Genomic DNA, 57,671 nt, shown 5'->3' on the forward strand with positions numbered 1-57,671 from the left:
CAGGGGTCCAGGGGATTTCAGGTAAAGGTCGCGGATCGCCGCGCCCGCCCAACCGGCGAGCGCGCAGACCGTACCGGTCGGATTGTAGCCGGGGTTTTGCGGAAATGCCTGCGCACCCACGACGAACAGGTTCGGAACGTCCCAGGATTGCAGATACTTGTTGGTGGCGCTGGTGCTGGGGTCGGCCCCCATGACAAAGCCGCCGACGACATGGCTGGACTGATAGGGCGAGGTGTTCCACGCCCCCTTGATCGGCGCCGGTTCCCAGTGCTTTGCGCCCATCGCCCGCACGATGTCGGTGCATTTGGACACGACATGCTGGGACATGCGGCGGTCATTCTCGGGCCAGTCGAAAGTCATGCGCAAGAGCGGTCTGCCGATGCGGTCCTTGTAGGTCGGATCCAGCGACAGATAGTTGCCGGGGGTCGAAAAGCTGGATGCCTCGCAGCCGACCGACATCGTCGCCTGATACCAGCGTGTCGTTTCCTCTTTCCATTTCGCGCCCCAGCGCGGCGTGCCGGACGGGACGTGGCGCTGCGAGATCGGGGCGCCGCCGATCGGGATGACCCGGGTCGAGCCGCCGCCGAAGAAACCAAGCCCGGCATGGTCGAAATTGTCATTGTTCAGATCGTCCAGCGCGCCACCCGCGGCACCCGAGCCGATGAACGGGTTGAAGGCGACATTCTCGAAGAAGCCGGTAACCGAATTGGGCGTCTGATAGGCATAGTTGCGGCCCGTCACGCCGGTGCCGGTCGCCGGATCATAGGGTTGCCCGACGCCTGAAAGCAGCATCAGCCGCACGTTTTCAAGCTGGAAGCCGCAAACCGCGACCAGATCCGCCGGCTGGAACAGCTCCTCGCCGGCACCGTCCAGATAGACCACGCCGGTTGCGCGCCGTCCGGTGCCATCCTTTTCGATGCGCACCACCTCGGAATTGACGCGGATCTCGATATTGGGCTGCAGCAGCAGCCAGGGCACGACGCAGATCAGCGCGCTGGCCTTGGAGTAATTGGCGCAGCCATAATTGGTGCAGAAGCCGCAATAGGTGCAGGGCCCCATCTTGAGCCCCAGCGAATTGGTATAGGGTTCGGATGGCAGCGCCGAGGGCGAGGGGAACGGATGATAGCCCAGCTCGGCCGCCGCCTTTGCAAACAGCTTCGGCCCATGTGTCTGGACCATCGGCGGCAACGGGTAGTCGTTCTGGCGCGGCCCCTCGAAGGGATTGCCGCCCTCGCGGATCTCGCCCTTCAGGTTGCCCGCCCGGCCCGAGACCCCGGCGAGCTTGTCGAAGGCGTCATAATGCGGCTCGAGCTCGTCATAGGTCAGCCCCCAGTCCTGCACCGTCAGCTCGGCCGGAATGGCGCTTTCGCCGTAACGCTCGACCAGATGCGAGCGCTGACGAAAGATCTCGGGGGTAAAGCGCCAGGTGATGCCGGCCCAGTGCAGGCCCGCCCCGCCGACGCCATTGCCGGGATGGAAACTGCCCCATTGCCGCATCGGCAGGGCGGTTTCGGACACGGTGTTGCGCACGGTGATGCCCGCCTGCGCCGGCTGCACCATCAGCGCCTGGCGCTTGTCGAAACGCAGCTCGTCGGTGACGGTCGAGATGTTGAAATCGCGCGCCGTGTCGCGCCAGGGTCCGCGTTCCAGACACAGAATATCGAGCCCGGTTTCGGCAAGCTGACGTGCCACGATCGACCCGGCCCAGCCCAGCCCGACGATGACGATATCCTTTTTTGGCAATCGGCGCATGGTTCAGCCTTTCCTTGCAGGGGCGGAAGGCGGCACCCAATCGGCACTCCAGGACGGTCCCCCCTTGAGGCCGATCGGGTCAAGCCGCAGCGGCGTTCCGGCGATGTCGAGCGAGTCGAGATAGTCGTAGCGCGCGCCGGGAAAGCCCAGCATCCGCCAGGACACCATGTCCTTGTTGCCGCCATGGATCGGATCGGCGAAAAATCCCTCCATCGTATTGGCCAGCACCTGTTCAAAGAACAGTTCCGCCGGGATCCCGTCGAGGGTGATCTTGCCCGTCTCAAGATCGGCAAGGATCGCATCGCGCCGGTCCTCGGGCAGATCGGCAAAGGCGGCCTGCGCATTCGCCCTGCACCAGCCGTCCAGCGCGGCCAGGCCAAGGCGATAGCGCTGCCTGGCGTCCAGTGGCGACTGGTCGCCCTGCATCGGCGTCCCGTCCTGGAACGGACCTTCGCGGTACTGGCCTGAAAACACTCCATAGGGGCCGGAAAGCTGACGGTCGATGAAATCGACGCAACCCGCGTCCTTGCCCGAGGGCGACAGCGCATCCGCCGGGATCAGACGCTCGACGATCGCGCCGACCGTGCGCGCCTCGTCCGGGGTCAGGAATTGCAATCCCTCGGCCATGGAATCGGCTGGCGGAAAGCCGTCGAACGGCATCCAGACCGGCCGCGATTCTTGTGCCGAAACCTTGCCGAAGCCAAGCAGCAAAGCTGCGCCCGCCGCCGTGGTCAGCAGACCACGACGCGTCATGCGTCGACTTTTCATGTCGCGCCTCGCACGTAAATTCAATCTGTTGAAGGAAGGTACCGGCGCTCTGACTTTTCCGAGCACCGCAGGAGTCTTTATAAAAGGCTGCCTCAAGCCGGGGGGCATTTCAAGAATTATCTGGCGCGGATCGGTGCCGCGACGCCGTGCGGGGCTTGGCGGGGCGACGCATGAGCGCCTTGCAGCCGATCAGTCCAGAAATGCCGCCACTTCAAGCAGTCCGGGCGACCCGTCCGGGCGCCGGGGGTCGAGGACGGCGATGCACAGGCTCAGCCGGGCATTGTCGGCGGCGGTCGCCGGCAGGGCGAACTGAAAGGACAGCCGCGCCTGCGCGCCGCTGCCGCCATGGCCGCTGGCGCTGGCCAGCACCGTGCCGTCGCGGGTCAGGATCGTGACCGAGCCCGCCGAAGACACCGGGCCGGTCATCACGTCAAGGCCAATGATCTCGGCGGCACCCGGCACGCGCGGCAAGGTCAGCTCGACCGGCTGCGACCCCGGCGGGCAGCCCCCCGCCATGCCCGCCTGAGCGGCACTCAGCATGGCGAGGGATCCGAGCAGCATCAGAATGTACCGATCTCCACCGAAAGAAGTTCGGCTCCGATGCTACGCTCTTCTCCGTCATCGGCAATGGCGACGGAGACCAGGAAGGGCTGGCCCGCGAGCAGCGTCCCGGCTTTCTGCATCTGGTCCAGCGCCGCGTCGATGGGAATGGTGAAGCTGACCGGCGCCACATGGTGCAGCCGGGTGCCGAAGAATTCGAAGCTGCCGGCGAATTCCGGCCCTTCGGGGTTCAGAACCGGCTGGGTGCCGGTCGGATGCAGGAACACGTCAAAGCTCAGCCCGCCGACATCCTGAGGGGGCGCGATCGTGATGCGCGCGAACTGGCTAGAGACATCGGGCGATTTGTCCACCGACGCGATCAGTGCCGCGTCGGGCACCATCTCCATGGTGGCGGAACTGGCGGATTCCAGCGCCGCCGCCTGATTGACGATCGCGGCCTGCGCCGCAAGCCGCGGCGGCTCTTCGGCAATGTCGCCGCTGCCAGCGGTATAGGCATAGTCGAAATCGCCAATGGCGAAATAATCGGCGGCCGTGATCTTGTCGGTCACCGGATTGCCGTTGCGATCGACAAAGAACAGATAGGGCTCCTTGTCATATTGTTCGGTCAGGCTGGTCACCGGCCCGATTGGCCCGCCGTTTCTGATCTGCTTGCGGGTCCAGACATCCCAGAGCCGGTCGATATTGCAGTGATGCATGAAGAAGATCGGATCGAGCGGCGACAGGAATTCGGTCATCAGCCCCTCGGGCGAGACGGTGCCGCCGACATTGTTATGCACCTTGTTATGCGGCTGACCTTCCAGAATCGAGAAGCCCGCCATCACATGATGGCTGTCGGTGACGGGGCTGTTGAAATACAGCTCCCCGACCACCATGGTTCTGGGGTCCTTCACGAAACCTGTCGGCCGCAAGGCAGAGAGAACGGTCGGCAACGAGACCGCCTGACGGGTTATCGGATCAAGATCCGGGGCATCCCGCGTCAGCAAGCGGGCATTGCCCTGATCGGCGAAGGCACTATAGGCATCGCTCCAGAGCGCGCCGAAATCGGCATAGTGGCGCAGCTGTTCCTGCGCCAGCTGGGCGGGCGAGAAACTGTTCCACTCGGCCTGCATGACGGGTTTCAGCTTTGCCTCGAAATCCGCGTGGGTGGCGATATATAGCGGGCTTTCCACCGGGTTCAGCACGCCCTCGAAGAAGGTCTCGGGCAACCGGGGCAGGTCGGTCCAGTCCCAATAGGGCAGGGCGAAATCGGCATAGCCGCTGAGTTCGCGGCAGATCTGTTCGAAATGGCCGATAAAGCCGCGATGCCAGTTGGTGAACCACCAATTGCCATGCGGGCAGTCCAGCAGGTGGATGAAGGCGATCCGGTACCAGTTGCGGCGATCGTCCAGAGGCAGTTGCAGCATGGTTTCGACCGCCTTGCGATAGGCGGCAAGATCCTGTTCGGCCTCGGGGCTGGCCAGGTTCTTGCGCAGATACCTGGCCTCGGCGCGGGCGATGCGGGGCGCAAATAGCAGCGCACCACCCGCCACCGCCGTTCCCAGAAGGGTGCGGCGCGTGAGGCCGGCCTGAATGCTGGGCATGTGATCCTCCTTGACAGAAATGCTGGTTGGAAATGTCGCGTGGGGCGCGCGTGATCAGTGATGATTGCCGACCACGCCCCCGGTGCCATCGGGAATGGCGATGCGGATATTCTGCATCATGCCCTGATCCTCATGGTCGAGAATGTGGCAATGCAGGACAAATTCACCGATATAGCGCTGATAGCGGGTGCGGATGGTGATCGTGTACTTGCCCTTTGGCGAGGTGCCGAGATTCTTGACCATCAGCGTGTCCTTCCAGACCCCTTTCAGCCCCGGATATTGCGGATCCCCGGCATCGGAGGCAGCGGCCGCGCTGACATCGTTCCCGTTTGCATCGAGGATCGACACCACCTGAAACGGATTCACATGGATATGAAAGGGATGGCTGACGAAGTTCGAGCTGAGCTTCCATTCATCGACCCCGCCCAGCATCAGCGTCCGGTCGATGCGATCCGCGGCATAGGGCTGTCCGTCGATCTGGAAGACGGTCTTGTGCGGGATCGAGGTGTCGATATTGAAGACCAGCTCCTGCGTGCCTGTCACCTCGCTTGCGCCGATGTCGGGATGGGGCACGAAGCGGGTCAGCTTCAGCCCGTCACGCAGGTCATTCGCAACCGTCTCGGCAATGTCCTGCGGCATGTTGCGCTTGGTTGCGGCGACGAGCCATTTGGTCAGATAGCTGCCCAGATCCTCGGACACCGCCGTGCCGTCCTGAGCCGTCACAAGCGCGAGCAGCCTGCGGTTCGGCGGCCCCTGGTTGATATTGGCCGCAGAGGGTGAGGGCGCGTCGATGACGCAATATTCCCCGGCCGTCGGGAACACCACCAGAAGATCGGCACGATATCCGGGCTGCAGGATGGTTTCCATGCGGGTCTGTGCGGCGGACATGGTCAGCCCGTCCTGGGCGATCAGGTGATAGTTCAGTGTCTTCGGGCCGCAGTTCTTTTCGATCCAGCTGTCATTTTGCTGAGCCGTCAGGTTTTCGGGCTCGGCATCGCCGATCTTGGGGCGAATCTCGAAATTGATGGTGTCGCGCACGCCGGCATGGATCAGCCGCCAGCGCTCGACCGCACCCACCGTCGCCGGGTCGAAATCCCCCAGGACCCGGCCGTTGATCGAGGTGTAGCGTCCAGAGGCGTCCCAGCTTCCCGGCCCGAACTGGTCATAGCTTTCGATGCTGCCGGTCTGGTCCGGCTTGCAGTCATAGTTCGGCGTGCCGTCCGGGTTGGTCCCGCAGGCATATTGGATCTGCTGGAACAGCAGCACCCGGTTGCGGATCGGCGCGCCGGCATCATCGATCAGCAGCGTGTCGATATCGCCATTGGCGGAACTGCTGGGTTTCCTGTCGCCAGAGATGATCAGCGCCCCCGCCATGCCGCTGGAGACCTGAAGCGCGGTCGAGCCGTGCAGATGCGGATGATACCAGTAGGTTCCGGCCGGGTGATCCTCGGGGATGTTGTATTCATACTGGAACGAGACCCCGGGGCGCAGCGAGATCAGCACATTGTCGCCGTTTCCCGACGGGTTCACCCAAAGCCCGTGCGCATGCATGTTGGTGCCATTGAAGCAATGCGGGATATTGATGTTGCCGTCCGGCACATGGCCGCAGCTCGGGTCGGCGGGCAGCTGGTTGTGCAGCGTCAGGCGCACGGTCTGGCCCGGATGCGCGAAAATGGTCGGCGATACGATCGGCGCATCCGGGCCGGGTGGGGTCGTGGCCTTCGCATCGACATAGCCCCGCAGGTGCAGTTTCTGGAACTCGCCATTGGCAGGATTGTAGATCTGCCGCTCGACATAGGTCAGCTGCATGTCGAAGCCGGCAACCTCGTCGGTCGTCGCATGCAGCGATACCGGATTGGCGGTGAACACCGCCGGGTTCTCGATGGTGCGCATTTCCTGACCAAAGGCCGCCTGCGTCCCAAGCAGCATGAAGCCAAGCGAAACAAACCTGCCGATCATGGCGGACCTCTCTGGGAATAAAGCGTGAATGCGCTTACCAGCGGGTAAGCGCGTGAATTACTTGCCTCGGTCTGAAGCGAACTCCGAAAGCCGCACGCTCCCGGCCCACAAAAATGGCCAGGTGCGACAGAGATTGAACATGCGAATCAACGTGTTGATGCGCTTATCTGAATGCTAGCACGAGTCCGCGATTCGGTGATCGCGAAATTGCACGGTCCAGAATTGTTCTTGTTCAGGTTGCAATGACCTAGCCTGCCGGAGCTGTTATCTGGCGGATATCGCGGCCACGATGTCGCGGCCAAACCGGGCCGGGGCGCCCGGTTCGGGATCGGATCGATCATGACGGATCATATGGGCATGCCGCACGAGGCGGCGCGGATCCGCCCTAGCATTCTTGCCGAGGCAGCGGGCGGGTTACGAGGCGAAGGTCGCCGAACCCGAGCATTCGATGATGACGCCGCCGCAACTGGTCTTGGAGCCCAGATAGGCAACCGGGCGTCCATCCAGCGTCGCCCCGGCTTTTCCCTCAAGGATGACGCCGCCGCAGGCGCATTTGTCGCCGACACGGGCGATGGCGCGACCGTCCACGGTGCTGCCGCCGCCCTCGATGACGACATTCGGGCCATGCTGGGGGCAGGCATGCTTGTCACCGACGCGGGCCACGATCATCGGCTGTCCTTCCTGAATCTGGTTCGGGCCATGATTGCCCTGCTGATTGCTCTCGGCAGCATAGCGCAGGTTCGTGCCGATGCACTACCGGATAGGTGCTCTGATCGGAATTTTTGGTGTTTTCTTGTATATTTTCTATTTTTATCAAAATATTGTAATGAACATTTGCAGTAAATTATGCTGAAAGCCTTGCCGGTCCAGACCCGTTGGCCAAAGATGCGGCGATCAGGCCGATCCATGCTGAAATATGAATGTTTCCAGATCGTTGATCTGAATTTCTTAGGTCGAATCACGAAATTCGAGGCTGACTATCATCCGCCCGGCGGCCTCAGAGAAAATCGTCGCGGCGGGGGGTGAAGCAGTCGATCAGCTCACCCGCTTCAAGGCATTCGCAGCCATGCACGACGCCCGAGGGGATGACCAGACTGTCACCCGGATGCAGGTCATGGGCGACGCCGTCGCGGAAGAACCGGAAGCGACCGCGCGCGACATAGGTCGATTGCACATGCGGATGGCTGTGCAGCGCCCCTTGCGCCCCGGTCTGAAAACGGAACGAGACCACCATCAGCTCGGGCGAGTCCGACAGGACCTGACGCTGAACACCGGCATCGGGATGGGCAACCGGATAGACGGGCAGGGACATGGCGATTCTCCGTTCCTGATGACCCGCATATACTGATACCAAAAATGTCATACAAGTATCCCATATCGGCCATCACGCAGCTCGGGCACATCCATTTTCCCCAGCAATTGAGCGGTTATGCCTCCCGATCAGAACGGCTTGGCCCAGCCAGCTTGACAGCAGTCATATGATATGTTGACTGCCATCCGGGCTAGCCCGTCATGCCCCGCCCCCTCATTCCCTTCCGCCTTCGACCGCACAGGAGTCTCCGATGACCTTCACCCCTCATGGCAAGCACCTGATCGCCGGCGACTGGGTTGGCGGCGCCGAGACATTCCAGTCCGAACCCGCCCACGGCTCTGCCCATGCCTTTGCCGTCGGCACCGTCGATCTGGTGGATCGCGCCTGCGCGGCGGCCGAGGAGGCCTTCTGGTCCTATGGCTATTCCACCCGCGAGACCCGCGCCGATTTTCTTGACGCCATCGCCAATGAGATCGAGGCTCGCGCCGAGGCCATCACCCAGATCGGCAGTCAGGAAACCGGCCTGCCCGAAGCGCGATTGCAGGGCGAGCGCGGCCGCACCGTTGGCCAGTTGCGGCTCTTCGCCAATCACATCCGCAAGGGCGACTATCTGGACCGCCGCCATGACGCCGCGCTGCCCGACCGCCAGCCGCTGCCGCGCCCCGATATCCGGCTGATGGAACGCCCCATCGGCCCGGTCGCGGTCTTTGGCGCCTCGAATTTCCCGCTGGCCTTCTCGACCGCGGGCGGCGACACCGCCGCCGCGCTGGCCGCCGGCTGTCCGGTGGTTGTGAAAGGCCATTCCGCCCATCCCGGCACCGGCGAGATCGTGGCCGAGGCCGTTCACGCGGCGATCAAGTCCTGCAACCTGCATCCCGGCGTCTTCAGCCTGATCCAGGGCGGGCGGCGCGATGTCGGCTCGGCGCTGGTGACGCATCCGCTGATCAAGGCGGTGGGCTTTACCGGCTCTCTGGCCGGGGGAAGGGCGCTGTTTGATCTCTGTGCGGCGCGCCCCGAGCCGATCCCCTTCTTTGGCGAGCTGGGCTCGGTCAACCCGATGTTCCTGCTGCCAGAGGCCATGGCCGCGCGGGCCGAGGCGCTGGGTCAGGGCTGGGCCGGCTCGCTGACCATGGGCGCGGGGCAGTTCTGCACCAATCCCGGCATCGCCGTGGTGCTGGACGGCGCGGATGCCGACAAGTTCGTCGCCGCGACCACCGCCGCGCTGGAAAAGGTCGGCCCGCAGACCATGCTGACCGATGGCATCGCCAAGGCTTACCGCGACGGCAAGGACCGCTTCGAGAGCCGCAATGCCGTGCGCAAGGTCCATACCACCCCCTCGGCCGGGCGCGAGGCCAGCCCGAACCTCTATGAGACCACCGCCGACGCCTATCTTCAGGATCACGCGCTTGGCGAAGAGGTCTTCGGCCCGCTGGGGCTGATCGTGCGCGTGGGTTCGGTCGAGGACATGGCCCGGCTGGCGCGCGGCTTCGAGGGGCAGTTGACCGCGACCCTGCATATGGATGCGGGCGATCTGGGCGACGCGCAAAAGCTCTTGCCGGTGCTGGAACGCAAGACCGGCCGGGTGCTGGTCAACGGCTTTCCGACCGGGGTCGAGGTCTGCGACGCCATGGTCCATGGCGGGCCTTATCCGGCCTCGACCAATTTCGGCGCCACCTCGGTCGGCACGATGGCGATCCGCCGCTTCCTGCGCCCGGTCAGCTATCAGAACTTCCCCGTGGCCCTGCTGCCCGCCGACCTGCAATGACGGCCCCGGCGGCCGGCGAGGTCCAGGGCCAGACACTGGTCGTGCAGGTGCGCGAGGCGCTGCGCGGCCAGATGGCCAAGGGGGCATACAGGTCCGGCGACCGGCTGCCCTCCGAGGCACGGCTGACGCAGGAGTTTGGCGTCAGCCGCACCGTCATCCGTGAGGCCATCGCCGCGCTGCGCGCCGATGGTCTGGTCGAGCCGCGTCAGGGCGCGGGCGTCTTTGTGCTGGCCCCGCCTGCCGCCGACGCGCTGCCCTTTCGCAATCTGGATCTGGCCCGTGTCTCGTCCCTGATCGAGATGCTGGAACTGCGCGCCGCCGTCGAAGGCGATGCGGCGGGCTATGCCGCGCGGCGGCGCTCACCGGCGCAAGAGGAAAAGATCATTGAGGCATTCGATGAATTGCGCCGCCTGTCACGCGCCGGAAAGCCTACATCAGAGGCCGATTTCCACTTTCATCTGGCCATTGCCGAGGCGGCGAACAATCCGCGCTTCAGCGAGTTCCTGCGCCTGATCGGCCCGACGATCATTCCCCGCCGCCTGATCGCGGCCGATGACGCGCCGCTGCCGGATGAGTTCCTGCGCATTCTGGATGCCGAACACGAAGCGATCCTGACCGCCATTCAGGGAAATGACGAGGACCGCGCCCGCGCCGCCATGCGCACGCATCTGCGCGACAGCCAGACCCGCTATCGCGGGTTCCTGCGCGGCATGCGGCACGGCGGCAACGGGTCGCCGGATTAAAGCATCCACTCGATCGGCAGGATGCCGACCACAGTCAGCGCCACCTGCTGGAACAGGGTCGCGCCCGGCTCTTGCTGCCAGGTCAGGACCTTGCCCGTGGACTCGGTCTCAAGCCACATCATGCGGTCGTCGGCGGTCAGTTCGGGGCGATAACTGACCTTGTCCAGCGGCCCGTCAAAGCTGCTGCTGACCTGTTTGGCCATGGTCGGGCTGTCGATCAGGAAACCCATCTCGCAATTCAGCGTGGCCGAGCGCGGGTCGAAATTGAACGAGCCGATGAAGATGCGCTTTTCGTCCACGGCGAAGGTCTTGGCATGCAGGCTGGCGCCCGAAAGCCCAAGCGGTTTCAGCTGGGTCTTGGATTCCGGGGCGGCGCCGCCGCGCAGCTTCAGCTCATAGAGCTTGACCCCGGCCTCGAGCAGTTCGCGCCGGTATTTCGTATAGCCGGCATGGACCATCAGCACGTCGGTGGTGTTAAGCGCATTGGTCAGGATATTGACCTGCTTGCCCGACCGCGCCAGCTCGTCGAAAAACGCGGTGCCCGGCTTCCCGGGGATGAAATAGGCCGAGACCAGATCCAGCCGCTGTTCCACCTGCCCGAGGATCTCGGCCAGACGGGTGATCATCAGCTGGTCGCGGCTGGCGATACCCAGTCCCTTGACCGGATCGTCGGCCACCAGCTGCACCTGCGTCCATTCCAGCTGCACGTCACCCTTGGCAAAACGGGCGGCGCTGCTTTCCAGAACGCTCAGCAGATCCTTGGCCTCGGCGCTGTTCTTGACCTCGGCGACGCGGGCGTCAAATCCCGCGCGGTCGCCATCGCCGGCGATGATGTTCTCGATCTCGAAGACCGAGGCGGCGTTCCAGTACTGGTCAAAGACCGCCGCCGTTTGGGGCACGATGCTGCCGATCGCCAGCGCGTCCATATCGACATAGAACGCCTCGCCGATCTGGAAATATTCATTGCCGATATTGCGCCCGCCGATGATTGCGACGGCACCGTCCACGATCATCGACTTGTTGTGCATGCGCCGGTTCATGCGCATGAAATCAATGGCATAACCTGCCATCTTGGGGCTGCGGATGGTCGAGGGGTTGAAGAGCCGGATCTCGAAATTCTCGTCCTGGTTCAGCGCTGCCATGAAGCCGTCCAGCCCCGGCACGCCATTGTCGTCAAGCAGCAGCCGCACCCGCACCCCGCGCTTGGCGGCGCGGTCCAGCGCGTCCAGGAGCAGAATCCCCGAAGTGTCGTCGTGCCAGATGTAATATTGCGCATCGACCGAGGATTGCGCCTCGTCGATCAGCGCAAGGCGGCTGGCCAGCGCATCATGGCCATGGGCCAGCGGCATGACGCCCGAAAGGCCGGGATGGGTCTCTTGCGCAGCCTGCACGCGCTGGCCCAGCAGGGTCTCGGAACTGACCGGCAGCGCCGTCTCGGGCGCGCGCTCTGAGATGTCGGGCAACGGAAAGATCAGCCGCGTGACAAAGATCGCCGCCACAAGGACGATCACGACCGGCAGCAACCCCCGGAAAAAACGCCGCATGTCAACCTCCATCCGCGCCGGAACGGGCTTATGCCGCCGGCAGACCCTTTGAAAACCCGGGGATTCGCCCCGCCGTGTCGCCGGCCCGGTCGCCGCCGCATGGAGCCAATGCCATGCGCGAAGCCGGGACCCGCGCCGCAACCATCATGAAAGCGCTGGCAAAGTGCAAATCCCAAATGTCGATATCTGCAATGAAACCCCCGCCGCCCCTTGTTCTTTTTCGATCCGAGCCATAGAACGCCCCCCGTAAATCTGGCGATACTGGAGGCATGAAATGCCGCTTCTGGTGATGAAATTCGGCGGCACTTCGGTGGCCGACCTGGACCGCATCAAGAATGCCGCGCAAAAAGTCCGGCGCGAGGTGGAGCGTGGCTATGACGTGATCGTCATCGTCAGCGCCATGTCGGGCAAGACCAATGAGCTGGTCGGCTGGGTCGAGGCGACCTCGCCGCTGTTCGACGCGCGCGAATATGACGCGGTCGTCGCTTCGGGCGAGAACGTGACCGCCGGGCTGATGGCGCTGACGCTGCAGGAAATGGACGTGCCGGCGCGCAGCTGGCAGGGCTGGCAGGTGCCGATCAACACCACCGCCCAGCATTCGGCGGCGCGCTTTGTCAATATCCCGCGCAGGAATATCGACCAGAAATTCGCCGAGGGCTTCAAGGTCGCGGTGGTCGCGGGCTTTCAGGGCATCGGCCCGGACGGCCGCGTGACCACGCTGGGCCGGGGCGGCTCGGACACCACCGCCGTGGCCTTTGCCGCCGCCTTCGGGGCCGAGCGCTGCGACATCTATACCGATGTGGACGGGGTCTATACGACCGACCCGCGCATCACCTCGAAAGCGCGCAAGCTTGACAAGATCGCCTTCGAGGAAATGCTGGAACTGGCCAGCCTGGGCGCCAAGGTCCTGCAGACCCGCTCGGTCGAGCTGGCGATGCGCTACAAGGTCCGCCTGCGGGTTCTGTCCTCGTTCGAGGATACCGACGAGAAATCCGGCACTCTGGTCTGCGATGAGGATGAAATCATGGAATCGAAAGTCGTCAACGGCGTCGCCTATTCCCGCGAAGAGGCCAAGATCACGCTGGTCACCGTCGAGGACCGCCCCGGCATTTCCGCCGCGATCTTCGCGCCGCTGGCCGAGGCCGGCGTGAATGTCGACATGATCGTGCAAAACATTTCGGAGCGCGATTACGAGGACCATCCCGGCGCCGTCACCGACATGACCTTCTCTTGTCCGGTCAATCAGGTCGCCCGCGCCAAGAAGGCCATGGAGGATGCGAAAGCCTCAGGCCACATCGCCTATGACGAGTTGGTCGTCGATACCGAGGTGGCCAAGGTCTCGGTCGTGGGCATCGGCATGCGCAGCCATGCCGGGGTCGCGGCGCGCATGTTCAAGGCGCTGGCTGATGAAAATATCAACATCAAGGTGATCTCGACCAGCGAGATCAAGATTTCGGTGTTGATCGACCGCAAATATATGGAACTGGCCGTGCAGGCACTGCATGATGCCTTCGAGCTGGAACAGGTCTGACCCCGGACCCAAAGCCCTGAAGCGGGAGCAATATGCCCGAACGCAAGGACAGTGATTCGCGCAAGCTGCTGCTGCGGCTGCGCGAGACATTGGCGGCCCCCGGTGGCGGTCAGCATCGTCTGGATCAGATCACCCATCACATCGCCGATTCGATGGGGACGCAGGTCTGTTCGATCTATCTGTTCCGCGACGCCGAGACGCTGGAACTCTGCGCGACCGAGGGGCTGAAGCCCGAATCGGTCCACAAGACCCGGCTGCGTCTGGGCGAGGGGCTGGTGGGCCGCGTCGCCCGCACCGGGCGGCATGTGAATTCGGCCAATGCGCCGGCCGAGCCGGGTTTCCGCTATATGCCCGAGACCGGCGAAGAGGTTTACCCCAGCTTTCTTGGCGTGCCGATCCAGCGCGTCGGCGAGAAGCTTGGCGTTCTTGTCGTGCAGTCCCGCGATGCCCGCCAGTTCAGCGAGGACGAGCTTTACGGCCTTGAGGTCGTCGCCATGGTGCTGGCCGAAATGGCCGAGCTGGGCGCATTTCTTGGCTCGCAAAGCGACGGTCTGCCGCAGGCGCATCGCTTTCCGGTCATGTTCCGCGGCACCACCGCGCAAGAGGGTGTGGCCGAGGGCCGCGTCTGGCTGCATGAGCCGCGCGTCGTCATCGCCAATCCGGTGGGCGAGGACCCGCTGAAGGAAAAGGCCCGGCTGAACGAGGGTGTGGCGATGCTGCGCTCGACCGTCGATTCGATGCTGTCGGGGCATGATATGGGTGGCGGCGATTCCGCCGAGGTGATGGAGGCCTATCGCCTGTTCGCCCATTCCCGCAGCTGGCTGCGGCGCATGGAGGAGGGGATCGACCTGGGCCTGTCGGCCGAGGCTGCGGTCGAAAAGGAACAAAGCCAGGCCCGCGCCCGGCTGGAAAGCGCGGCCGACCCTTATCTGCGCGACCGGCTACACGATCTGGACGACCTCTCGAACCGGCTTTTGCGCATCCTCACCGGGCAGGGGCGCGATACCGGCGCCTCGATGCCGGAAAACCCGATCCTTGTGGCCCGCAATATCGGCCCGGCGGAACTGCTGGATTACGGCCGCAAGCTGAAGGGCGTCGTTCTGGAAGAGGGCTCGGTCGGCAGCCATGCCGCCATCGTCGCCCGCGCGCTGGCGATCCCGCTGGTCATCCATGCCGAACGCGTCATCGCCGAGGCGCTGAACGGCGACCCGATCCAGGTCGATGGCGACAGCGGCGTCGTGCATCTGCGTCCCGAGGAAACCGTCGCCAAGGCGTTCCGCGACAAGATGGCCATGCAGGCCGAGGCGCAGCAGCGCTATGCCGGGCTGCGCGATCTGCCCGCCACCGACAAGGCCGGCACCACGGTCCAGCTTTACATGAATGCCGGGCTGATGGCGGACCTGCCCAGCCTTGACGGCTCGGGCGCCGAAGGGGTGGGGCTGTTTCGCACCGAATTGCAGTTCCTGACCCGCACCCGGGTGCCGCGCCGGGGCGAGTTGGCGGGGCTTTATGCCCATGTGCTGGACAGCGCCCATGGCAAGCCGGTGATGTTTCGCACGCTGGACATCGGTTCGGACAAGGTGCTGCCCTATATGAAGCCGCAGGATGAGCCGAACCCCGCGATGGGCTGGCGCGCGATCCGCGTGGGCCTCGACAAGCGCGGCGTCTTGCGCATGCAGTTGCAGGCGCTGATCCGCGCCGCCGTGGGCAAGCCGCTTTACGTCATGTTCCCGTTTATCACCGAGATGGAGGAGTTCGAGGACGCCCATCGCCTGCTGATGGAACAGCTGGCCCGCGAACAGCGCCTGGGCCATCAGATGCCCTCGGATATCCGCGTCGGCGCCATGCTGGAAACGCCCTCGCTGGCCTTTGCGCCCCGGAAATTCTTCGAGATGTGCGACTTCATCTCGGTCGGGGGCAATGACCTCAAGCAGTTCTTTTTCGCCGCCGACCGCGAGAATGAGCGCGTGCGGCGCCGCTATGACACGCTGAATACCTCGTTCATCACCTTGCTGGATCAGATCGTGCAGCGCTGCAACGCCGCCAATGTGCCGGTCTCGTTCTGCGGTGAGGATGCCGGCCGCCCCATCGAGGCGGTGACCTTTGCCGCGCTGGGATTCCGGCGGCTGTCGATGCGTCCGGCCTCGATCGGGCCGGTCAAGCACCTGATCCGGCGCGTCGATCTGGACGAGCTGCGCAAGGTGATCGACGACGCGCGACAGGCCGGCGATACCAATCTGCGCCGACCCGTCACCGAATGGCTGGCGCGCCAGTAGGGCTGCCCGTCAGCTGCCGGCCCCGCTCGTCATGCGGTCTCAGGGCGCGCTGGTGCCGCGCTCACCGCGCCAGCGCAGCTTGGCCACCAGCAATGAAAATGCCGGCGAACCCTGCAGGCGCGAGGGATAGTAAAGGTGATAGCCCGGAAAGCTGGGGCACCAGTCCTCAAGCACCGCGACCAGCTGGCCGCGCGCGATCAGGGGCGCAACGCGGCGGTCGGGCAGACAGCAGAGCCCCAGACCGGCCAGGGCGGCCTCGGTGATCAGGTCGCCGTCATTGCAGATGAACTGACCCTCGACGCGGACATTGATCGCGCGATCGCCCTGTCCCAGTTCCCATGCGTAAAGCCCGCCCAGCGTCGGCAGCCGCAGGTTGATGCATTTGTGATGCGTCAGATCGGCCGGGGTTTCGGGCCGGCCATGGGCGGCAAGGTATTCGGGTGATCCGACGACCAGCATGCGCAGGTCAGGGCCGATCTGCACCGCAATCATGTCCTTTTCGACGCTTTCGCCCAGGCGCACCCCGGCATCGAAACGTTCGGCGACGATATCGGTGAATTTCTGCTCGACCGCGATTTCGATGCTGATGTCGGGATATTCGCGCATCAGGTCGCGCGCCTTGGGAAACAGGATCTCCTGCGCGACATCGCGGCTGGCGGTGATGCGGATATTGCCGGCGGGCCGCTCGCGCATGGCGTTGAGGCTGCCCAGCCGGGCTTCGATGTCATCGAGCGCCGGGCGCAGCGTCTCGGCCAGTTTCTCGCCGGCCTCGGTCGGCGCGACATTCCGCGTCGTGCGGGTCAACAGCCGCAGCGCCAGCCGGGTCTCCAGCCGCTTGATGATATGGCTCAGCGCCGATTGCGAGGTGCCGAGCCGCGCTGCCGCACGGGTAAAGCTGCGCTCTTCATAGACGGTCAGGAAGGCGACCAGATCGCCCAGTTCGTCACGCTTCATTCATGAACACCCGGCACTTTTTCAATCAGCCATTCATACCAGAACGGGCTGACCGGAATCCATACGGATCTGCCGGGTGTCATGGCCTGGGTGTCAGGAGTTCAGGCGCCTCCGGCGATCAATCCTCGATGCTGATCGCGAAAGCCTCGGGCGTGACTTCGGCCGGATCGGGTCCACCACGTTCGCCACGATCAAGGCTGTTGATCGCGGCCATGTCCTCGGCGCTCAATGCAAAGTCGAAGATATCGCCGTTTTCATGGATACGGCCGGGATTGACCGATTTCGGGATCACCGAATGGCCCAGCTGGATCTGCCAGCGCAGGACGATCTGCGCGGGGGTCTTGCCATGCTTTGTCGCCAGCGCGGTGATCACCTGATCGCTCAGCGGGTCGTTTCGGGCAGCATCCGCGCGCCAATAGCGGTTGACGCCACCAATCGGCGACCAGGCCTGCGTGACGATGCCAAGATCGCGATTGGCCTTTTGCAGCGCGGGTTGGGCGAAATGGGGATGCAGTTCGACCTGGTTGACGGCCGGGGCCACGCCGGTGGCATCGATCAGCCGCCGCAGATCGTCGGGCGCGCTGTTGCAGATGCCGATGGCGCGCACGCGGCCCTCCTGCATCAGCCCGATCACGGCCTGCCAGCTTTCAACGGTCAGGTCGAAGCGCTTCGGGACCGGCCAGTGCAGCAGATACAGATCCAGCACCTCCAGCCCCAGCTTGCGCATCGAGCGGTCAAAGGCGTGCAGCGTGCGGTCGCGGCCGTAATCACTCATCCAGAGCTTTGTCTGCACGAAGATGTCGGCGCGCGGCACATCGCTTTCGCGGATGCCCTGCCCGACCTCGGCCTCGTTCATATAGGCGGCGGCGGTGTCGATCATGCGATAGCCGTCGGCCAGCGCGGCCTTGACGGCGGCCACGGTCCCCTCGGGGCCAGACCGATAGACGCCAAGGCCAAGCGCGGGCATGCCCACACCATTGTTCAGTTCCAGTACCGGTCCCTTCATGGGAGCCTCCTTTGGTCAGGTATCCAGTCGTGGTTCGAGATCTCCGGGCCGGTCGGTGACGGCGCGGCGCTTGTCTGCATCGACAGATAGCCGCATTCGACCATGGCGATTAGCCGTTCAATGTAGAATGCGTCTATGAACTGGCGGCATGAATAATCGCCAGCGCTTCTGGTGGGCGGCGTTCAAGCCCCTTGCGTTGTCGGGGCTGTCGCCCGACACTTGCCGGCGACAGGCTGCCCTTTGACAGCCGTGGTGCCGCCTTCCGTCGAAGACCGGCACCAACGGGACGAGGGCGCGAAAATTCTGCAGGGTGATCGATATGGAAAAAGTTCTCGCCGACAACTCGTTGAGCATCGGGCGCACGCCGCTGGTGCGGCTCAACCGCATCACCGACGGCGCCGGGGCGACGGTGCTGGCCAAGATCGAAGGCCGCAATCCCGCCTATTCGGTCAAGGACCGGATCGGCGCGGCAATGATCTGGGACGCCGAGGAACGTGGCCTGCTGGGCCCGGGCAAGGAGATCGTCGAGCCGACCTCGGGCAATACCGGCATTGCGCTGGCCTTCGTGGCGGCGGCGCGCGGCATTCCCATCACCCTGACCATGCCCGACACGATGAGCATCGAGCGGCGCAAGCTGCTTGTGGCTTACGGCGCGACGCTGGTGCTGACCGAGGGCGCAAAGGGCATGAAGGGCGCGATCGCGAAGGCCGAGGAAATCGCCGCCTCGGACCCCTCGCGCTATGTGCTGCTGCAACAGTTCAACAACCCCGCCAATCCGCTAATCCATGAGCGCACCACCGGCCCCGAAATCTTTGAGGATACCGGCGGGCAGGTCGATATCCTTGTCTCGGGCGTCGGGACCGGCGGCACCATCACCGGCGTCAGCCGCTATCTGAAGGGCAGGGGGCTGAACCTGACCTCGGTCGCGGTCGAGCCCGCCGCCAGCCCGGTGCTGAGCCAGACCCGCGCCGGCCAGCCGGTGCAACCCGGCCCGCACAAGATACAGGGCATCGGCGCCGGGTTCGTGCCGGGGGTGCTGGACCTGTCCATTGTCGACCGCATCGAGCAGGTCAGCAACGAGGAGGCGCTGGCCACCGCGCTGCGGCTGGCACGCGAAGAGGGCATCCTGTCGGGCATTTCCTGCGGCGCGGCCACCGCCGTGGCCCTGCGGCTGGCGCATCTGCCCGAGAATGCCGGCAAGACCATCGTGGTGGTCCTGCCGGATTCGGGCGAGCGCTACTTGTCCTCGGCGCTGTTCGAGGGGGTGTTCGACGGGGCAGGCGCCCCGGCCTGAACCGGCCCATCGGCTGACGGATCGGCGAAAGCGGCAACAGCGGTCTGCCGATCTGCAGGAAGGGGGCTGTATGCAGCCCGCTTCGGGCGGTAACTTGCGCCGGACTGGGGGCCTTTGCCGCCTTAAGGGGAATGACATGACCGCGCTGCCCTATATCACCGACCGGGATGTCGCCGGCCGCCTGAACTGGCCCGACATGATCGAGGCGCTGGCCGCCGGTCACCGCCTGCCAAGGGCGCAGATCGGCGACCTGTTCCTGACCCGGGGCGATGATACGCTGATGGGGCGCGCGGCCTGGGTCGAGGGCGCGGGCTTTGGCATCAAGACCTTCTCGGTCATGGCCGGAAACGCGGCGCGCGGCCTGCCCTCGGTGCAGGGGGTAATGGTGCTTTACGATGAGGAAACCGGCACCCCTCGCGCCATTCTCGACAGCAAGCTGGTCACGCGCTGGAAGACCGGCGCCGATTCCGGGCTTGGCGCACGCTATCTGGCGCGGCCAGACAGTCGCGAACTGGTGATCATCGGCGCAGGCGAGGTCTCGGGCTCGCTGGCCGAGGTCTATTCGGCGCTGTTTCCGGGGCTTGAGCGCATCCGCATCTGGAACCGCACCGAGGCCAATGCCGCCCGTCTGGTCGCGCGACTGGCGGCGCAGGGCATCCGGGCCGAGGTCGCGCCCGATCTGGCCGAGGCCGTTGCCGGGGCCGATATCGTCGCCAGCGCCACCATGTCGCGCGTGCCGGTCCTGAAGGGCGAATGGGTCCGCCCGGGCACCCATGTCGATCTGGTCGGCGCCTTTCGCGGCGACATGCGCGAGGCCGACGACACCCTGCTGCGCCGCGCCCGTATCTTCGTCGACAGCCGTGAAACCACGCTTGAGCATATCGGCGAGCTGAAGATCCCGCTGGCCGCCGGCGTCATCTCGCCCGAAAGCGTTCTGGGTGACTATTACGACCTCGAGGCGCGGCGCGCGGGCCGTGTCACACCCGAGGAGATCACGCTGTGCAAGAATGGCGGCGGCGCGCATCTTGACCTGATGACCGCGCGGGCGATCATCGCGGCCTGTGCCGTCAACCCCGAAACCGGGATCGATCATGCATGAGCATTTCGCCGCCATCTGCCCGCCCGATGCCATCGTCCGACCCAAGGCGCTGCACCGGCGCGATCCGGGCTATGCGGCGGCCAGCCGCAATGCCGGGCTGCTGTTGCGCCCGGACAGCACCGCGATGGTGGCCGCGATCTGCACGGCGGCCAGCGCGGCAGGCATCGGCATCGTGCCGCAGGGCGGGCTGACCGGGCTGGTCGATGGCACCGCGGCGACACCCGACGAGATCGCGCTGTCGCTTGCGCGCATGACCCGTATCCTGCGCATCGATCCGGTTCAGGGCGTGGTCGTGGCCGAGGCCGGCGCCACCCTGCAGCAGGTGAACGAGGCGGCGGCCGAACATGGCATGATGACCGGCATCGACATTCCTTCGCGGGGCAGCTGTACCATCGGCGGCGTGATCGCCACCAATGCCGGCGGCATCCGGGTGATCCGCTACGGCATGACCCGCGACAATGTGCTGGGGCTGACCGCCGTGCTTTCGGACGGCACGGTGCTTGAGGACATGAACACGCTGCTCAAGAACAATACCGGCTATGATCTCAAGCAGCTTTTCATCGGCAGCGAGGGGACGCTGGGCGTGGTGACCGCAGCCGTGCTGAAGCTGTTTCCGCGCCCGGCGGCGACCGCGGTCGCGCTGCTCGCCAGCCCCGACGTGGCGGCGGCGCAAGAGCTGCTCGAGCTGGCCCGGCTGCGTGCCGGCGGCGATCTGATGGCCTTCGAGGCGATGTGGCCGGACTATTACCGGCTGACCTCGTCGCATCTGTGCCCCGGGCGCGAGCCGCTGCCGCCCGATGAGGACCTCAAGCTCATCATCGAGGCGGCCGGCCCCGACGGTGATGCCGCCGAAGCGGTCCTGCTGGATATTTTCGAAGAGGCGGCCGAGGCCGGGCTGGTCGGCGACGGCGTCATCGCCAAGTCGCAAAGCGAGCAGGCGGCAATGTGGTCCCTGCGCGAGGACAGCGATCTGGTCGCCCGGCCGCGCGGGGCGATCCTCTCATATGATGTCAGCATCGAGGCCGGCGAGATCGCCGGATTCGTCGCGCGCTGGGACGCGGCGCGGGCTCGGGCCTGCCCGCAGGCCGGCTCTTATGTCTTTGGGCATCTGGGAGATTGCAACCTGCATGTCTGCCTGTCCGTCACCCCGGACGAGGCGCGCGACCACGCGGCGATCGACGAAGTCTTCTACGGGGTGGTGGCGGCCACCTCGGCGGCCTCGTTTTCGGCCGAGCACGGGATCGGGCTCAGCAAGCGGGCGCAGCTTGCGCAGCGAAAGCCGCCCGCGATGCTGGCCGCCATGCGCCGGGTCAAGACGGCGCTGGACCCCGCCGGAGTGATGAACCCCGGAAAGGTGCTGGCTTAGGCGCCATAGCCGCCAGGGGGTCCGATGCTCAGTCGATGATGTGATAGCCGCCGTCGATGAACAGCGTGTCGCCGGTGATCAGCCGCGCCGCGTCAAGGGCCAGAAAGGCCGTGGCCATGCCGACATCCTCGATGGTGACAAGGCTGCGGGCCGGGGCCTTTTCGCGCGCCTTGTCCAGCAGCGCGTCGAATTCCGGAATGCCCGAGGCGGCCCGCGTCGCCAGCGGCCCCGGCGAAATCGCGTGGACGCGGATGCCCTTGGGGCCCAACTCCGCGGCGATATAGCGCACGGCGGCCTCAAGCGCGGCCTTGGCGACGCCCATGATGTTGTAATTCTCGACCACGGCCTGCGCGCCGTAATAGCTCATGGTGAAAAGCGTGCCGCCGTTCTTCATCAGTGGCTCGGCCAGATGCGCGGTGCGGATGAAGGACCAGCAGGACACATCCATCGTGGTCAGGAAACCGGGCTTGGCGACATCGACGACGCGGCCGCCCAGGGCCTCCCTGGGGGAAAAGGCGATGGAATGCAGCACGAAATCCAGATGGCCCCAGGTTTCCGCGATGCGGTCGAACACCGCCTCGTTCTGGCCGTCCTGCAAGACGTCCAGCGGCAGGAACAGCGGCGCATCGATCTGGCGGGCCAGCGGCTCGACATGGGGTCTGGCCTTTTCGTTCAGATAGGTGACGGCCACCTCGGCGCCCAGGGCGTGAAAGGCCTTGGCGCAGCCCCAGGCGATGGACTGGTCATTGGCAATGCCGATGACAAGGCCCTTCTTGCCACGCAGAAGGTTCGCGACAAGCGGATCCGGTCGGGTCATGGCTTTGGCTCCTTGTTGCCGGATATGCGGTTTCAGGCGAGGGCGCCCTGGGTCAGCGCGATGGTCGATATGGCGATGTTCAGCTCTTCGTCCGTCGGGATGCGCAGGACGCGGATGCGCGAGCCGGGCGCCGAGATGTCGGTATCTCCGGCGGCGTTCTTGGCCGGGTCGATCATGGCCCCCAGCCAGCGGCAGCCGGCCACGACCTCGGTGCGGGTGGCGGCGTCGTTCTCGCCGATGCCGGCGGTGAAGACGATGCCGTCGATCCCGCCCATGACGGCGGCCAATGCGCCGATCTCGCGCAGGATACGGTGGATGAACAGCCTGATGGCCTGCGCCGCTTCGGATGCGTCGGATGCCCGCAGCGCCCGCATGTCCGAGGATATGCCCGAGACGCCCAGCAGTCCGGATTTCTTGTAGATCAGTTCTTCCAGTCCGCGCGCATCCAGCCCGTGCTGGTCCATCAGATAGATCAGCACGCCCGGGTCCAGCGCCCCGCTGCGCGTGCCCATCACCAGACCGTCGACGGCGGTAAAGCCCATGGTGCTGGCGACGCTGCGGCCATTGTCGATGGCGCAAAGGCTGGCGCCATTGCCCAGATGCGCGACCACGACCTTGCCGCGCGCCAGATCGGGGGCGATCTCTTTCAGCCGCGAGGCGATGAAATCATAGGAAATGCCGTGAAAGCCATAGCGGCGGACGCCTTCATGCGTCAGCGCGCGGGGCAGGGCAAAGGCGCGCTCCTCCCATGCCTGATTGGCGTGGAAGGCGGTGTCGAAACAGGCGACCTGCGGCAGGCTGGGCTGCAAGGCGCGGATCGCCCGGATCGGGGCCAGATTATGGGGCTGGTGCAGGGGGGCCAGTGGCACCAGACGCTCAAGATCCTCAAGCAGGGCGTCGTCGATCAGCGCCGGCTGGGCGTGATTGGGGCCGCCATGCACGACCCGGTGCCCGACGGCGTCGAAACGGACATTGCCAAGCGCGCGCGTGGCCATCTGGATCAGGACCCGGGTGGCCTGCGCGTGATCGACCGATCCCGACAGCTCGTCGGCCAGAAGCGCGCCATCGGGGGAATAGACCAGCGCCCTTGGCGTGGCGCCGATCCCCTCAAAACGGCATTTGATCAGCAGTTCGGGCCGGCGCCCGCCGCCATAAGCGGCAAGCTTGATGCTGGACGAGCCAGCATTCAGGACGGCGATGCAGGACATGATGAACCTCGTCTTTGCGTGCTTTGCGCCTAGGCTGCGGCTGCGGCGGCCGTCTTGGCGCGCCGGGCGGCGGCCATCAGCACCGCCACCGCGCATGAGGCGTGGCGCGTGACCAGCGAGTCGGCCCGGCTGGTCAGGATGATCGGCACCCGCGCGCCCAGAACTACGCCGGCACAATCGGCCCCGGCCAGGAAAGACAGGCTTTTCGCCAGCATGTTCCCGGCCTCAAGATCGGGGACGACCAGTACATTCGCCCGCCCCGCGACCGGCGAGACGATCTGCTTGACGGCCGCCGCCTCGGGGCTGATCGCATTGTCCAGCGCCAGGGGGCCGTCCAGCACGCCGCCGGTGATCTGGCCGCGATCCGCCATCTTGCACAGCGCCGCCGCCTCGACGGTCGAGGGCACCTTGGGGTTCACGGTCTCCATCGCCGACAGGATCGCGACCCGCGCCTGCGCCACGCCAAGCGCATGGGCAAGATCGATGGCGTTCTGGACGATATCGACCTTTTCCTCAAGCGTGGGGGCGATGTTGACGGCCGCGTCAGTGATGATCAACGCGCCCTCGTGCCCCGGCACATCCATGACGAAGCAATGGCTGATCCGCCGTTCGGTGCGGATGCCGGTGGCGTGCGAGACGACCGCACCCATCAACTCATCCGTGTGCAGACTGCCCTTCATCAGGGCCTCGGCCTCGCCCTTGCGGACCGCCTCGACGGCCTTGGCCGCCGCATCGTGGCTATGGGCCGCATCGATCAGCGGCAGGTCCGAGATGTCCAGCCCGTTCTGGGCCGCGACATCGCGGATGCGAGCCTGTGGGCCGACAAGGATGGGGCGGATCAGCCCCATCCGCGCCGCCTCGACCGCGCCCCGCAACGAAACGGCATCGCAGGGATGCGCGACCGCCACCCTGACGCTGCCGGCCTGAACCGCGCGGTCGATCAGGGCCCGATATTTTTCCCGGTCGGAGGTTCTTTGCTGCGCTTCCATGGCTTATTTCCCAGAAATCTTGCGGATCGTGGCGGTTTTGCGGGTCGGCACCAGAAGGTTGCGGACCTCTCTCAGGCGCTTGGCCGTCTCGGGTTCCAGCTTGCCCTTGGCACCGACGATGGTCTCGATCGTCTCGACCACCCGTTCGCCCCGGTCCGAGTCCTTGGGCAGCATCGAGGGGATCGCGGCCATCGCGGCCTTGGGGTCGGCGCGCAGCAGCCTTGCCTGCTGGCGCAGGATCGCTTTCAGACCGGCCACCGGGATCGGCGCCTTGTCCGAGGCGGCGCGGTAGATCTGTTCCAGGGCGTTGAACTGACGCTCATCGATGCCGCCGCCACGCATGACGTAAAGCAGCGCGCGCATCCCGGCCTCGGGCAACCCGCCCTGGCCCAGTTCCTCGTCCAGCTCGGCCGGGCTTGCGATCTGGTGCAGCGCGCCCGAGGCCCGGTTGGCCTTTTGCGCCACGTCGGATTTCAGCCCGACCGCCGCCTGCAGGACCGGCGAGCCATAGACGCTATGAAACAGCGTCTCGGCCCAGACCTCGCGCGCCTTGCCGACGACCTCAAGGCCGTTGATCACCCAGGACGAGACGAATTTTTCATATTGCAGGAAGGGGTTGTCCGGTGAGACCGGATGACGGTTTCCTTCGCTGCGGATCTCCTCGGCCATCTCGGCGATGGGGGTCATCACCGGGTTGCGGTCCGAGAATGCGCGGAAGGCGACGCGGTTCGGATGCACCTCGCGCAGGATCTCGGCGCTGACGGGGGTGGTGGCGGCCTGCACGACCGGGCTGAGCAGGGCGCGGTAAAGGCCCTGATTGATCTCGGAGATGCGGGCGGCGGTGGCGAATTTGCGCTCGTCCTCGGGCGAGTTGTGGCCAAGGGCGCGGATATCGTCCAGCGTCCGGGGCGACAGTTTCGCGACATGCTTGCCGCCGACCAGATCGGGATTCGCGGTCCCCGCGTCCAGATCGGTCAGCTCCAGCTCGTAAAGCCCGGGCAGCAGGGAATCGATCATCTCCATGTTCATGGCGATCTCTTCATGCTCTTTGGTCGCGACCGAACCCGAGACGAAGATGCCCAGATGGCCGATGCTTTGATGGGTGCAATAGATGATCGTCTGGCCGTTCTGGATGATCTGGTCGACATCGTCGTAAAGGTCCAGCAGCCAGTCCAGCGCCTGTTGCGGAGGGGTGATATCGTCGCCCCAGGAACAGAAGACGATGATCGGCGACTGGATCTTGCGCAGATCGACCCGTTCGCCATTGCTCATGATGGTCTCGCCGGCGGTCAGGCGGTTGCCGACGAACAGCTCATCGACGATGAACTGCATTTCCTCGGCGTTCAGCTGAACGGGCGTGCCCCACCATTTTTCAAATTCCAGATAGCGCGGGCCTTCGGTATCGACCTTGGAATAGACGTTATATTGTTTCTTCCACAGCGTATTGGCGAGGTTGTTCGATTCAAAGTTCGAGACCAGCCAGGCCCCGTCGAACTTGCCATCGCCCATATCGCCGGTCAGCGTCGTCATCCAGCTGCCGCCCAGATTGCCGCCCAGATAGCGCATCGGGTTCCGGCCGCGCACCCCCGCCCAATAGGACAGCGGCGCGCCGGCCAGCAGGATCGGGCCGGCCAGGTCGGGGTTCAGCGCGGCGGTGATCATCACCTGCCAGCCGGCCTGGCAATTGCCGATCAGGGTCGGCTTGCCCTCGGCCTCGGGGTGCAGGTCGGTGACGGTGCGGATGAACTGCGCCTCGGCGCGGCAGACATCCTCGACGGTCTGGCCCGGCATCGGTTCGGGCAGGAAGCCGACGAAATAGCAGGGATGGCCGGCATTCATCGCCACGCCGATCTCGCTGTCATGCTTCATGCCGCCGATGCCCGGCCCGTGGCCCGCGCGCGGATCAAAGACGATGAAGGGGCGTTTTTTCGGGTCGATCACCACGCCCTCGGGCGGGGTGATCGCGACCAGCGCATAGTTCACCGGCCGCTCGAAAGTGCGCCCGTCGCTGATCAGCTCGGCGTCAAAGCTTAGGACATTGGGCGCGACGCGCTGGGTGCGTTCCTCGTAATTGTTGCCGCGCTGGCGCAGGATATCGAGAAACAGGACCGAACGCTCCATGGCGTCCTGCATATATTCGACCCAGGGGTTGACCGGGTTTGTCGAAGAATTCTTCTGCATTTGTTGAGTCCATCTGATTTGATATGCGGCAGATGGGTGCAATACTGTTCACCAGCATGACGCCATATGCGCATTCGATGAATGGAAACTCGGTGAATTATTGGTAACTCACCGGATATACTAAGAATGAAACGCGGGAATTACGATTCCCAGGAAACGTAAAGACCGATATCCCCGGGAAGGCCGTGCGGCCAGTCCACGATCAGGGCTTTCATGTGATAGCCCAGCGGCTGAAGATGCTCTTTCCAGATCTCATAGGCCACGCGCGGCTGGCCGATCAGCGTCTCGGGCCAGCCCTCTTCGGCCTGGTTGATGGCACGACCGTGATCGGTGCAAAGCTCGTTCGGGAAGCGGGCGACCATGACCTCTTTTTCGCCTTTGGACGCAGCATCTTTAAGCCGGACGAGGAAGGCCTTGATCCGTTTCTCGTCGATCGGATCGGTCGATTTCAGCTGTTCGATCAGCTTCTGGCGCTGCTCTTCGGCCTTGCTCATGGCCAGGCTGGCGCTTTCAGATTTGGCACGCGCGGTGTCCTCGACCCAGGTCTTCAGCTCTTTGACCGACATGAGAAGATCGTGATCTTCGGCGGGGAAAGGGGTGTGAGTGCTGGTCATGCTAGTACCTTCTGAACAAGAAGTGGTCCGCGCTGGTGATATTTACCACATGGGAAGCTCCGGCGCCATTTCCAGAACGCAAAACAACCGACGCCGCGTCAAAATGTATCGGTGATTATGAAATCAGCAGCAGGGCAAATTTTCGCTTATGATGCAGAATGCTGCGCCAATTGCTTACGGCCGCAGAGCCAAATTCCTGCGGAAATTTTCACCATATCTTCGGGGCCGGGATTCATACCGGCCCGGCCCCTGCGTCGTCTTGTCGCAGCCGTCACCGTCGCATCAATGCTGGCCCTCAAGATAGGGGTCGCGCATCGGGCCGACGGCATTCGCATGCGAGGAAAATCCCTCATACTCGGCCAGTGTCCGGGTGTGGGCGGCCAGTTGCGGATAGCCCTTGGCGGTCACATAGCCAACCGAGCTGCGGCGCATGAAATCGCTGACCGAAAGCGGGCCATGCGTATTGGCGCCCATCGAGGTCGGCAGCACCGCGTTCGGCCCCAGCACATAATTCGCAATGGCGTTGGGGGTGCGGGTGCCCAGCAGGATCTCGGCCGCCTCGGTGATCTCGCCCAGATAGTCAAAGGGATGGGTCGAAAGGATCTCGAGATGCTCGGGGGCGTATTCGTTCACGAAGGCGCAGGCATCCGCCATCGAGGCGGCCAGGATGATGCCGCCCGCGCGCCCCGTCAGCACCGCGCGCGAGAAGCCGGCGCGCTGCTCGGACATCTGCGCCCAGTGGCGGGGCAGGGCGGCCAGCGCCTCGTCGACCACGCGGCGCGAGGGGGTGACCAGCCAGGCAGAACTGTCGGGACCGTGCTCGGCCTCGATCAGCAGATCCAGCGCCGCCAACCCGCCATGCACGGTCTCGTCGGCCAGGATGACCACCTCGGAGGGACCGGCAGGCAGGCCGGGATCGATCACGTCGGACAAGAGCCGCTTGGCCGCCACCACCCAGGGGCTGCCGGGGCCAAGGATCTTCTTGGCCTTGCGCACGGTCTCGGTGCCAAAGGCGGCGGCGGCGACCGCCTGTGCGCCGCCGCATTTATAGACCGTATCCACCCCGGCCAGACGGGCGGCGACCAGCGTGGCGGCATCGACGCCGCCATCGGGGCCGGGCGGTGTCAGGATCGCCAGATCCGGCACGCCCGCGACCACGCCGGGCACCGCCGTCATCATCGTCACCGACGGAAACGCCCCCTTGCCGCGCGGCACATATAGCGCGACCGAGGAAATCGGCGTGAAGCGGTCACCGGCAAAGGCGCCGGGGCGGACCTCTTTCAGCCACATCGGTTCGGGCAGCTGCTCGCGGTGAAAGCTGCGGATATTCTCGATGCCATAGTCGATGGCCTCGATCACCGCTTGGTCGACAAGGTCAAAGGCGTGGGCGAACTCGGCCTCAGTGGCTTTCAGATTGTCGGGGGCCAGCCCCTTCGCCTTGTCCAGATCGCGGCCAAACCGGGCCAGCGCGGTGTCGCCATTGGCGCGGACCTCGGCGATGATCGGGGCGGCATGTTCCAGAAAATAGGACAGGTCGGTTTCCGAGCGCCGCACCAGCGCCGCGCGCTCGGCCGCGCTTAGCCGGGCCAGTTCCTTGAAGGTGACGTCGGTCATGACTTGTCCTTTCCGCCGCGCTCATTTCGATTTCAGGAAGATGTCCAGCCCCACCAGCCGGTCCAGCAGCCAGACGGCGGCAAAGGCGATGATGATGAACACGGTCGAAACCGCCGCCAGATCGGGCGTGATGATCGAGCGGATGTTGTTATAGACCTGCACCGGCAGCGTCACCGTGCGCGCATCGGTCAAAAGCAGGCTGACCAGAAATTCGGTCATGGCCAGCACGAACATCAAAAGCCCGCCGGTGATCACCCCGGGCATCACCGCGGGCAGGGTGACATGCAGGAAGGTCGCCACCGGCCCCGCCCCGCAATTCTGCGCTGCCAGCTCAAGGTCGCGGTCCAGCGCCGCCGCCGAGGACGAGACCGACCAGATGATGAAGGGCAGGTTGATGGCCGCGCAGGCGATGCCGACCGGCCAGACCTGCCCCAGAATGCGCCATTCTCCGAAAACCAGCATCATGCCGATCCCCGAGGCAATCAGCGGCACGGTAAAGGGCAGCAGCAGATAGACCTGCAGGGCGGCGGCGAAACGCAGGCGGTAGCGGGTCAGCGCGATCCCCGCCAGCGTTCCCACCGGCACCGAGACCAGCACGCAGATCGCCGAGACCTGCAATGAGCGCCAGAAGGCCTGCCGCAATTCGCGCGCCTCGAGGATCTTGCGATACCATTTCAGCGAGAACCCCTCGGGCGGAAAGGCGATCATGTTGCCCGAGGTGACCGAGGCCGCGACCACGATCACGATGGGCAGGGTCAGGATCAGGATGGCGAACCAGACCAGCGCCCAGATGACCAGTTTCTGCGAGGGGCTGGTCATCGCTTGCCCCCCATGGCCAATGTGCCGGCACCGAAGGCAGCAAAAACCGCGCCGACCAGCACTGATCCCAGCGCCACCAGCACCAGCGCAAGGGCTGATCCAAGCCCCTGATCGGCGGTGCGGAAGAACTGGTCATAGACCGCGTTGGCGATGAAATCCTGCGAGCCGCCGCCCAGCATCGCAGGCATCGCGAAATCGGTCAGCGCCAGCGTCGCGACGACCAGCCCGGCGCCCACCAGACCCGGCCGCGCCATGGGCAGGGTGACATGCCACAGCACCTGCAGCCAGTTCGCCCCCAGCGAGCCTGCGGCGATCTCGGTCTCGCGCGGGATGGCGGTCAGGGCCGGCGCCAGAAGCAGCACGGCAAAGGGCAGCATATATTGCACCAGCCCGAAAACCACGGTCGGAAAGCTGAACAGCAGCCGCATCGGCGTCACGCCGACCAGCCCCAGCGCGTCATTGACCACGCCGGAATTGCCCAGGATGATCAGCCAGCCATAGGCGCGCACCACCTGCCCGATGAAAAACGGCAGAAACAGCACCGCCAGCAGCGCCTTGCGCACAAAGGGTGACGGCGTCCGGACCAGCATATAGGCATAGGGAAAGGCCAGCAGCAGCGTGAAGACGACCGTCAGGAACGCCCCGGAAAGCGAGCGCCAGACGATCTTGAGATAGGTCGCACTGTCCAGAACGGTGCGGTAATTCTCCAGCGTATAGGCCTCCGCCGGCAGAAAGGTCGCGCGGTCCAGCACATGCAGCGACCCTTGGGCAATGCGCCAAAGCCCCAGGCACAGTACCGCCACCAAAAGCAGCGCCGGCGCGATCAGCAGCCAGCCCGTCAGCCGGTGAAGTGCCCGCGGCCACAGGATACCGGCGCCGCGTTCCAGCGCGTCCATCACCCGCCAACCAAGCGGATAGCGCAGTCTGGAGACCGGGCCGGGCATATCGGTCATCGGGGCGCACCATTGCGGGATCGAAAACGGGCGGGGGCCGGCCGGAACCGGCCCCCGTGGGGCGCTCAGCCCTGCATGATTTCCTTGAAGCGGGCGAACCAGTCGCTTTCATTCTCGACCTGGACCTTGGCCGAGACCCGGATCAGATGCTCGAAATCCTCGGGCTTGGTCGGGTATGAGGGATCGCCTGCCAGCCCTTCGGGTGGCGTCAGGCCGGGCACGACGCCGGGCAGGCCCAGACCGTCCAGCCAGACCTGCTGCGCCTCGGGGGTGATGGCAAAGTTGATATACTGTTTGGCCCAGTAAAGCTCGTTCTCGGGCAGCCCCTTGGGGATCCACAGCCCGTCAGTGTCGAACTTGCAGCCCTCGGCCGGAACGGTCCAGGCGATGGGCACGCCGTTGCGCTTGGCCGCCAGCGCATTGGTCGAGATGGTGCAGGCCGCGTCGATCTCATCGTTCTGGAACCAGGCGGTGAAATCGGGATCCTCGCCCAGCAGAGGGGACTGTTCCTTGATCTTGCGGCAGAACTCCCAGCAGGGTTCCATATTGGCGGGAATGTCGGCCAGTGTGCCGCCGCCCGCCAGCTGTGCCGGAAAGTGAAAGCCGATGCCGTCATTGTAAAGCGCGATCCGGCCCTTGAAGCGCGGATCCAGCAGGTCCTTCCAGGATTTCGGCGGGCCGTCGGGAAAAGCCTCGGGGCGATAGGCCAGCACATAGACATAGCCATAGGTGTTGACGATCGGATAGCCGTCCAGCCCGACAGGCTTGCTGAGTTCGGAGGTGCCGGCCAGATTGGACAGATCCGACAGGTCCTCGGTCACGCCGCGCAGCGCCGATTTGGTGGCGTTGGTGGTGGTGTCCCAGTTGATATGGATGGGCGGCACGCGGTTTTGCGCCACGGCGGCCCAGACCTTGGGCTGGATCTCGTTGTCCTCGGTCAGGTCGTGGCGGATGGCGATGCCGGTCGCCTTGGTGAACGGGTCCGAAACCCCGCGCTTGAGCGCCTCGACCCATTCGCCGCCCCAGGCGCGGACGATCAGCTCGGCGGGTTTCTGGGGTTCCTGCGCCCAAAGCCGCGTCGCGGGCAACGTGCCCAGCAGCGCCGTACCCCCCGCCGCCGCCCCCGCGCGAAGGATCGCCCGCCGTGAAACGCCGGTGTCGTGAATTTTCATTGCAGCACTCCTCCTGTTGGTTCTTTTCGACCGGTCTTGAAGATTTTCAGATCCTGCGCCTGCCAGCCAAAGCGGATCGCGGCGCCGGCCTCGAACAGATCGAACCCCGTCGGATCGTGGTGATAGATCCGGATCTCGGCGCCGGGCAGGGCGTCGCTGTCGATGATGTAAAGCAGCCGTTCGCCCTCGAAGATCATGTCGGCGATGCGGCCGGGCAGCACGGTGTCACAACCCGCCAGCATGTCCCCGGCCGGGCCCAGGCTGATCTGCTCGGCCCGCAATGCGCCGCGAACGGGCGTGCCCTCAGCCAGTGGCAGCGCCTGCCGGCCGGCGCAATCGGTGCCCCCGACCCGCATTCCCGCCGGGCTCGCCACGCCGTCGAGAAAGGTCGATACACCCACGAACCCGGCGACGAAGGCATTGGCCGGCTGGCGATAGATCGCCAGCGGCGGCGCGTACTGCTGGATCACCCCGCCCTCCATCACGATGATCTCGTCCGAGACCACCAGCGCCTCGCGCTGGTCATGGGTGACGTTGATGGTGGTGACGTGCAGTTCTTTCTGGATGCGGCGGAACTCCAGCTGCATTTCCTCGCGCAGCTTGCGGTCGAGCGCCGCCAGCGGCTCGTCCAGCAGCAGCAATTCGGGCTCAAAGACCAGTGCGCGGGCGATGGCGACGCGCTGTTGCTGGCCGCCGGACAGTTCATGGATGCGGCGGTCGCGATAGCCGCCCAGCCGCACAAGATCCAGGAATTCGGCGACGCGGGCGGGAATGCCGCGCGGGTCCCAGCGCCGCATCTTCAGCGGAAAGGCGACATTCTCGGCCGCAGTCATATGCGGAAACAGCGCCAGTTTCTGAAACACCATCCCGACCGAGCGCCGGTGCGGTGCCACCGCATCGACCGGCCGGCCGTTGATGGCGATCTCGCCCCCGCTCGGCTTCAGAAAGCCCGCGATCATGTGCAAAAGCGTGGTCTTGCCCGAACCCGATGGGCCCAGCACGGTCAGAAACCGGCCCGCCTGCAGGTCAAAGCTGGCATTGTCCACGGCGCGGACACCAGGGCTGAATTCCATGGTCACGTCCCGCACCCGGACGGCTGGACCTGCGCCGGCTTCGGTGCCGGTGACTGGGGAATTCCGCGAGGATGCATTCATCCGTCTGACCCATCTAGCCGCCGCCGCAAGCCGGCAAGGCTGACACTAACGACCGTCTATCCCACTGTATATACTTTACTCTCCCTCCCTCAGATCGAGGCGAGATAGCCACCATCCACGACCAGGCATTGCCCGGTGACATAGGCCGAGGCATCCGACGCAAGATAAAGCGCCGCACCCAGCAGGTCCTCCATCCGGCCAAAACGGCCCTGCGGGATCTTGGCGCGCATGCCTTCCGCCCAATCCGCATCGGCATAGAACGTCTCGGTCAGCTGGGTGCGAAAATAGCCCGGCGCGATGGCGTTCACACGGACCCCGCGCCCGGCCCATTCGGCGGCCAGCGCCCGCGTCATGCCCAGCACCCCGGATTTCGACGCGCCATAGGGCACTGCCGTCGGCACCCCGACGAACGAGGTCAGCGAGGCCAGGTTGATGATTGCCCCACGTCCACGCGCCAGCATCGGCTGGGCCACGGTCCGGGCCACGAAAAACGCGCCCTTCAGATTGGTGTCGACGATACGGTCCCAAAGCACCTCATCGACATGCTCCGAGGCGCGGACCTCTTCATAGCCGGCGTTGTTGATCAGGATATCGACGGGATCGATATCGGAAAGCGCCGCCTCGATGCGATGGACGTCAGACTGGTCGCAGGCGACGCATTCGGCCCTGCGGCCAAGATCCGCGATCGCGCGCGCCGTGGCGTCAAGCGCGCCAGCCTCGCGCGCGGTCAGCACCAGATCCGCTCCGGCGCGCGCCAGCCCCAGGGCCAATGCCTGGCCGATGCCCCGGCTTGCGCCGGTGACCAGCACCCGCCGTCCGGTCAGCGAGAACATCTGCTCAAGGAAGCGGGCGCTGTCGGCCATGATGATGAATCCCGTTGAGGGCAGAAAGCGGCAGACCGGGGACCACCGCCGGGCAAGCAAGTCCCGGCGGCGGTGGTGTTGGGGTCAGGCGGCGCTGGCCGTGCGCAGCCGGGCCAGATCGGTCAGCAACCCGGCGGCCACGGTGATCCGCGCCAGCGTGGGTTCGCCCTTTTCGACCAGCAGCGCCAGCTGGTTGCCGGCACTGGCAAAGCGTCCGTCGGCATCCTGCAGGATCCTGGCCGGGGCTTTGGCGCCCTTTTGCTCGCGCAGGATCGCTGCGGTCAGCTCGCGCCGGGCATTGGCGATTTCGGCGATGGCGCGCGAGAGGGCCATCGCCTCGAACTGTTCGGTTGCGGAAACCTGCCCGGCAGCCGAAAGCAGCCGGTCGATGCGCAGCGCGTCAGTTACCGCGAAATAGCCCTGCGCGGTGCGGTCCAGCCCGGTGCCGGTTTCCGTGGCGATCTGCATGATCTCGGGCACCAGCGTCATCAGGACCAGATCGGCGATTTCGCCAGCCAGCGCGGCCGGCACGCCGCCCTGGACATATTTTTCGACCTCGCGCTGGATTTCCTCGGCGGTCTCGGCCGGGACAGAGCTGCGAAGCGTCGGGCGCAGTTTCTGCATGCCTTCGCGCAGCCGCGCCACGCCCTCGGCCATCGGGCCGGCGGCCAGGCCGGTGCGCAGCAGACGCTCGGTCACCCGGGCATAGATGCGCGCGACCTCTCGGTACAGGCGGTTTTGCAGCACACCGCCGATGCGGTTGTCCAGCGCGTCGATGGCGGCATAGATGCGCGGCAGGTCCAGACCGTCCAGCGCCAGAACTGCCGCCTTGACCACATCGGCGGCGACATAGCCGGTCGCATCCGTCAGCGTCGAGACAAAGGCCGGTCCACCGCGGTTGATCACCTCATTGGCCAGAACCGTCGCGATGATTTCGCGGCGCAGGCGATGGCCGTGGATGTCCGCGGCATAGGTCTTGCGCATCTTGGCCGGGAAATAATGTTCCAGCGTGGCGGTGAAATAGGGATCGTCGGGCAGGTCGCTGGCGACCACCTGATCGAAAAGCACGATCTTGGCATAGGACAGCAACACGCCGATTTCCGCCCGGGTCAGCGGCTTGCCGTTTTGATAGCGCTCGCCCAGAAGCTGGTCGTTGGGCAGGGTCTCGACCTTGCGGTTCAGATGGCCCTGTTCCTCAAGCCGGGTCATCAGCCGGCCCAGCGAGGTGCGGTTTGCCGCCCCGCGCATCTCGGTCAGCGAGATGGCCAGAGATTGCTGGTAATTGTTGCGCAGGACCAGCTGCGCCACCTCATCGGTCATCGAGGCCAGAAGCTTGTTGCGTTTCGGGCGCGGCAGGCGGCCATCATGCATCGGCGGGGCCAGCGCAATCTTGATGTTCACCTCGACATCCGAGGAGTTCACCCCGGCCGAGTTGTCGATGGCGTCCGAATTGCAGCGCCCGCCATTCAGGCCGAATTCAATCCGGCCCTTTTGCGTCACGCCAAGGTTCGCGCCCTCGCCAATGACACGGGCACCGACCTCGGAGGCGGTGATGCGGATCGCGTCATTGGCGCGGTCGCCCACCTCGGCGTCAGATTCGGTGCTGCCCCGGATATAGGTGCCGATGCCGCCGAACCACAGCAGATCGACCGGTGCCCTGAGGATCGCGGTCATGATCTCAAACGGTGTGGCCTGGGCCTTGTCGAGCCCGATGGCGGCCTGGGCCTGCGGCGTCAGCGTCACCAGTTTTTCCGCGCGCGAAATGATCATGCCGCCCGCCGACAGCAGCTTGCGGTCGTAATCCTGCCAGCTGGAGCGGGGCAGGTCGAACATGCGCTTGCGCTCGGCAAAGGATTTGCCGGTGTCGGGATCGGGGTCGATGAAGATGTCGCGATGGTCGAAGGCGGCGATCAGCCGGATCTGCTGCGACAGCAGCATACCGTTGCCGAAGACGTCGCCCGACATGTCACCCACGCCAGCGACGGTAAAGGGCGTGGTCTGGATGTCAGTGTCCATTTCGCGGAAATGGCGCTTGACGGCCTCCCACGCGCCGCGGGCGGTGATGCCCATCTTCTTGTGGTCATAGCCGGCCGAGCCGCCCGAGGCGAAGGCATCGTCCAGCCAGAACCCTGCCTCTTGCGCAAGGCCGTTGGCGGTGTCCGAAAATGTCGCCGTGCCCTTGTCGGCCGCGACCACGAAATAGGGGTCGTCGCCATCGATGCGCAGGGTGTTCGGCGGCGGTACCAGACCCTGGCCGACGATATTGTCGGTCACTGACAAAAGCGTGCGGATAAAGGTCTTGTAGGCATCCTTGCCGGCGTTGAAGACCTCGTCCCGGCTGCCGCCCACGGGCAGTTTCTTGGGATAGAAGCCGCCCTTGGCGCCAACCGGCACGATGACCGAGTTCTTGACCTGCTGGGCCTTGACCAGCCCCAGCACCTCGGTCCGGTAGTCCTGGGCGCGGTCCGACCAGCGCAACCCGCCGCGCGCAATGGGGCCAAAGCGCAGATGCACGCCCTCGACCTCGGTGCCATAGACGAAGATCTCGCGATAGGGGCGGGGTTCGGGCAGGCCGTCCAGCGCCTTGGGGTCCAGCTTGAAGGCCAGGACGGCGGGCGGATTGCCTTGCGCGTCGCGCTGGAAATAGTTCGTGCGCAGCGTCGCCTGAACCGCGTTCACATAGCGGCGCAGGATGCGGTCGTCGTCAAGGCTGGGCACGGCCGCCAACGCTTCTTCGATGCCGGCGGCGAGGGCCTTGCATTTACGCTCGCGCGTCTTTTCGGCCAGCGCAGGGTCCATGCGGGCGACGAACAGCCGGAAGATATCCGCCGCGATCGCCGGATATTTGTTCATCGTATCGGCGATATAGTCTTGCGAATAGGTGATGCCGGCCTGCCGCAGATAGCGGGCATAGGCGCGCAGCACCGTCACCTCGCGCGCGGTCAGGCCGGCAAGCAGGATCAGGCGGTTGAAGGTGCCGTCCTCGATCAGCCCGTTCCATGCCGCAAGGAAGGATTCCTCAAGCAGCGGGCCGATCTTTTCCAGATCGGTGGCGTTGCCGTCGCGATTGACCAGTTCCATGTCGTGAAGGACGACAAGGCGCGGCTCGGCGCCTTCCTCATGGACGGTGATGTCATAGGTCTGTTCGCTGATGACGCTGAAGCCCAGGTTTTCCAGCACCGGCACCCGCCGCGACAGCGAGACCGGCTCGCCGGCGTGAAAGATCTTCAGCTCGACCGTATCCTGCCGCTCGGTCTCGCGCGGCAGGTGATAGAACGAGATGCGGATCGGATCGCCCGGCTTGCAGGCGACGATATCGGGCAGGTCGGCATAGGTTTCGGCGGGCGGGAAGACTGACTGATAGGCGGTGCTGACATCCAGCGTGACCCCGTCCTGCCGGGCCAGCAGGTCAAAGCGGTCCTTCCAGCGGGTGACGATGCTGCGCACCGCCTCTTCGTGTCTGGTCTGCGGGATGCGGGGGGTCTTGCCGCCGGAACGGCCGATGATGAAATGCACCCGCGCCAGCCCGCCCTCGGGGAAGGCCGGGTAATAGGCCGAGACGCGACCGTCATAGGCGGTTTTCAGATATTCGCCGATGCGTTCGCGGACGTCGGAATTATATTGTTCGCGCGGGACGAAGACGATGACCGACACGAAGCGGTCGAACTGGTCGGCGCGGGCCAGCACCCGCACGCGCGGGCGGTCGGCCAGATCGTTGATCTGTTCGCAGAACCGCGCCAGCAGTCCGGCATCGATCTGGAACAGATCGTCGCGCGGATAGGATTCCAGCGTATTGGCCAGCATCTTGCCGGAATGGCTTTGCGGGTCATAGCCGAAATGGTCGACGACCTTGGCGATCTTGTCGCGCAACAGCGGAATATCCGCCGCCTGCCGAGTATAGGCGGTCGACGTGAACAGCCCGACGATGCGCAATTCGCCCGTCACATTGCCATCCGCGTCGAAACGCTTGACGCCGATATAGTCCATATAGGCGCGGCGATGGACGACCGATTTCACATTGGCCTTGGTCACCAGCAGGAATTCCGGCCCGTCCAGAAAGGCGAGGATCTCGGGCGTGGTCAGCACGCTGTCCTTGCCCTGCCGCAGCACCCGCACATCGGGGTTCGACAGGATGCCCAGGCCCTTGCCCTTGCCGCGTTCGACCTTGGCCTGGTCGCCCTTGCCGGAATAGGTGAATTCGCGCATGCCGAGGAAGGTGAAGTTGTTGTCGCGCAGCCAGCGCAGGAAGGCCAGCGCCTCGTCCTGATCGCCCTTGCGGCGGCCGGCGTCATGGGTCTCCATCTCATGCATGGCCTGATCCAGCAGCGCGGTCATTTCCGGCCAGTCCTGCACCGCCTGATGCACCTGATCGAGCACGCCGCCGATGCGTTCGGCCAGTTCGTGCGCCTCGCCCGGGGTCAGTTCAGACAGGTGGATCTGGATATGGCTGACGCGATGGGCGGGATCACTTTCCTGATCGGGGTCGAACAGCGCCACCGGCTTGCCGGGCTGGACCAGCAGGATCGGATGCACCGCCAGATGGATGTCGCGATGGGTGCTGGTCACCTCGCCCATGATCGAATCGTAAAGGAAGGGGGTATTGCTTTCTGTCACCGCGATGACCGAGACCCGGTTGCCGCCGGGTTCAACCCCGGGCAGGGTCTCGATAGTGATACGGGGCTTGCCGCCGTCCCAGGCGCGCAACTCGTTGCGGGCATGGGCCGCGACCAGCGCCATCATTTCGGGGGAATAGGCCTCAAGGTCGTCCTTGCTGGCGCGTTTGAACAGGATCTCCGGGTCAAGCGACAGCTCGCCCGCCGCCTCGGCGATCTTGCGCGCGCTGTCGATCCGCTTGTCGCGTTTACCGCCCATACTGGTTGCCATGACGCCTTCCCCCCTTCATTGGCCCGAAGCAAGAGAGGCGATCCGCGATCGGACGCCTGCGGGTGTGTCGTACCGACCGCGTGGGCTCTCCCTCATCTCCGGCATGATCCGGGGGTTTGCGGGGATTTTCAACTCGATTCACTGCCGTCGGGGTGACCATATCGGCGGTCAGTTAAATCAGGGTTAATGCCGACATGCCATCGGCGGCGGCAAATCCGCGTTGCATCCACGGCCGGCGTTGCAACCGTCCAGAATTGTACGACCTCGTTCCATCCAGAAGTGTCGCAGCAAGGCAGGGCGGTTTTGCCAGACGGTGAGCCGTCCCCGGCCCGCTCTCCATCCAAAGGGCCGTAGGGACAGGGTCGGCGGTCGAGAATTTTAGCCCAATGGGCAGCTATACGCACGAACCTGCCGTTCGCGGCTGCAACAAAAGCGACCAGCAGGGCGACTCAGACCCGTGCAGTCGCGACGGCGATGCCAGCTTTCGTTCCGCCGATCTGGTGACAACGCCCCATTTTTGATGCGCAAGCCCGATGTTATGCGGTCTGCCGTGGCGCTGCGCGCGAACTAAACGGGCGGCGCAGCTTCCGCCTTTTGGGGGTCTGAGCATGGCGGAGAAAGCTTGATCGTGACCTTGCGAACTTGAACTGGCGCGAATGGCTGAGGTGGGTGGAGGCGATGCTCTTCGCCTCCGCCGCCTCGGTCGCGCGCGAGGATCTGGTCCGCGTGGTCGGGCAACCGGCTTTGCGGGTCCGGAATGGATGCGGTGCTGACCGCCGCGCGCGCGATTGCGGCGGGCGAGGTCGAGCTGATGCTGGCGGACGGCGTCGAAAGCATGTCGCGCGCGCCCTTCGTCCTGCCCAAGGCCGAAACTGCCTTTTCGCGCCACGCCGAGGTTCACGACACCACCGTCGGCTGGCGCTTCGTGAACCCCGCGATGCAGGCGGCCTATGGCACCGATTCCATGCCACAGACCGCGCAGAACGTCGCCGACGACTATGGCATCAGCCGCGAAGCGCAGGACGCGATGGCGCTGGCCAGCCAGTCCAAGGCAGCCGCGGCCCAGACGCGCGGGCGGTTCGCCAGGAGATCGCACCTGTCACGGTCGCGCAGAAGAAGGGCGAGGCGCTGATCGTCGAGCGCGACGAACATCCGCGCGCGACGACGGTGGAAGCGCTGGCGAAACTCCGACCGCTCTTTGCGAACGGCTCGGTCACGGCGGGCAATGCCTCCGGCGTGAACGACGGGGCGGCGGCGCTGATCCTTGCCTCGGCGGCAGCGGCGAAAAAGCACGGGCTGACGCCGATCGCCCGCGTCCTTGGCGGCGCCGTGGCCGGAGTTCCGCCACGCGTCATGGGCATCGGACCCGCCCCGGCCAGCCAGAAGCTGATGCACCGTCTCGGCCTGACACAAGCCGATTTCGACGTGATCGAGCTGAACGAGGCCTTTGCCGCCCAGGGCGTGGCCACGCTGCGCGCGCTTGGCATCGCCGATGACGATCCCCGCGTGAACCGCAACGGCGGCGCCATCGCGCTCGGCCACCCGCTTGGCATGTCGGGCGCACGCATCACGGGAACGGCAGCGCTCGAAATGGCGCTGGGGGGCGGGCGGCGGTCGCTCTCGACCATGTGCATCGGCGTCGGTCAGGGCATTGCCATCGCGCTCGAACGGGTGTGACGCGGCGGGCGGTCTCAGGTAAACCGCCCGTGGCCGGTGCGACAACCCCGCGGCGTGATCCGCTGAACCTTTTGGCCAGCCAGCTCCAAACCAGGCTGACATGTCCCGGGGCAGGGGTGTCGCGCATTCCCTGCCGGGGAAGATCCCCCGGCGCCCGGCCGATCGCAGGCCATCGACGCTGGCGGCGGATCGGTCACGAAGGATTGCGGCGGGTATCGTGCCGAGGCCCGAACGCAAGGGTATTTCGAAAGTCTCGTCCTGATAATAGCTATCAAGACAACCACATCTGGGTCAGCCCTGACAGAGACCGCCATGATCAGCACAGCGCTTGGACCTCAGTTCGAAACTTTCGTTGCCTCGCTCGTGGAAGCTGGGCGCTATACTTCGAAAAGCGAGGTGCTGCGCGAAGGAATCCGCCTGGTCCAGCAGCGCGAGACGCGTCTGGCTACGCTGGATCAGGCATTGGCTCGGAGCCTTTCCGACGCCGAAGCTGGCCGCGTCCGAACGGCAACCGAAGTCTTTTCGCGGCTTGAGGTCAAATACCGTGCGCCTGATCACCTTGCGGAATGATCGTCGAGTTCACCGCTGCCGCCGAGGCGGACCTGGAAAGGATCACTGTCCTGCACGTCCTGAACGGGGCGATGGATGTAGAATCCATCTTGTTTTCAAACGGTTGAGAAAGCGGGCTCTCGGGCATTTTCATGATACATTCCAGTAGTTGAACAAAATTCAATAAGAATGATTATGTAAAGTAAAAGCGCTCCCGGACCAGTTGGATTTCATCGCCGGGCGTTATGGGCAACGCGGCGGTGACCATGGGGGCAGCAACCCCTGCGCCGATCACCGCCGCTAACCCGACCATACCAGTCAGCGGCGTCGCCCGGCATCCGCCCAACCCGTCAAGCCTCGGCGATGCGCGCGCCGGTGTCAGCATCGAAGAAATGCAGATGCGCGGGATCGGGCACCAGCTCGACCACGTCGCCGCGCCTTGCCTGCGAAGTGCCGGGCAGACGCAAGGTCATCGCCGTGTCCGAGCCGCGGATCACCCCATAGCCAAAAGCATCCGCCCCCAGACGCTCGACCGAGCGCAGCTCGACCGGGATCGCGTTCTCACCCGGCGCCGCCGGCCGCAGATGCTCGGGGCGCAGGCCAAGGCGCAGCGCGCCCTCGTGCGGGATGCCGGGCAAGGGCAGCACATGTCCGCCCGGCAGGATCGCCGAATATCCGCGCGATTCGACCGAAAAGATGTTCATCGCCGGCGAACCGATAAAGCCCGCGACGAATTCCGTCGCCGGGGTCTGATAAACCTCAAGCGGGGTCGCGATCTGTTCGGCCACGCCCTTGTTCATCACGATCAGCCGGTCGGCCAGCGTCATCGCCTCGACCTGATCATGGGTGACGTAAAGCGTGGTCTGGCCGGTATTCAGATGCATCTCCTTGATCTGCAGGCGCATCTGCACCCGCAGTTTCGCGTCAAGGTTCGACAGCGGCTCATCGAGCAGGAAGGCCGCCGGCTCGCGCACCAAGGCCCGGCCCATGGCGACGCGCTGGCGCTGGCCGCCCGACAGCGCGCGCGGCTTGCGGTCCAGAAAGGGCTCAAGCTCGAGCATTTTCGCGGCGCGCTGGACGCGGGCCTCGATCTCGCTGGCCTGCATCCTGGCGATTTTCAGGCCGTAAGCCATGTTCTCGCGCACCGACATATGCGGGTAAAGCGCGTAGTTCTGGAAGACCATGGCGATGTCGCGCTGGCGCGGTTCCAGCTTGTTCACGACCGTGCCGCCGATCTCGATGGTGCCGTCGGTGATCGCCTCAAGCCCGGCGACCATGCGCAAGAGCGTGGACTTGCCGCAGCCCGAGGGGCCGACGATCACCACGAATTCGCCATCGGGAATATCCATGGTGATGCCGTGGATGACCTGATTTCCGGCATAGCTTTTGCGGACATCGTTCAGAAGAATGCGGGCCATTTATTTCTCCGTCTCGACCAGACCCTTGACGAACCAGCGCTGCATCAGCACGACCACAAGGATCGGCGGCAGGATGGCCAGCACCGAAGTGACCATCACGAGGTTCCAGGGCGTATCGGCATCGGCGAAAGAGATCATCTTTTTCAGCGCGATGACGATGGTGTTCATTTCGTTGGAATTGGTGACCAGAAGCGGCCACAGATATTGCGTCCAGCCATAGATGAACTGGATGACGAAGATCGCCGCCACATTGGTCAGCGACAGCGGCCACAGGATGTCGCGGAAAAACCGCCACGGCCCCGCGCCATCGACCCGCGCCGCCTCAAGCAGCTCATCGGGAATGGTCATGAAGAACTGCCTGAACAACAGCGTCGCCGTGGCCGAGGCGATCAGCGGCAGGATCAGCCCCGGATAGGTGTCGATCAGCCCCAGATCCACCATGACCTTGTAGGTCGGCTGGATGCGCACCTCGACCGGCAGCATCAGGGTGATAAAGATCAGCCAGAAACAGACCATGCGCAGCGGAAAGCGGAAGAAGACGATGGCATAGGCCGAGGCCATGGAGATCGCGATCTTTCCCAGCGCGATCCCCAGCGCGACGATGGTGGTGTTGGCCAGCAGCCGCCACAGGCTGACACCGCCGATGCGGCTGACCCCGCCGGAAAATGCCTCGCTGTAATTGCTGCCGGCCTCGGGGCCGGGGATCAGCGGCAAGGGCGGTCGCAGGATGGTCTGCGTCGCATGGGTCGAGGCGATGAAGACGTAATAGATCGGGAAGGCGACCACGATCACCCCCAGGATCATCCAGAAATGCGCCAGCATCCGGGTCGCGGGCGGGGCGTTCAGCGGACTGTCCGATGCCTCAGCCATAATGCACCCTCCGTTCGATGAAGCGGAACTGGAAGGCGGTCAGCGCGATCACGATCACCATCAGGATCACCGATTGCGCGGCACTGTCGCCCATGATCAGGTTCACGAAGCCGTCGTTATAGACCTTGTAGACCAGCGTTTCCGTGGCCTTGCCCGGCCCGCCCCCGGTCACCGCATGGATGATGCCGAAGGTGTCGAACAGCGCATAGACCGTGTTCACCACCAGCAGAAAGAACGTCGTCGGCGCCAGCAGCGGGAAGGTGATGGTCCAGAAGCTGTGCCGGCGGCTTGCGCCGTCGATGGCCGCGGCCTCCAGCAGCGATCTGGGAATGGCCTGCAGGCCGGCGACAAAGAACAGGAAATTATAGCTGATCTGTTTCCACGTCGCGGCGGCAACGATCAGGATCATCGCGTGATCGGAGTTCAACAGCGGGTTCCAGTTGATCCCCATGGCGCGCAGGGGCCGCGCCAGCGTGCCGAAGCTGGGGTTGAACATGAACAGCCACAGCATCCCCGCGATGGCCGGCGCCACCGCATAGGGCCAGATCATCATGGTCCGGTAAAACCCCTTGCCGCGCACGATCTTTTCGGCCTGCACGGCCAGAAACAGCGCGATCGCCATGGCGAAAAAGGCGACCAGCGCCGAAAAGATCACCGTGACCTGCAACGAGTTCAGATAGTTCGGATCGCTGAGGACCCTCCTGAAATTCGCAAAGCCCACAAAGGTCGAGCTAAGCCCGAACGGGTCCTCTTTCAGCATGGATTGGCGGAATGCCTGCCCCGCCGGCCAGTAGAAAAAGATCAGCGTGATCGCAAGCTGCGGCGCGACCAGAAGCCAGGGCAGCAGCTTGTGCGGAAAGACCGTGCGTCTCATCCTGTCCCTCATGAAAGGGCGGGCGCCTAGGGGACGCCCGCCGGAACGGTTCCCGTGTCGGTTCAGCCGCCGGTGGCTTCCTTGATCGCGGCATTGCCCCGATCCGTCGCGGCCTTCATCGCATCTGCGGCGCTTTGCTGGCCGGCCAGCATCTTTTCATATTCCTCGTTCTGGATGTCGCGAAGCTGCGGCAGGTTCGGGGCGCGCACGCCCTTGGAATTGGCGGTCGGCGCCTTGCCCATCATCTGCAGGATCGGCGTCTCGCGCGCCGGGTTCTTTTCATAGAACCCCGAGGCCTTGGTCGCCTCATAGGCGGCCAGCGTCACCGGCAGATAGCCCGACTGTTCGTGCAGGAACTGCTGCACCTCGTTCTGGGACAGATAGTTGAAGAAGGCGGCGACACCCTTGTAGGTCTCGTCCGACTTGCCGCCCATCACCCAAAGCGAGGCCCCGCCCGGCACGGTGTTTTGCGGCGCGCCGGCGGCGGTCTCGTCATAGGGCAGTTGGCCGATGCCGTAATTCATCCCCGACTTGACGATATCGCCCAAGCCCCCCGAGCTTTCGGTCAGGATGCCGCATTCGCCCGACAGGAAGTTCTGCTTGGCCTCGCTGGTGCGGCCGCCATAGACGAACACCCCCTCTTTCGCCAGATCGGCCAGTTCCTGGAAATGCTTGACGTAAAGGTCGCTGTTGATCTGCAGCTCGGGCGTGCCGGCCAGACCGTTTTCATTCGTGCCCCAAGGGGTGTCGTTCCAGGCGGCGAAATTCTCGGTATGGATCCAGGTCAGCCAGGTCGAGGTATAGCCGCAGGTCGTGGCCCCCGATTCCTTGATCTTGCGGGCGGCGGCCCAGACCTCGGCCCAGGTCTTGGGCGGCGCGTTCACATCCAGCCCGGCTTTCTCGAAGATGTCCTTGTTGTAGTAAAGGATCGGCGACGAGGAGTTATAGGGAAATGACAGCATCTCGCCCTCGGGGGTCGAGTAATAGCCGACGATGCCAGGCAGATACTGCGCCTTGTCAAAGGTGAAACCGCCCTGTTCCAGCACCTCGGCCACGGGCTTGATGGCGCCCTGCGCGCCCATCATCACGCCGGTGCCGACGTCAAAGACCTGAATGATATCCGGGGCCTGCCCGGCGCGGAACGCGGCGATGCCGGCGTTCAGGGTTTCGGGATAGGTGCCCTTGAAGACGGGCTTGAGCTCATAATCGGACTGGCTGGCGTTGAAGTCGCCGGCGATCTTGGTCACCACCTCGGCATTGGCGCCGGTCATGGCGTGCCACCATGAGATTTCGGTCTTGGCCTCGGCGGCCATGGGCAGGGCGGTCAGCCCGGCCACCAGAAACAGGGTCTTTTGCATGGTCTTCCTCCAAGTCGTGCCTTGCGGCGTCATTGTTCCCGAACACCGTCGCCGGGGCTTTCGCCCCTGTCGCGCGCCGTTCGCCTCCCCGTCCGGATTTGTCACCTGTCCGTTACACAAGTGTCAATTCGCTTCTGGTTCTGCGGATCTGGCGAAAGGCGCGCAAGCGCGGTTCCGGGCACCGCAGCCGCTTCGCATTGGAATATGAAAATTCAATGACAACAAGGCGAAATACGCGATATTTCGTCTTGTTTCCGGGGTGAGCTTCGGCGTGGACCGGCCGCAGATCATGGCCGTAGGCCGGGTTTCCCGGTCATGGCCGCCCATCGGGGCCGATGCATGACGTGGCGTCAGCCCCGGCGCCGGCAGCGCGCGAAAGGGTCTTGCCGATGGCCGGGGCAGAGATTTATCCCGATGACATGGCGGCAACGTCACAGTCACGGCCTTTCGCCCGGGCAGGAGACATCGATGACGCAAGCCCGCAATCTGGTCACCGCCCCCATCGCCCCGGCCCTGCTGCTTTTCGCGCTGCCGACGCTGGGCTCGTCGGTGCTGCAATCGGCCAATGGCTCGATCGACGCGATCTGGGTCGGCCGGCTTCTGGGTGAAAGCGCGCTGGCGGCGACCACCAACGGCAACCTGATCATGTTCCTGCTGACGGCATTCGTCTTTGGCTTCGGCATGGCCTCGACCATCCTGATCGGGCAATCCATCGGCAGGGGCAGCCTTGCCGCCGCCAAGGAGGTCGTCGGCACCGCCATCGGCACCTTCCTGCCCCTGGCGCTGCTGATCGCGGTCGGCGGCTGGTGGCTCGCGCCGCAACTGCTGGCGCTGCTGGGCACCCCGCCCGAGATCACGGACCTTGCCCGGCAGTTCCTGCGCGTGACCTTTTTCGCCATGCCCGGCATCCTGATGCAGACCATGCTGATGATGGCCCTGCGCGGCGCGGGCGATTCCCTGACGCCGCTGATCTTCATGGCGCTGGCGGTGGTGCTGGACGTGATCCTGAACCCGATCTTCATCCTTGGCCTTGGCCCGGCCCCGCAGATGGGGATTGCCGGTTCGGCCTTTGCCATGGCGCTGGCCAATTACGCCAGCCTTGCCGCGATGCTGGCCTATATCTACTGGCGGCGCCACCCGCTGAGCCTGCATGGCGACGAGCTGCGCCTGCTGATCCCGGCGCGGCAGGTGCTGGGGCTGATGCAGCGCAAGGGCCTGCCCATCGGCCTGCAGATGGTCGTCGTCTCCAGTTCGATGCTGGCGATGATGAAGCTGGTCAATGCCGAGGGCGTCGATACCACCGCCGCATTCGGCGCCACCCAGCAGCTCTGGACCTATGTGCAGATGCCGGCCATGGCGCTTGGCGCGGCGGTCAGCGCCATGGCCGCGCAGAATATCGGCGCCGGGCGCTGGGACCGGGTCAGCAAGATCACCCGCATCGGCATCCTGTTCAATCTGCTGATGACCGGAGGGCTGGTTCTGGTCCTGTTGCTGGTCGAGCGGCAGGCGCTTGGCCTGTTTCTTGGCCCCGAAAGCGCCGCCACCCAGATCGGCGTCCATATCGGCCGCATCGCCACCTGGGGCTTTGTGTTCTTCGGCGTCTCGATGGTGCTTTTCGGTGCCGTGCGCGCCAATGGTCAGGTGATCTGGCCGCTGATCATCCTGTTCGTCTCGCTTTATCCGATCCGGCTGGGGGTGGCGGTGGGGCTGCGCGACTGGCTGGGTCCGGATGCATTGTGGCTCAGCTTTCCGGCCGCGATGATCTCGACCATGGCGATGTCCAGCGCGCTCTATCTGCAGGGCGGCTGGCGGCGCGGCGCAGAGATGCGCGTCGATCCCCCCGCGCCCGAGACCCCTGCCCCCGAATCCGTGCCGGTGCCGCTGGTCGCCAAGGAATAGCCCCTAGCGCCAGCCCAGCCGCAGCCTTGGCAGCGACGCCGCTGCCGCGACCCATGCCAGCAGCGCGCAAAGCGCGATCGCCGGCACCATGGTGGCGGCGCTGTTGTCCAGAAACAGCCCCGCCAGCCCGATCATCACCCCCCCGGTCAGCATCTGGATCGTGCCCCCCAGCGACGAGGCGAGCCCGGCGATATCGGGATGCGGGTCCAGCGACATGACCATCGCTGTCGGCATCGCCAGCCCAAGGCAGAAATTGCCCAGAAACAGCCCCATGACCACCACCGGCAGGCTGTCGAACCCCAGCCAGACCAGCGCCGTCAGGCTCAGCGTCGCCCCGGCAAAGCCGGTGATCGCCAGCGCGATCACCCGCTCGAGGCCAAGCCGCTCGGCCAGCCGCCCCGCCAGTTGCGAGGCCGAGAAGAACCCCACCGCATTCACCGCGAAGGCCAGCGAGAACCCGGTCGGGCTCAGCCCGTATTGGCGCGTATAGACAAAGCTCGCCGAGGCCAGAAACACGAAAAAGCTGGCCATGCCAAAGCCGCCGATCAGCGTCAGCCCCATGAAGCGGCGATCCCGGATCAGCAGCCCCGCGCCCTGCAGCATCGCGTCCAGCCGGACCGGGCGGCGATGCTCGGGGGCCAGCGTCTCGGGCAGAACGAAGAGGATCAGCGTCAGGCTCAGCAGCGCCGCCACCGCGAGCACGGCGAATATCTCGCGCCAGCCGCCCCAGGCCATGACGATCGAGCCGGTCAGCGGCGCCAGCATCGGCGAGACCGAGATCACGATCATGATCGCCGCCATCATCCGCGCGGCGGCCGGGCCGCTGGCCATGTCGCGGATCACCGCGCGCGGCACCGCCATCAGCGTCGCCGCGCCAAAGCCCTGCACGGCGCGGGCCGCGATCAGCCACTGGATCGAGGGCGCGAGGCTCGCCGCCACCGTCGCCACCAGAAAGATCGCAACGCCGATCACCAAAGGCGGCTTGCGCCCCACGGCATCGGCCATCGGCCCGTAAACCATCTGCGCAATGCCAAAGGCGATGAAATACGAGGTCAGCGTCAGCGCGGCGCGGGCCTCGGTCGTCTTGAGATCCGAGGCAACCTCGGGCAGCGCCGGCAGATACATGTCGATCGCGAAAGGACCGACGGCGGAAAGCAGGCCAAGCAGCAAGGCCATGCGGAACAAGGGATCACGCATCAGGAAACCTGTGGTCGTAAGGATGTCGGGAATGCTGGGGATATCAGCGAAACCGGCGCTGAATCGCACCAAAAGGGGATGATCCGCCGCCGCCTGAGCCTTGATGCCACATTCGCGCCCGATCCGCAACCGCCCAGCCCTCGCAACGCCAAACCGCGGGCGCAAGGGATGCGCCCGCGGCCATGGCTGCCTTGATATGCGCGGCCCCGGCTCAGAAGCTGAAATCGTCGGCGCCAAGGCTTTGCAGGCGCATATCCTCGATCACCAGCTGGCTGGTGCCGATGGTGATGACGACATCGCTGCCAATCTGCCGCGATACGCCGCGCATATCGGCAAAGCTGTCGATGCCGGTGAATGCCGACAGATCGATGCGGTCATCGTCGCTGTCGAAATCGGTGATGACATCGCGGCCGCCATTGAAGACAAAGACATCCGCGCCCTCGCCCCCGGTCATGGTGTCATTGCCGGTGCCGCCATTCAGCGTGTCATTGCCCTCCTGACCCCAAAGCCGGTCGGCGCCCGCCTCGCCCATCAGCAGATCGTCGCCCTCGCCGCCGATCAGCGTGTCATTACCCGAGCCGGCACGGACCCGGTCATTGCCTTCTCCGGCGGCGATATTGTCGGCGCCGGTGCCGGTCATGACGACGTCGTTGCCCTCGCCCGCCACAATGCGATTGTGGCCATTGCCGGCATAGATGCTGTCATTGCCCGAGCCGGCATTGATCACATCGTTGCCGGTGCCGGACAGGATGAAGTCATTGCCCTCGCCTCCCAGGACGCGGTTATGGCCTTGGCCGGCATTGATGTGGTCATTGCCAGAGCCGCCATCAACAAGGTCATTGCCATTGCCGCCGTAAAGACTGTCGTCACCGGACATGCCAAAGATGCTGTCGGCAACACTGGTGCCAAAGATGCGGTTATCGCCGTCATTTCCACGAAAAATAGCCATTTGTCTTCTCCGTCGCTTTCGTTTTGCCGGCATTGGGTTGCGTGATGGCCCGGCATCAAGGTGCAGGGCCGCATCCGCTGGCCCGGCTGCCGGTTCGGCCGGGGCGGAATGGGAAGGTTTCGGTTGTGAAGGACGCGGGGGGTCAGGCGGCGCGGGCGTGACGCTCCAGCCGCTGGCCGACCATCATCATGCGCATCGCGTCCTCGGCGGCGCGGCACAGCAGCTTGTCGCCCTGCGCGATAGCTTCCTCAAGCGAGCAGGGCCGCTTGACGATCGAGGCAAAGGCGCTGATACCATGGGCAAAGGTTTCCTGCGCGCCTTTGCCGATGGTGCCGGCCAGCGCGATGGTGGGGATGCCGCGCGCCTCGGCCCGGCGCGAGACCTCGCAGGGGACCTTGCCATAGGGGCTTTGCCCGTCGAGCGACCCTTCGGCGGTGATGACCAGATCGGCCCGCGCCAGCAGGTGGTCAAATTCCAGATAGTCCAGCATGATGTCGAAACGCGGATGCAGCGTGGCCCCGGCAAAGGCCACCAGCCCCGCCCCCAGCCCGCCCGAGGCCCCGGCCCCGTTCATGGCCCCCAGATCGAGGCCGGTCTGGGCGCGGATCAGGGCGGCATAGGTTTCCAGCCCCTGTTCCAGATCCTCGACCTGCGTGGGCGTCGCGCCCTTTTGCGGGCCAAAGACGCGCGCGACGCCCTTGGGGCCCAAAAGCTGGTTGTGCCAGTTCACCGCCACGTCGATGCGGGTCCGGGCCAGGCGCGGGTCCAGTCCGCCAAGGTCGATCCGCGCCAGATGACGCAGCGCGCCGCCGCCTTCGGGCAGCTCATCGCCCGCCGCGTCCAGGAGCCTTGCGCCAAGCGCCCGCGCCATGCCGGCGCCGCCGTCATTGATGCCGCTGTCGCCGCAGCCGATCAGGATGCGCTGCACGCCATGGTCCAGCGCTTGCAGGATCAGCTCGCCCACGCCGCGGCTGGTGGTCAGCGTCGGGTCGCGGCGGTCGCGCGGGACCAGCGACAGGCCGGCGGCTGCGGCCATCTCGATCACCGCCGTGGCGGGGCCCTTGCCGCCCATCAGACCCCAGAAGCTGGGGACGGTTGCGCCGACCGGGCCGGTCACCCGGGTCTCGATCATCTGGCCCGAGGTGGCGTTGACAATGGCGCGGGTCGTGCCCTCGCCGCCATCGACCATGGGCGCGCTGAGGAGGGTCGCATCGGGCATGGCCCGCAAGACCCCCCTGGCGATGGCGCGGGTGACGTCATCGACCGGCAGAGATTCCTTGAAGCCCGAAGGCGCGATCAGAACGGTAATGGACATCTGATAATCCTTTCGCTTGTTCTGCCTTGATTACGCAGCGGGTCGGCAACCTATTCCCGGTCGGATGAAAAAATTCGTCTGGACATGAAAAAAGGGCGCTAAAACCGCGCCTTTCATCGATTATCCAGAATTGGCCTTAACGCAGGATGATACGGATTCCGGCTGGCCGCAGGCTGCGGTTCACCTTTGCCTGCATCTGGCGCAGCGCCTTTTCGGGTCTGGCGCCGCCGCGTGCTTTCCGGGGCGCCGGGGCGGCATGAACCGGGTGCTGCGCCAGCAGATCGGCGGGGCGTTTGGGCGGCCGGATCGCCTCAAAGGCCGAGGGGGCGGGGGCGGCCACGACCGGCATGGGCACGACCTGCGCGGCGGGTTGCGGCGCGGCACCGCCCCGCATCTGCGCCAGTTGTGCCGGCCAGATGGTCAGCGCAAACCCGATCAACAGCGCCCCGGTCAGCGGTGCCAGCGGCAGCGCCAGACGAAACAGATCGGCCTGGGTAAAGCCGCTGCCCTCGCTCTCGGCCCCGGCAAAGATGGCGACCGGCTTGGCCGAGGCCATCATCGTCTGGCAAAACCCCGTGCCCATGACCGCGATCAGGATCATCAGCGCCGCATCATGGCCCAGACCCGCCAGAGGCAGCGCCACTGCCGGGATCAGCACCGCCGCCCGGGCCGAGCGCGAGGTGACGAAAAGATGCGCCGCGACCGAAACCCCGGCCAGAAGCGCTACCACAGCAGGCAGGCTGCCATGCAGCCGCGCGGGCAGCACCTGCAACGCCAGACCGGCCAACCAGCGGTCGGCGCCGGTTGCGGTCATGGCCTGCGCCATCAAGACCGTCGCGGTCATGTAAAGCAGCAGCTCGACATCGACGCTGCGAAAGATCTCCTTGCTTTTGCGGCTGGTAAAGGGCGGGGTCAGCAGCACCAGCGCCCCGATCAGCGCGGTCGCGGCCATGCCGATGCCGTGCAGATCCGCCGTCAGCCACAGCCCGACAATGATGCCAAGCACCAGCGCGATGCGGCGCTGACGGACCCGCAATTCAGCCGCGACGGGTTCGGGCACGGTCACACCAAGGCGCGCGGCATACAGTTCGCGCGGAACAAATATCAACAAGATCAGTATTGTACCTACAAGACTTGAGATCAATCCGAAGGGCATGCCCAGCATGGCCCAGGCGGCATAACCCAACTGCAGGCCGGTGGTGACGCGGATGCTTTCGGCGGCCAGCAGATGCGCCCCCGCCCCGATCAGTGAGCCGCCCGCCGATAGCAGGATCGCGGTCGGAAAGATCAGCGCCAGCGGCCGGCGCAGCCGCGCATCGGGCAGGACCTGCGCCAGCGCGACATAGACCGGCAGCAGCAGCGCCGCCCGCCCCGAGGTCGAAGGCAGCACAAACGCGGTCGCCGCGATCAGCAGCGTCAAGGTCAGCGCAAAGGGTGCGAAACGCGGCTGGCGGCGCAAGAGCGGCGCGACCAGCCTCTGAGTCAGGCCAGAGTCCCTGATGACGGTGGCGATGACGAAAGCGGCCAGCAGCAGCCAGACCAGCTCGCTGCCAAGCGCCTCGAACAGCTGCGCCTCGCTGAGAACGCCGCTGAGCACCAGACCCAGCACGACCGCAAGCGCGACCAGCGATTCCGGCAGCCGGGTCAGGACCCAGCCCAGCATCGCCAGCACCATCGCCAAAAGCGCGATCCGCCCCGGCATGGCCAGCGTTTCGGGCAGGGTCAGCAGCGCCCAGCCCAGCAACCCGACCAGGGACAGGGTCAGAACCGCCCGGCGGTCGGGCAAGGGAAGGCCGCGGGGGGTCGGGGTGGCAAGGGTCTGCATCATGCGCTCTCCTGATCTTGAAGTCAGGATTACGCGCGGGCGGCGGGCTTATTCCCGGCGCGTCATCAGGGCATCATCAGCCCGGCGGATTGCCGCCAAGGGCCGCGGCCTCTTCCTCGGGCGTTAGGGGGGCGCTGGCGCCGATCTGCGCAAGGGCGTCGTCGATCGAGCCCTCGCCCGAGGCCGGCTGATAGCCGCCGGTCGCGTCCTGCTGGGCGGTGGCGGCGAAACGCTCATGCCAGCCGCCGCTTTCGTGGCAGGCCAGAACGATGCGGGTCCGCGCGGCCTGCGCGGTCTCGAACTCACGGCAAAGCGCCCCGGCCGCGCTCCGGAACGAGGCGATCATGGTCAGTTCCGCGCCCGCATCCAGCATCCGGCTTTCGCCCGAGGGCAGGCTGTCCAGCGCCGCCAGTTCCGGCACCGACAACCCGTCGGGCAGGCGATTGGACCAGCCCCACCAGCCCAGCCCGATGGCCGCAATCGCCATCGAGGCCGCCGCCGCAAGGATGGGGCGGCGATTCAGGTTGGCGGGCGCGGGCTTCTCGGCGGGCTTCTCGGCGGGCTTCACGGCGGGCTTCACGGCGGGCTTGGTGATGCCGGCGCGGATCATCGCGGCCAGCGGATCCTCGGCGCCCTGCGTCCCGCCCTGCCCCGCGCGGATACTTTGGGCCAGCAATTCCCGCGTCCGGGTAAAGCGCGCCAGCCGCGCGGCCAGTGCCGGGTCGTCCCTGACCGCCTGCGACACGCGGCGGGCGGTCTGGGCGTCCAGTTCATTGTCGGCCAGCGCCATAAGGGTTTCGTCACTGATCTGCATCGGTTTTTCCTGCCCGCAACTCTGGACCGCAAGGGTTATACGCATGAGCGTTCATTTTATTCCCAGCTTTTCGGCCAAGGCCAGCCGGGCGCGCGAAAGCCTGCTCATCACCGTGCCCTGGGGGATATCCAGGATGCGCGCCGTCTCGGCATAGGTCATTTCCTCGACACAGACGAGATGCAGCACCTCGCGCTGTTCCTCGGGCAAAGTGGCCATCGCGGCCTCGACCGATTGCAGCATCAGGCGCGCCTCAATGCCGGGCGCGGGATCGACGGGCAGCGCCTCGGGGATATCGAAGACATCGACATGGGTGCCGGCGCTGCGCTGGCGGCGGGTCATGTCGATCCAGGCATTGCGCATGATCCGGAACAGCCAGGGCTCAAGCCGTGCCTGACGGTCGAAACCGGCCTGCCCGGCGATGGCGCGCTCGACGGTGATCTGCACCAGATCATCGGCCAGATCGGGCCTGCGCGCGAGGGACAGCCCGAAACGGCGCAGATTGGGCAAAAGGGCAATCAAAGCCTCGCCGAATGCCGCATCCATTCAATACACCGTCAAATGCAATTTTCCCGTTTCGGTGGAATAATATGAAGCCGGGCGCGTAAATGTCCAGAAACCCGATGAACGGAGAAAGCGATGTTCCGAATCCCGCTGGCCATGCTGGCCGCAATCGCGATGTTCGTGGCCGATCTGGCGCCCCGTGACGGCGGCTTTTCGCCGGTCTCGACCGCATGGGCGGATGATGACGACGACGACGACGCCCAGCCGCGCCGCCGCCGCCCGGCTCCGGCGGCCCGGCCCCGCGCCGCGCCGCCGCCACCACCCTTTGCCCCCGACGAGGTGATCGCGCGCGGCATGTCCGAAAACGATCTGCAGGCGCTGCGCGAGGCCGGCTTTCGCGAGATCCGCCGCCGCACCCTTGCGGATGGCCAGACATTCCTGCGCCTGCGCAAGCCCGCGCGGCTGACCCTGCCGCAGGCGCGCGACATGGTGCGGGCGCGGGCCTCGGTCCAGGTCGCGGATCTGAACCACTATTTCCGCCCGGAACAGGCGCCCGCCTGCGCCGGTACCGATTGCCCGCTGCGCCACATGATCGACTGGCCCGGCGACACCTCGGGCTGCGGGACGCCGCCGCGCATCGGCATGGTCGATACCGGGCTGAACGACCAGCATCCGGTGCTGAGTTCGGCGCAGCTGCGCTTGCACCGGCTTGAGACGGGTCAGGGTCAAAAAGCCTCGGACCGGTTTCACGGCACCTCGGTCGCGGCGCTTCTGGTGGGCGAGCCGGGCAGCCGTACGCCGGGGCTGGTGCCGCAGGCGAACCTGATCGCTGTCGATGCCTTTCACAAGGCCGGCACGGATGAGCGCGCCGATGCCTATGCCCTGATCGAGGCATTGGACTATCTGGCCGCCGAGGGCGTGCAGGTCATCAACCTGTCGCTGGCCGGCCCCTTCAATTTCGCCGTCGCCGGGCAGGTGCTCGAACTGGACCGGCGGGGGATCGTGCTGGTCGCGGCGGCCGGGAATGGCGGCCCCTCGGCCAAGCCCGCCTATCCCGCCGCCCATAAGCCGGTGATCGCGGTGACGGCGGTGGACCGGCGCGGGCAGGTCTATCGCCGGGCCGGGCGCGGCGCGCATATCGATCTGGCCGCCCCGGGGGTCGAGGTCTGGACGGCGGCCTCGATCCGGGGGGCAAAGACCCAGACCGGCACATCCTATGCCGCGCCCTTTGTCACCGCGGCGGTGGCCCTGATGCTGCAAAAAGAGCCGGGGCTGACGCCGGCGCAGGTGCGGGCGCGGCTGCAGGCCTCGACCCGCGATCTGGGGCCTGCGGGCCATGACGAGGTCTTTGGCCATGGCCTGATCCTGCCCGTCAATCCCTGCGAATGAGCGTGGCGAGCGTGCCTGCCCGGTGATAAAGAGCGGCAGGACCGATCCTTGAGGCAGGCGCGACATGACAGGACCAGACAAGACCCCGCTGCTGGCCGTGCTGGCCACCGGCGGCACCATTGCCAGCAAGAAGGGCGCCGACGGCGCCGCCAGCCCGGCACTGACCGGTCAGGACCTGCTGGCGATGCTGCCGCCAATGGCGGTAGAGCTGAGCCCGCGCGAATTGCTGGCCAAGGATTCCTCGTGCCTGACGCTGGCTGACATGCAGGCGATCAGCGATGCGGTCGGGCAGGCACTGGCCGATCCGCGTGTCTTTGGGGTCGTCGTCCTGCATGGCACCGACGCGATGGAGGAAACCGCCCTGCTGGTGCAGATCCAGCATCAACCCGGAAAACCCGTGGTCTTTACCGGGGCACAATTCGCCGCCGATCACCCGCAATCGGACGGGCCGGGCAATCTGGCCGATGCGGTGCGTCTGGCGCTAGGCGGTGCCGCCGGGGTGGCGCTGGCCTTTGGCGGGCAGGTATTCCCGGTCTGGGGGCTATACAAGTCCGCCTCTGATTCGGCACAGGCCTTCCGGTGCGCGGGGTCCGAGCCTGCGACAGTGACGCACCCCCTGCCCGCCCCCGTCTCGGGGCTGCGGGTCGATATCGTGGCGCTGCATCCGGGCGGCGATGCGCTGCATCTGGACGCAAGCCTTGCCGCCGGGGCGCGGGGGATCGTGCTTGCCGCGCTGGGATCGGGCAATGCCACGCCCGCGCTGGTCTCGGGCATTGCCCGGGCCAAGGCCGCGGGCGTGCCGGTCGTCGTCACCAGCCGCGTTCCCGAGGGGCTGCTGGCGCCGGTCTATGGCGGTGGCGGTGGCGGCCATGACATGCGCCGCGCCGGGGCCATCCACGCCCGGTTGCTGCGCCCCGGTCAGGCGCGCATCCTGCTGGCCCTGATGCTGGCCAATGGCTGCGACATGGCCGAAATCGCCCATGCCTTCGAGGATGCGCCGGCCTGAAACCGGCACCAGAAATCAGAACTTCACGCTGCTGCCGATCCCCACGAACACGCCATTCTTGGCGTTGCCGGGTGCCGGGTCGATATATTGCAGGTCGGCGGTGACGTGGAACCACGGCGTCATAGAGGCGGTATAGAACATCTCAAAGCCGGATTCGTCGCCCAACTCGAAATAGGGCGCCAGTTCATCCTTGAGCGCGCGGCTGGTCGCGAAATGGAACAGGCCCAGCCCGAACTTGTCGTCAGGGCGACTGGGAATCAGGTCGTTTCCGGCAACGCCCAGGCTTGCCGACCATTCCAGCGGGTTCGGGTTGCCGTCGGCGATATTGACCTCGCCGAACACGCCCCAGCCGCGCGAAGGGTCGGTGGGGTTCTGGTGCAGGTATTGCTGAAAGCTGATCCCGACCAACCAGGCGCCGTCGCGATGCCCGATCGAGGCGCCGGCCGGGACGATGATCTGGCTGAAATCGGCGCCTTCCTTGGTGGAATACATGCCGGTCAGGCTGTAATATCCATCATGCCCGCCAAGCTTGGTGGCATAGGTGGCGGTGCCGGACACCACCACGCCCTTGTCGAACAGGTCCGAGAACAGCGGCTTGTTGGTCGCGTCCACCGGGTCAAAGATCATCAGCGTATAGCTGACCGGCTGCGTCGCCACGGAAATCACCGCGCCATTGATCTGCGCCGGGATCAGCCCGTTCATCGGCGCCGAGAATTGCAGATGCCAGAACGTATCCGCGCCGACCCCACCCCGGAGCGGCGTGCCGCGCGCCATCTCGACGGTGTAGAACTTGCCGAAACTGGCGCTGACCGTGTCGCTGATTTTCTGGGTCACGAACAAGGCCGACAAATCGTAGCGGTCGGCACCGTGCTGGCCGGGAAAGAACAGTCCCGCATTCACCGGCAAAAGCGTGCCGCCAACATGGTTGAGGCCCCGCCCATGCTTGGCCAGCGCCTGCGCGCTGATGCTGAACCCGTCCCAAAAGCCCATTTTCGACAGATCAAGCGTAGTTTTCAGCGAAAGCTGGCCGCCATAAACCGGATCGTGGTCGCCCGATCCCTTGGTCATGCCCTGATAATATTGCCGCCATTCCAGTTGCAGATCGACGCCCGCCTCGCGCATGGCCGCGCCGTGGCCGAACCAGTCATTGGTCAGGCTGGGCCAGGACGAGATCCCGCCGCCGGTTCCTTCCTGCGCATGGGCAGGTGCAGTCAAAAGCCCCGCCGCCAGCATGGCCGCCAGAATCCGCCCT

Annotated in this window: 45 protein-coding genes and 1 pseudogene (2 of these 46 only partly in view); 13 read left to right on the forward strand and 33 right to left on the reverse strand. The window is 65.3% G+C overall.

The window, feature by feature from the left end; genetic code table 11:
- The 7 genes from DFP89_RS04400 to DFP89_RS04430 all read right to left on the reverse strand — a co-directional run.
- Positions 1-1,752, reverse strand: the 5' portion of a protein-coding gene (locus DFP89_RS04400; RefSeq protein ID WP_114348179.1) for a GMC family oxidoreductase. The gene continues 12 nt to the left of window position 1, outside the view; 1,752 of the gene's 1,764 nt are visible here — the first part of the coding sequence; the start codon lies at positions 1,750-1,752; its stop codon lies off the left edge, out of view.
- A 3-nt stretch (positions 1,753-1,755) separates the two neighbouring features.
- Positions 1,756-2,505 (reverse strand): gluconate 2-dehydrogenase subunit 3 family protein, encoded by a 750-nt coding sequence (locus tag DFP89_RS04405; protein WP_114348180.1) that lies wholly within the window; start codon positions 2,503-2,505, stop codon positions 1,756-1,758.
- Between the two features lie 204 nt (positions 2,506-2,709).
- Positions 2,710-3,081: a hypothetical protein gene (locus DFP89_RS04410; RefSeq protein ID WP_147273268.1), complete on the reverse strand. Its 372-nt coding sequence runs from the start codon at positions 3,079-3,081 to the stop codon at positions 2,710-2,712.
- Entirely contained in the window at positions 3,081-4,661 is a 1,581-nt protein-coding gene (locus DFP89_RS04415) for a tyrosinase family protein (protein WP_114348182.1), read from the reverse strand. Before DFP89_RS04415 ends, DFP89_RS04410 begins: the two co-directional genes overlap by 1 nt.
- A 54-nt stretch (positions 4,662-4,715) precedes the next feature.
- Entirely contained in the window at positions 4,716-6,620 is a 1,905-nt protein-coding gene (locus tag DFP89_RS04420; protein WP_114348183.1) for a multicopper oxidase family protein, read from the reverse strand.
- Between the two features lie 414 nt (positions 6,621-7,034).
- Positions 7,035-7,289, reverse strand: a complete 255-nt coding sequence (locus DFP89_RS04425) for a PAAR domain-containing protein (RefSeq protein ID WP_114348184.1) — start codon at positions 7,287-7,289, stop codon at positions 7,035-7,037.
- Positions 7,290-7,617: 328 nt separating this feature from the next.
- Positions 7,618-7,932, reverse strand: coding sequence for a cupin domain-containing protein (locus DFP89_RS04430; RefSeq protein ID WP_114348185.1), 315 nt, complete (start codon positions 7,930-7,932; stop codon positions 7,618-7,620).
- A gap of 250 nt (positions 7,933-8,182) precedes the next feature.
- On the opposite strand from DFP89_RS04430, the gene DFP89_RS04435 reads away from it, so the two are divergent.
- Complete coding sequence (locus DFP89_RS04435; protein WP_114348186.1) at positions 8,183-9,697, forward strand: aldehyde dehydrogenase (NADP(+)); 1,515 nt, start codon at positions 8,183-8,185, stop codon at positions 9,695-9,697.
- Positions 9,694-10,440: a FadR/GntR family transcriptional regulator gene (locus tag DFP89_RS04440; protein WP_114348187.1), complete on the forward strand. Its 747-nt coding sequence runs from the start codon at positions 9,694-9,696 to the stop codon at positions 10,438-10,440. Before DFP89_RS04435 ends, DFP89_RS04440 begins: the two co-directional genes overlap by 4 nt.
- Here DFP89_RS04440 and DFP89_RS04445 read toward each other — a convergent pair.
- A complete protein-coding gene (locus tag DFP89_RS04445) occupies positions 10,437-11,984 on the reverse strand; it encodes a phospholipase D family protein (RefSeq protein ID WP_114348312.1) in 1,548 nt (515 codons plus the stop codon). The two genes, DFP89_RS04440 and DFP89_RS04445, sit on opposite strands and share 4 nt — an antisense overlap.
- A gap of 274 nt (positions 11,985-12,258) precedes the next feature.
- Here DFP89_RS04445 and DFP89_RS04450 point away from each other — a divergent pair, with 274 nt between their 5' ends.
- Positions 12,259-13,515: an aspartate kinase gene (locus DFP89_RS04450; RefSeq protein WP_114348188.1), complete on the forward strand. Its 1,257-nt coding sequence runs from the start codon at positions 12,259-12,261 to the stop codon at positions 13,513-13,515.
- 32 nt (positions 13,516-13,547) lie between these two features.
- Positions 13,548-15,791: a phosphoenolpyruvate--protein phosphotransferase gene (gene ptsP, locus DFP89_RS04455; protein ID WP_114348189.1), complete on the forward strand. Its 2,244-nt coding sequence runs from the start codon at positions 13,548-13,550 to the stop codon at positions 15,789-15,791.
- 39 nt (positions 15,792-15,830) lie between these two features.
- Here ptsP and DFP89_RS04460 read toward each other — a convergent pair whose 3' ends face one another.
- Positions 15,831-16,745 carry a LysR family transcriptional regulator gene (locus tag DFP89_RS04460; protein ID WP_114348190.1) on the reverse strand — a complete coding sequence of 305 codons (915 nt, stop codon included), beginning with the start codon at positions 16,743-16,745 and terminating at the stop codon, positions 15,831-15,833.
- 118 nt (positions 16,746-16,863) lie between these two features.
- Positions 16,864-17,751, reverse strand: a complete 888-nt coding sequence (locus DFP89_RS04465) for an aldo/keto reductase (RefSeq protein WP_114348191.1) — start codon at positions 17,749-17,751, stop codon at positions 16,864-16,866.
- A 319-nt stretch (positions 17,752-18,070) separates the two neighbouring features.
- Here DFP89_RS04465 and cysK point away from each other — a divergent pair, with 319 nt between their 5' ends.
- From cysK to DFP89_RS04480, 3 genes are all read left to right on the forward strand, one after another.
- Positions 18,071-19,045 carry a cysteine synthase A gene (gene cysK / locus DFP89_RS04470; RefSeq protein WP_114348192.1) on the forward strand — a complete coding sequence of 325 codons (975 nt, stop codon included), beginning with the start codon at positions 18,071-18,073 and terminating at the stop codon, positions 19,043-19,045.
- Between the two features lie 136 nt (positions 19,046-19,181).
- Positions 19,182-20,144, forward strand: a complete 963-nt coding sequence (locus DFP89_RS04475; protein ID WP_114348193.1) for an ornithine cyclodeaminase family protein — start codon at positions 19,182-19,184, stop codon at positions 20,142-20,144.
- The gene (locus DFP89_RS04480; RefSeq protein ID WP_114348194.1) at positions 20,137-21,510 is read left to right on the forward strand and encodes an FAD-binding oxidoreductase; all 1,374 of its coding nucleotides are present in this window, start codon (positions 20,137-20,139) and stop codon (positions 21,508-21,510) included. The genes DFP89_RS04475 and DFP89_RS04480 overlap by 8 nt, the downstream gene beginning before the upstream one ends.
- 28 nt (positions 21,511-21,538) lie before the next feature.
- Here the strand turns inward: DFP89_RS04480 and fabI are convergent, their stop codons facing one another.
- The 12 genes from fabI to DFP89_RS04540 form a co-directional block, all read right to left on the reverse strand.
- The gene (fabI, locus tag DFP89_RS04485; RefSeq protein WP_114348195.1) at positions 21,539-22,327 is read right to left on the reverse strand and encodes an enoyl-ACP reductase FabI; all 789 of its coding nucleotides are present in this window, start codon (positions 22,325-22,327) and stop codon (positions 21,539-21,541) included.
- Positions 22,328-22,359: 32 nt separating this feature from the next.
- Positions 22,360-23,535: an acetate/propionate family kinase gene (locus DFP89_RS04490; protein WP_114348196.1), complete on the reverse strand. Its 1,176-nt coding sequence runs from the start codon at positions 23,533-23,535 to the stop codon at positions 22,360-22,362.
- Between the two features lie 29 nt (positions 23,536-23,564).
- Positions 23,565-24,524 (reverse strand): phosphate acetyltransferase, encoded by a 960-nt coding sequence (locus tag DFP89_RS04495; RefSeq protein WP_114348197.1) that lies wholly within the window; start codon positions 24,522-24,524, stop codon positions 23,565-23,567.
- A gap of 3 nt (positions 24,525-24,527) precedes the next feature.
- Positions 24,528-26,705: a DUF3141 domain-containing protein gene (locus tag DFP89_RS04500; RefSeq protein WP_114348198.1), complete on the reverse strand. Its 2,178-nt coding sequence runs from the start codon at positions 26,703-26,705 to the stop codon at positions 24,528-24,530.
- A gap of 140 nt (positions 26,706-26,845) precedes the next feature.
- Positions 26,846-27,319, reverse strand: a complete 474-nt coding sequence (locus tag DFP89_RS04505; protein WP_114348199.1) for a hypothetical protein — start codon at positions 27,317-27,319, stop codon at positions 26,846-26,848.
- Between the two features lie 282 nt (positions 27,320-27,601).
- Entirely contained in the window at positions 27,602-28,933 is a 1,332-nt protein-coding gene (gene hisD, locus DFP89_RS04510) for a histidinol dehydrogenase (RefSeq protein WP_114348200.1), read from the reverse strand.
- A 21-nt stretch (positions 28,934-28,954) separates the two neighbouring features.
- Entirely contained in the window at positions 28,955-29,752 is a 798-nt protein-coding gene (locus tag DFP89_RS04515; protein WP_114348201.1) for an ABC transporter permease, read from the reverse strand.
- Positions 29,749-30,705 (reverse strand): ABC transporter permease, encoded by a 957-nt coding sequence (locus tag DFP89_RS04520; protein ID WP_245948591.1) that lies wholly within the window; start codon positions 30,703-30,705, stop codon positions 29,749-29,751. The genes DFP89_RS04515 and DFP89_RS04520 overlap by 4 nt, the downstream gene beginning before the upstream one ends.
- A 65-nt stretch (positions 30,706-30,770) precedes the next feature.
- Positions 30,771-31,877 (reverse strand): ABC transporter substrate-binding protein, encoded by a 1,107-nt coding sequence (locus DFP89_RS04525; RefSeq protein ID WP_114348202.1) that lies wholly within the window; start codon positions 31,875-31,877, stop codon positions 30,771-30,773.
- Complete coding sequence (locus DFP89_RS04530; RefSeq protein WP_245948592.1) at positions 31,874-32,950, reverse strand: ABC transporter ATP-binding protein; 1,077 nt, start codon at positions 32,948-32,950, stop codon at positions 31,874-31,876. Before DFP89_RS04530 ends, DFP89_RS04525 begins: the two co-directional genes overlap by 4 nt.
- Before the next feature lie 170 nt (positions 32,951-33,120).
- On the reverse strand, positions 33,121-33,894 hold the full coding sequence (locus tag DFP89_RS04535; protein ID WP_114348204.1) for an SDR family NAD(P)-dependent oxidoreductase: 774 nt from the start codon (positions 33,892-33,894) through the stop codon (positions 33,121-33,123).
- An 84-nt stretch (positions 33,895-33,978) separates the two neighbouring features.
- On the reverse strand, positions 33,979-38,778 hold the full coding sequence (locus tag DFP89_RS04540) for an NAD-glutamate dehydrogenase (RefSeq protein WP_114348205.1): 4,800 nt from the start codon (positions 38,776-38,778) through the stop codon (positions 33,979-33,981).
- A 757-nt stretch (positions 38,779-39,535) separates the two neighbouring features.
- On the opposite strand from DFP89_RS04540, the pseudogene DFP89_RS20695 reads away from it, so the two are divergent.
- The 3 genes and pseudogenes from DFP89_RS20695 to DFP89_RS04550 all read left to right on the forward strand — a co-directional run.
- Positions 39,536-39,993: pseudogene (locus DFP89_RS20695) on the forward strand (thiolase family protein); the annotation flags it as partial.
- 138 nt (positions 39,994-40,131) lie between these two features.
- Complete coding sequence (locus DFP89_RS20700; RefSeq protein ID WP_245948603.1) at positions 40,132-40,455, forward strand: thiolase family protein; 324 nt, start codon at positions 40,132-40,134, stop codon at positions 40,453-40,455.
- 312 nt (positions 40,456-40,767) lie between these two features.
- Entirely contained in the window at positions 40,768-41,025 is a 258-nt protein-coding gene (locus DFP89_RS04550; protein WP_114348206.1) for a type II toxin-antitoxin system ParD family antitoxin, read from the forward strand.
- 329 nt (positions 41,026-41,354) lie between these two features.
- Here DFP89_RS04550 and DFP89_RS04555 read toward each other — a convergent pair whose 3' ends face one another.
- The 4 genes from DFP89_RS04555 to ugpB form a co-directional block, all read right to left on the reverse strand.
- The gene (locus DFP89_RS04555) at positions 41,355-42,422 is read right to left on the reverse strand and encodes a sn-glycerol-3-phosphate import ATP-binding protein UgpC (protein ID WP_114348207.1); all 1,068 of its coding nucleotides are present in this window, start codon (positions 42,420-42,422) and stop codon (positions 41,355-41,357) included.
- On the reverse strand, positions 42,423-43,292 hold the full coding sequence (gene ugpE / locus DFP89_RS04560; RefSeq protein WP_114348208.1) for a sn-glycerol-3-phosphate ABC transporter permease UgpE: 870 nt from the start codon (positions 43,290-43,292) through the stop codon (positions 42,423-42,425).
- On the reverse strand, positions 43,285-44,166 hold the full coding sequence (ugpA, locus tag DFP89_RS04565) for a sn-glycerol-3-phosphate ABC transporter permease UgpA (RefSeq protein ID WP_114348209.1): 882 nt from the start codon (positions 44,164-44,166) through the stop codon (positions 43,285-43,287). The genes ugpE and ugpA overlap by 8 nt, the downstream gene beginning before the upstream one ends.
- 62 nt (positions 44,167-44,228) lie before the next feature.
- Complete coding sequence (gene ugpB, locus DFP89_RS04570; protein ID WP_114348210.1) at positions 44,229-45,524, reverse strand: sn-glycerol-3-phosphate ABC transporter substrate-binding protein UgpB; 1,296 nt, start codon at positions 45,522-45,524, stop codon at positions 44,229-44,231.
- A 468-nt stretch (positions 45,525-45,992) separates the two neighbouring features.
- Here ugpB and DFP89_RS04575 point away from each other — a divergent pair, with 468 nt between their 5' ends.
- Positions 45,993-47,423, forward strand: coding sequence for an MATE family efflux transporter (locus DFP89_RS04575; RefSeq protein ID WP_114348211.1), 1,431 nt, complete (start codon positions 45,993-45,995; stop codon positions 47,421-47,423).
- A 3-nt stretch (positions 47,424-47,426) separates the two neighbouring features.
- Here DFP89_RS04575 and DFP89_RS04580 read toward each other — a convergent pair whose 3' ends face one another.
- The 6 genes from DFP89_RS04580 to DFP89_RS04605 form a co-directional block, all read right to left on the reverse strand.
- Positions 47,427-48,620 carry a multidrug effflux MFS transporter gene (locus DFP89_RS04580; protein WP_114348314.1) on the reverse strand — a complete coding sequence of 398 codons (1,194 nt, stop codon included), beginning with the start codon at positions 48,618-48,620 and terminating at the stop codon, positions 47,427-47,429.
- 211 nt (positions 48,621-48,831) lie between these two features.
- Entirely contained in the window at positions 48,832-49,569 is a 738-nt protein-coding gene (locus tag DFP89_RS04585) for a calcium-binding protein (protein ID WP_114348212.1), read from the reverse strand.
- A 142-nt stretch (positions 49,570-49,711) separates the two neighbouring features.
- On the reverse strand, positions 49,712-50,884 hold the full coding sequence (locus tag DFP89_RS04590) for a glycerate kinase family protein (RefSeq protein ID WP_114348213.1): 1,173 nt from the start codon (positions 50,882-50,884) through the stop codon (positions 49,712-49,714).
- A 136-nt stretch (positions 50,885-51,020) separates the two neighbouring features.
- A complete protein-coding gene (locus DFP89_RS04595) occupies positions 51,021-52,712 on the reverse strand; it encodes an SLC13 family permease (protein ID WP_245948593.1) in 1,692 nt (563 codons plus the stop codon).
- A gap of 73 nt (positions 52,713-52,785) precedes the next feature.
- Entirely contained in the window at positions 52,786-53,523 is a 738-nt protein-coding gene (locus DFP89_RS04600; RefSeq protein WP_245948594.1) for an anti-sigma factor family protein, read from the reverse strand.
- Between the two features lie 51 nt (positions 53,524-53,574).
- Positions 53,575-54,066, reverse strand: coding sequence for an RNA polymerase sigma factor (locus tag DFP89_RS04605; protein WP_114348215.1), 492 nt, complete (start codon positions 54,064-54,066; stop codon positions 53,575-53,577).
- Between the two features lie 93 nt (positions 54,067-54,159).
- Between DFP89_RS04605 and DFP89_RS04610 the strand changes: the two genes are divergently transcribed.
- Both DFP89_RS04610 and DFP89_RS04615 read left to right on the forward strand, forming a co-directional pair.
- The gene (locus tag DFP89_RS04610; RefSeq protein ID WP_114348216.1) at positions 54,160-55,413 is read left to right on the forward strand and encodes a S8 family serine peptidase; all 1,254 of its coding nucleotides are present in this window, start codon (positions 54,160-54,162) and stop codon (positions 55,411-55,413) included.
- Positions 55,414-55,477: 64 nt separating this feature from the next.
- Positions 55,478-56,419 (forward strand): asparaginase, encoded by a 942-nt coding sequence (locus DFP89_RS04615; RefSeq protein ID WP_114348217.1) that lies wholly within the window; start codon positions 55,478-55,480, stop codon positions 56,417-56,419.
- A gap of 15 nt (positions 56,420-56,434) precedes the next feature.
- On the opposite strand, the gene DFP89_RS04620 is transcribed toward DFP89_RS04615, so the two are convergent.
- Positions 56,435-57,671, reverse strand: the 3' portion of a protein-coding gene (locus DFP89_RS04620) for a carbohydrate porin (RefSeq protein ID WP_181870245.1). Its footprint extends 38 nt past the window's final position; 1,237 of the gene's 1,275 nt are visible here — the last part of the coding sequence; the start codon falls outside the window, past its right edge; its stop codon occupies positions 56,435-56,437.

Source organism: Paracoccus lutimaris (assembly GCF_003337565.1).
GTDB classification, from domain to species: Bacteria; Pseudomonadota; Alphaproteobacteria; order Rhodobacterales; family Rhodobacteraceae; genus Paracoccus; species Paracoccus lutimaris.

Bases quoted from the DNA above. Each gene is read 5' to 3' on its own strand.
- DFP89_RS04405 (WP_114348180.1), bottom strand. From the start codon at position 2,505: ATGACGCGTCGTGGTCTGCTGACCACGGCGGCGGGCGCAGCTTTGCTG.
- DFP89_RS04410 (WP_147273268.1), bottom strand. From the start codon at position 3,081: ATGCTGCTCGGATCCCTCGCCATGCTGAGTGCCGCTCAGGCGGGCATG.
- DFP89_RS04415 (WP_114348182.1), bottom strand. From the start codon at position 4,661: ATGCCCAGCATTCAGGCCGGCCTCACGCGCCGCACCCTTCTGGGAACG.
- DFP89_RS04420 (WP_114348183.1), bottom strand. From the start codon at position 6,620: ATGATCGGCAGGTTTGTTTCGCTTGGCTTCATGCTGCTTGGGACGCAG.
- DFP89_RS04425 (WP_114348184.1), bottom strand. From the start codon at position 7,289: ATGATCGTGGCCCGCGTCGGTGACAAGCATGCCTGCCCCCAGCATGGC.
- DFP89_RS04430 (WP_114348185.1), bottom strand. From the start codon at position 7,932: ATGTCCCTGCCCGTCTATCCGGTTGCCCATCCCGATGCCGGTGTTCAG.
- DFP89_RS04435 (WP_114348186.1), top strand. From the start codon at position 8,183: ATGACCTTCACCCCTCATGGCAAGCACCTGATCGCCGGCGACTGGGTT.
- DFP89_RS04440 (WP_114348187.1), top strand. From the start codon at position 9,694: ATGACGGCCCCGGCGGCCGGCGAGGTCCAGGGCCAGACACTGGTCGTG.
- DFP89_RS04445 (WP_114348312.1), bottom strand. From the start codon at position 11,984: ATGCGGCGTTTTTTCCGGGGGTTGCTGCCGGTCGTGATCGTCCTTGTG.
- DFP89_RS04450 (WP_114348188.1), top strand. From the start codon at position 12,259: ATGCCGCTTCTGGTGATGAAATTCGGCGGCACTTCGGTGGCCGACCTG.
- ptsP (WP_114348189.1), top strand. From the start codon at position 13,548: ATGCCCGAACGCAAGGACAGTGATTCGCGCAAGCTGCTGCTGCGGCTG.
- DFP89_RS04460 (WP_114348190.1), bottom strand. From the start codon at position 16,745: ATGAAGCGTGACGAACTGGGCGATCTGGTCGCCTTCCTGACCGTCTAT.
- DFP89_RS04465 (WP_114348191.1), bottom strand. From the start codon at position 17,751: ATGAAGGGACCGGTACTGGAACTGAACAATGGTGTGGGCATGCCCGCG.
- cysK (WP_114348192.1), top strand. From the start codon at position 18,071: ATGGAAAAAGTTCTCGCCGACAACTCGTTGAGCATCGGGCGCACGCCG.
- DFP89_RS04475 (WP_114348193.1), top strand. From the start codon at position 19,182: ATGACCGCGCTGCCCTATATCACCGACCGGGATGTCGCCGGCCGCCTG.
- DFP89_RS04480 (WP_114348194.1), top strand. From the start codon at position 20,137: ATGCATGAGCATTTCGCCGCCATCTGCCCGCCCGATGCCATCGTCCGA.
- fabI (WP_114348195.1), bottom strand. From the start codon at position 22,327: ATGACCCGACCGGATCCGCTTGTCGCGAACCTTCTGCGTGGCAAGAAG.
- DFP89_RS04490 (WP_114348196.1), bottom strand. From the start codon at position 23,535: ATGTCCTGCATCGCCGTCCTGAATGCTGGCTCGTCCAGCATCAAGCTT.
- DFP89_RS04495 (WP_114348197.1), bottom strand. From the start codon at position 24,524: ATGGAAGCGCAGCAAAGAACCTCCGACCGGGAAAAATATCGGGCCCTG.
- DFP89_RS04500 (WP_114348198.1), bottom strand. From the start codon at position 26,705: ATGCAGAAGAATTCTTCGACAAACCCGGTCAACCCCTGGGTCGAATAT.
- DFP89_RS04505 (WP_114348199.1), bottom strand. From the start codon at position 27,319: ATGACCAGCACTCACACCCCTTTCCCCGCCGAAGATCACGATCTTCTC.
- hisD (WP_114348200.1), bottom strand. From the start codon at position 28,933: ATGACCGACGTCACCTTCAAGGAACTGGCCCGGCTAAGCGCGGCCGAG.
- DFP89_RS04515 (WP_114348201.1), bottom strand. From the start codon at position 29,752: ATGACCAGCCCCTCGCAGAAACTGGTCATCTGGGCGCTGGTCTGGTTC.
- DFP89_RS04520 (WP_245948591.1), bottom strand. From the start codon at position 30,705: ATGACCGATATGCCCGGCCCGGTCTCCAGACTGCGCTATCCGCTTGGT.
- DFP89_RS04525 (WP_114348202.1), bottom strand. From the start codon at position 31,877: ATGAAAATTCACGACACCGGCGTTTCACGGCGGGCGATCCTTCGCGCG.
- DFP89_RS04530 (WP_245948592.1), bottom strand. From the start codon at position 32,950: ATGGAATTCAGCCCTGGTGTCCGCGCCGTGGACAATGCCAGCTTTGAC.
- DFP89_RS04535 (WP_114348204.1), bottom strand. From the start codon at position 33,894: ATGGCCGACAGCGCCCGCTTCCTTGAGCAGATGTTCTCGCTGACCGGA.
- DFP89_RS04540 (WP_114348205.1), bottom strand. From the start codon at position 38,778: ATGGCAACCAGTATGGGCGGTAAACGCGACAAGCGGATCGACAGCGCG.
- DFP89_RS20700 (WP_245948603.1), top strand. From the start codon at position 40,132: ATGGGCATCGGACCCGCCCCGGCCAGCCAGAAGCTGATGCACCGTCTC.
- DFP89_RS04550 (WP_114348206.1), top strand. From the start codon at position 40,768: ATGATCAGCACAGCGCTTGGACCTCAGTTCGAAACTTTCGTTGCCTCG.
- DFP89_RS04555 (WP_114348207.1), bottom strand. From the start codon at position 42,422: ATGGCCCGCATTCTTCTGAACGATGTCCGCAAAAGCTATGCCGGAAAT.
- ugpE (WP_114348208.1), bottom strand. From the start codon at position 43,292: ATGGCTGAGGCATCGGACAGTCCGCTGAACGCCCCGCCCGCGACCCGG.
- ugpA (WP_114348209.1), bottom strand. From the start codon at position 44,166: ATGAGACGCACGGTCTTTCCGCACAAGCTGCTGCCCTGGCTTCTGGTC.
- ugpB (WP_114348210.1), bottom strand. From the start codon at position 45,524: ATGCAAAAGACCCTGTTTCTGGTGGCCGGGCTGACCGCCCTGCCCATG.
- DFP89_RS04575 (WP_114348211.1), top strand. From the start codon at position 45,993: ATGACGCAAGCCCGCAATCTGGTCACCGCCCCCATCGCCCCGGCCCTG.
- DFP89_RS04580 (WP_114348314.1), bottom strand. From the start codon at position 48,620: ATGCGTGATCCCTTGTTCCGCATGGCCTTGCTGCTTGGCCTGCTTTCC.
- DFP89_RS04585 (WP_114348212.1), bottom strand. From the start codon at position 49,569: ATGGCTATTTTTCGTGGAAATGACGGCGATAACCGCATCTTTGGCACC.
- DFP89_RS04590 (WP_114348213.1), bottom strand. From the start codon at position 50,884: ATGTCCATTACCGTTCTGATCGCGCCTTCGGGCTTCAAGGAATCTCTG.
- DFP89_RS04595 (WP_245948593.1), bottom strand. From the start codon at position 52,712: ATGATGCAGACCCTTGCCACCCCGACCCCCCGCGGCCTTCCCTTGCCC.
- DFP89_RS04600 (WP_245948594.1), bottom strand. From the start codon at position 53,523: ATGCAGATCAGTGACGAAACCCTTATGGCGCTGGCCGACAATGAACTG.
- DFP89_RS04605 (WP_114348215.1), bottom strand. From the start codon at position 54,066: ATGGATGCGGCATTCGGCGAGGCTTTGATTGCCCTTTTGCCCAATCTG.
- DFP89_RS04610 (WP_114348216.1), top strand. From the start codon at position 54,160: ATGTTCCGAATCCCGCTGGCCATGCTGGCCGCAATCGCGATGTTCGTG.
- DFP89_RS04615 (WP_114348217.1), top strand. From the start codon at position 55,478: ATGACAGGACCAGACAAGACCCCGCTGCTGGCCGTGCTGGCCACCGGC.